55 protein-coding genes and 3 pseudogenes (2 of these 58 running past the window's edge) are annotated in these 54,988 nt (G+C 63.7%); 25 read left to right on the top strand and 33 right to left on the bottom strand.

Annotation, left to right across the window (positions count from 1 at the left end; all coding sequences use genetic code 11):
* The 3 genes from BM374_RS02190 to BM374_RS02180 form a co-directional block, all read left to right on the top strand.
* Window positions 1–2,732 carry the 3' portion of an ATP-binding protein gene (locus BM374_RS02190; protein WP_092290143.1) on the top strand. Its footprint begins 322 nt before the window's first position, so only the last 2,732 of its 3,054 coding nucleotides appear in the window; the start codon falls outside the window, past its left edge; it ends in the stop codon at window positions 2,730–2,732.
* A gap of 269 nt (window positions 2,733–3,001) precedes the next feature.
* On the top strand, window positions 3,002–4,219 hold the full coding sequence (locus tag BM374_RS02185; RefSeq protein WP_092288929.1) for an OpgC domain-containing protein: 1,218 nt from the start codon (window positions 3,002–3,004) through the stop codon (window positions 4,217–4,219).
* A 12-nt stretch (window positions 4,220–4,231) separates the two neighbouring features.
* On the top strand, window positions 4,232–4,720 hold the full coding sequence (locus BM374_RS02180) for a DUF2059 domain-containing protein (protein ID WP_092288928.1): 489 nt from the start codon (window positions 4,232–4,234) through the stop codon (window positions 4,718–4,720).
* A gap of 10 nt (window positions 4,721–4,730) precedes the next feature.
* Here the strand turns inward: BM374_RS02180 and BM374_RS02175 are convergent.
* The 7 genes and pseudogenes from BM374_RS02175 to BM374_RS02145 all read right to left on the bottom strand — a co-directional run.
* Window positions 4,731–5,029, bottom strand: a pseudogene (locus tag BM374_RS02175) (ABC transporter permease); the annotation flags it as partial.
* A pseudogene (locus BM374_RS40245) lies at window positions 5,029–5,199 on the bottom strand (glycoside hydrolase family 43); the annotation flags it as partial. The pseudogenes BM374_RS40245 and BM374_RS02175, both read right to left, overlap by 1 nt.
* Window positions 5,200–5,399: 200 nt before the next feature.
* Window positions 5,400–6,896 (bottom strand): sugar ABC transporter ATP-binding protein, encoded by a 1,497-nt coding sequence (locus tag BM374_RS02165; RefSeq protein ID WP_092288927.1) that lies wholly within the window; start codon window positions 6,894–6,896, stop codon window positions 5,400–5,402.
* Window positions 6,893–7,990 (bottom strand): hypothetical protein, encoded by a 1,098-nt coding sequence (locus tag BM374_RS02160; protein WP_177248046.1) that lies wholly within the window; start codon window positions 7,988–7,990, stop codon window positions 6,893–6,895. Before BM374_RS02160 ends, BM374_RS02165 begins: the two co-directional genes overlap by 4 nt.
* Window positions 7,987–10,110, bottom strand: coding sequence for an ABC transporter permease (locus BM374_RS02155; RefSeq protein ID WP_092288925.1), 2,124 nt, complete (start codon window positions 10,108–10,110; stop codon window positions 7,987–7,989). The genes BM374_RS02160 and BM374_RS02155 overlap by 4 nt, the downstream gene beginning before the upstream one ends.
* Before the next feature lie 75 nt (window positions 10,111–10,185).
* Complete coding sequence (locus BM374_RS02150; protein ID WP_092290142.1) at window positions 10,186–11,202, bottom strand: sugar ABC transporter substrate-binding protein; 1,017 nt, start codon at window positions 11,200–11,202, stop codon at window positions 10,186–10,188.
* 40 nt (window positions 11,203–11,242) lie between these two features.
* The gene (locus tag BM374_RS02145) at window positions 11,243–12,214 is read right to left on the bottom strand and encodes an ABC transporter permease (protein ID WP_092290141.1); all 972 of its coding nucleotides are present in this window, start codon (window positions 12,212–12,214) and stop codon (window positions 11,243–11,245) included.
* 701 nt (window positions 12,215–12,915) lie between these two features.
* Here BM374_RS02145 and BM374_RS02140 point away from each other — a divergent pair.
* Complete coding sequence (locus tag BM374_RS02140) at window positions 12,916–14,529, top strand: acyl-CoA synthetase (RefSeq protein ID WP_092290140.1); 1,614 nt, start codon at window positions 12,916–12,918, stop codon at window positions 14,527–14,529.
* Between the two features lie 16 nt (window positions 14,530–14,545).
* Here BM374_RS02140 and BM374_RS02135 read toward each other — a convergent pair whose 3' ends face one another.
* Window positions 14,546–15,781 carry an MFS transporter gene (locus BM374_RS02135; protein WP_244552514.1) on the bottom strand — a complete coding sequence of 412 codons (1,236 nt, stop codon included), beginning with the start codon at window positions 15,779–15,781 and terminating at the stop codon, window positions 14,546–14,548.
* A 143-nt stretch (window positions 15,782–15,924) separates the two neighbouring features.
* On the opposite strand from BM374_RS02135, the gene BM374_RS02130 reads away from it, so the two are divergent.
* The 3 genes from BM374_RS02130 (at window position 15,925) to BM374_RS02120 (ending at window position 18,862) form a co-directional block, all read left to right on the top strand.
* The gene (locus BM374_RS02130) at window positions 15,925–16,728 is read left to right on the top strand and encodes an MBL fold metallo-hydrolase (protein WP_092290139.1); all 804 of its coding nucleotides are present in this window, start codon (window positions 15,925–15,927) and stop codon (window positions 16,726–16,728) included.
* 152 nt (window positions 16,729–16,880) lie between these two features.
* The gene (locus BM374_RS02125; RefSeq protein ID WP_092290138.1) at window positions 16,881–17,900 is read left to right on the top strand and encodes an alpha/beta fold hydrolase; all 1,020 of its coding nucleotides are present in this window, start codon (window positions 16,881–16,883) and stop codon (window positions 17,898–17,900) included.
* A 14-nt stretch (window positions 17,901–17,914) separates the two neighbouring features.
* Complete coding sequence (locus BM374_RS02120; protein ID WP_092288923.1) at window positions 17,915–18,862, top strand: fatty acid desaturase; 948 nt, start codon at window positions 17,915–17,917, stop codon at window positions 18,860–18,862.
* 71 nt (window positions 18,863–18,933) lie between these two features.
* Here BM374_RS02120 and BM374_RS02115 read toward each other — a convergent pair whose 3' ends face one another.
* Together BM374_RS02115 and BM374_RS02110 are read right to left on the bottom strand one after the other, a co-directional pair.
* Window positions 18,934–19,167, bottom strand: coding sequence for a hypothetical protein (locus tag BM374_RS02115; protein WP_092290137.1), 234 nt, complete (start codon window positions 19,165–19,167; stop codon window positions 18,934–18,936).
* 137 nt (window positions 19,168–19,304) lie between these two features.
* Complete coding sequence (locus tag BM374_RS02110) at window positions 19,305–20,285, bottom strand: helix-turn-helix transcriptional regulator (RefSeq protein ID WP_092288922.1); 981 nt, start codon at window positions 20,283–20,285, stop codon at window positions 19,305–19,307.
* A gap of 88 nt (window positions 20,286–20,373) precedes the next feature.
* On the opposite strand from BM374_RS02110, the gene BM374_RS02105 reads away from it, so the two are divergent.
* Together BM374_RS02105 and BM374_RS02100 are read left to right on the top strand one after the other, a co-directional pair.
* Complete coding sequence (locus BM374_RS02105; protein ID WP_092288921.1) at window positions 20,374–21,018, top strand: glutathione S-transferase family protein; 645 nt, start codon at window positions 20,374–20,376, stop codon at window positions 21,016–21,018.
* Between the two features lie 16 nt (window positions 21,019–21,034).
* Entirely contained in the window at window positions 21,035–21,469 is a 435-nt protein-coding gene (locus BM374_RS02100) for a DUF6157 family protein (protein WP_092290136.1), read from the top strand.
* Between the two features lie 3 nt (window positions 21,470–21,472).
* Here BM374_RS02100 and BM374_RS02095 read toward each other — a convergent pair whose 3' ends face one another.
* From BM374_RS02095 to BM374_RS02080, 5 genes and pseudogenes are all read right to left on the bottom strand, one after another.
* Entirely contained in the window at window positions 21,473–22,258 is a 786-nt protein-coding gene (locus BM374_RS02095; protein ID WP_092288920.1) for an enoyl-CoA hydratase/isomerase family protein, read from the bottom strand.
* A gap of 12 nt (window positions 22,259–22,270) precedes the next feature.
* Window positions 22,271–23,380: a cyclic nucleotide-gated ion channel gene (locus tag BM374_RS02090; protein WP_092290134.1), complete on the bottom strand. Its 1,110-nt coding sequence runs from the start codon at window positions 23,378–23,380 to the stop codon at window positions 22,271–22,273.
* A gap of 166 nt (window positions 23,381–23,546) precedes the next feature.
* Complete coding sequence (locus BM374_RS02085; protein ID WP_092288919.1) at window positions 23,547–23,765, bottom strand: hypothetical protein; 219 nt, start codon at window positions 23,763–23,765, stop codon at window positions 23,547–23,549.
* 170 nt (window positions 23,766–23,935) lie between these two features.
* Window positions 23,936–24,100, bottom strand: a pseudogene (locus tag BM374_RS39275) (TAXI family TRAP transporter solute-binding subunit); the annotation flags it as partial.
* Window positions 24,073–24,363: a hypothetical protein gene (locus BM374_RS02080; protein WP_244552512.1), complete on the bottom strand. Its 291-nt coding sequence runs from the start codon at window positions 24,361–24,363 to the stop codon at window positions 24,073–24,075. The pseudogene BM374_RS39275 and the gene BM374_RS02080, both read right to left, overlap by 28 nt.
* Before the next feature lie 389 nt (window positions 24,364–24,752).
* On the opposite strand from BM374_RS02080, the gene BM374_RS02075 reads away from it, so the two are divergent.
* Complete coding sequence (locus tag BM374_RS02075) at window positions 24,753–25,100, top strand: DUF3307 domain-containing protein (RefSeq protein ID WP_177248139.1); 348 nt, start codon at window positions 24,753–24,755, stop codon at window positions 25,098–25,100.
* A gap of 201 nt (window positions 25,101–25,301) precedes the next feature.
* Complete coding sequence (locus BM374_RS02070) at window positions 25,302–25,700, top strand: hypothetical protein (RefSeq protein ID WP_092288917.1); 399 nt, start codon at window positions 25,302–25,304, stop codon at window positions 25,698–25,700.
* Here the strand turns inward: BM374_RS02070 and BM374_RS02065 are convergent.
* Entirely contained in the window at window positions 25,697–26,020 is a 324-nt protein-coding gene (locus tag BM374_RS02065; protein ID WP_244552511.1) for a YkgJ family cysteine cluster protein, read from the bottom strand. The genes BM374_RS02070 and BM374_RS02065 overlap by 4 nt on opposite strands.
* Window positions 26,017–26,715 carry a helix-turn-helix transcriptional regulator gene (locus BM374_RS02060; protein ID WP_092288915.1) on the bottom strand — a complete coding sequence of 233 codons (699 nt, stop codon included), beginning with the start codon at window positions 26,713–26,715 and terminating at the stop codon, window positions 26,017–26,019. The genes BM374_RS02065 and BM374_RS02060 overlap by 4 nt, the downstream gene beginning before the upstream one ends.
* Window positions 26,716–26,827: 112 nt before the next feature.
* On the opposite strand from BM374_RS02060, the gene BM374_RS02055 reads away from it, so the two are divergent.
* Window positions 26,828–27,103 (top strand): hypothetical protein, encoded by a 276-nt coding sequence (locus tag BM374_RS02055; protein WP_092288914.1) that lies wholly within the window; start codon window positions 26,828–26,830, stop codon window positions 27,101–27,103.
* Window positions 27,104–27,141: 38 nt separating this feature from the next.
* Window positions 27,142–27,870 carry a glutathione S-transferase family protein gene (locus BM374_RS02050; RefSeq protein ID WP_092288913.1) on the top strand — a complete coding sequence of 243 codons (729 nt, stop codon included), beginning with the start codon at window positions 27,142–27,144 and terminating at the stop codon, window positions 27,868–27,870.
* 78 nt (window positions 27,871–27,948) lie between these two features.
* Here BM374_RS02050 and BM374_RS02045 read toward each other — a convergent pair whose 3' ends face one another.
* From BM374_RS02045 to BM374_RS02005, 9 genes are all read right to left on the bottom strand, one after another.
* Complete coding sequence (locus tag BM374_RS02045) at window positions 27,949–29,100, bottom strand: ABC transporter substrate-binding protein (RefSeq protein ID WP_092288912.1); 1,152 nt, start codon at window positions 29,098–29,100, stop codon at window positions 27,949–27,951.
* Between the two features lie 78 nt (window positions 29,101–29,178).
* Window positions 29,179–29,610: an acyl-CoA thioesterase gene (locus BM374_RS02040; protein ID WP_092288911.1), complete on the bottom strand. Its 432-nt coding sequence runs from the start codon at window positions 29,608–29,610 to the stop codon at window positions 29,179–29,181.
* A gap of 25 nt (window positions 29,611–29,635) precedes the next feature.
* Window positions 29,636–30,397: an SDR family NAD(P)-dependent oxidoreductase gene (locus BM374_RS02035; protein ID WP_092288910.1), complete on the bottom strand. Its 762-nt coding sequence runs from the start codon at window positions 30,395–30,397 to the stop codon at window positions 29,636–29,638.
* Between the two features lie 26 nt (window positions 30,398–30,423).
* Entirely contained in the window at window positions 30,424–32,307 is a 1,884-nt protein-coding gene (locus BM374_RS02030; protein WP_092288909.1) for a feruloyl-CoA synthase, read from the bottom strand.
* A complete protein-coding gene (locus BM374_RS02025; protein ID WP_092288908.1) occupies window positions 32,304–33,113 on the bottom strand; it encodes a crotonase/enoyl-CoA hydratase family protein in 810 nt (269 codons plus the stop codon). Before BM374_RS02025 ends, BM374_RS02030 begins: the two co-directional genes overlap by 4 nt.
* Window positions 33,114–33,365: 252 nt before the next feature.
* Window positions 33,366–33,827 (bottom strand): DUF3237 domain-containing protein, encoded by a 462-nt coding sequence (locus BM374_RS02020; protein WP_092288907.1) that lies wholly within the window; start codon window positions 33,825–33,827, stop codon window positions 33,366–33,368.
* A 12-nt stretch (window positions 33,828–33,839) separates the two neighbouring features.
* Entirely contained in the window at window positions 33,840–35,159 is a 1,320-nt protein-coding gene (locus BM374_RS02015) for a TRAP transporter large permease (protein WP_092288906.1), read from the bottom strand.
* Window positions 35,160–35,161: 2 nt separating this feature from the next.
* Window positions 35,162–35,671 (bottom strand): TRAP transporter small permease, encoded by a 510-nt coding sequence (locus BM374_RS02010; RefSeq protein WP_092288905.1) that lies wholly within the window; start codon window positions 35,669–35,671, stop codon window positions 35,162–35,164.
* Between the two features lie 196 nt (window positions 35,672–35,867).
* The gene (locus BM374_RS02005; RefSeq protein ID WP_092288904.1) at window positions 35,868–36,884 is read right to left on the bottom strand and encodes a TRAP transporter substrate-binding protein; all 1,017 of its coding nucleotides are present in this window, start codon (window positions 36,882–36,884) and stop codon (window positions 35,868–35,870) included.
* A gap of 487 nt (window positions 36,885–37,371) precedes the next feature.
* Between BM374_RS02005 and BM374_RS02000 the strand changes: the two genes are divergently transcribed.
* Window positions 37,372–37,791 (top strand): PaaI family thioesterase, encoded by a 420-nt coding sequence (locus BM374_RS02000; RefSeq protein ID WP_092288903.1) that lies wholly within the window; start codon window positions 37,372–37,374, stop codon window positions 37,789–37,791.
* Between the two features lie 101 nt (window positions 37,792–37,892).
* Here the strand turns inward: BM374_RS02000 and BM374_RS01995 are convergent, their stop codons facing one another.
* The gene (locus BM374_RS01995) at window positions 37,893–38,777 is read right to left on the bottom strand and encodes a LysR family transcriptional regulator (protein WP_092288902.1); all 885 of its coding nucleotides are present in this window, start codon (window positions 38,775–38,777) and stop codon (window positions 37,893–37,895) included.
* A gap of 123 nt (window positions 38,778–38,900) precedes the next feature.
* On the opposite strand from BM374_RS01995, the gene BM374_RS01990 reads away from it, so the two are divergent.
* Entirely contained in the window at window positions 38,901–39,524 is a 624-nt protein-coding gene (locus tag BM374_RS01990; RefSeq protein ID WP_092288901.1) for a pyridoxamine 5'-phosphate oxidase family protein, read from the top strand.
* Here the strand turns inward: BM374_RS01990 and BM374_RS01985 are convergent.
* Window positions 39,521–40,606, bottom strand: a complete 1,086-nt coding sequence (locus tag BM374_RS01985) for an AbrB family transcriptional regulator (RefSeq protein ID WP_092288900.1) — start codon at window positions 40,604–40,606, stop codon at window positions 39,521–39,523. The genes BM374_RS01990 and BM374_RS01985 overlap by 4 nt on opposite strands.
* 101 nt (window positions 40,607–40,707) lie before the next feature.
* Complete coding sequence (locus tag BM374_RS38395) at window positions 40,708–40,977, bottom strand: PsiF family protein (RefSeq protein WP_177248045.1); 270 nt, start codon at window positions 40,975–40,977, stop codon at window positions 40,708–40,710.
* Between the two features lie 186 nt (window positions 40,978–41,163).
* Between BM374_RS38395 and BM374_RS01975 the strand changes: the two genes are divergently transcribed.
* Window positions 41,164–41,661: a hypothetical protein gene (locus tag BM374_RS01975; protein ID WP_092288899.1), complete on the top strand. Its 498-nt coding sequence runs from the start codon at window positions 41,164–41,166 to the stop codon at window positions 41,659–41,661.
* A gap of 46 nt (window positions 41,662–41,707) precedes the next feature.
* Here BM374_RS01975 and BM374_RS01970 read toward each other — a convergent pair whose 3' ends face one another.
* Window positions 41,708–42,256 (bottom strand): TetR/AcrR family transcriptional regulator, encoded by a 549-nt coding sequence (locus BM374_RS01970; protein ID WP_092288898.1) that lies wholly within the window; start codon window positions 42,254–42,256, stop codon window positions 41,708–41,710.
* Between the two features lie 174 nt (window positions 42,257–42,430).
* Here BM374_RS01970 and BM374_RS01965 point away from each other — a divergent pair, with 174 nt between their 5' ends.
* The 4 genes from BM374_RS01965 (at window position 42,431) to BM374_RS01950 (ending at window position 44,800) form a co-directional block, all read left to right on the top strand.
* Complete coding sequence (locus BM374_RS01965; protein WP_092288897.1) at window positions 42,431–42,907, top strand: PaaI family thioesterase; 477 nt, start codon at window positions 42,431–42,433, stop codon at window positions 42,905–42,907.
* 40 nt (window positions 42,908–42,947) lie between these two features.
* Window positions 42,948–43,331, top strand: a complete 384-nt coding sequence (locus tag BM374_RS01960) for a CidA/LrgA family protein (protein WP_092288896.1) — start codon at window positions 42,948–42,950, stop codon at window positions 43,329–43,331.
* Window positions 43,328–44,050 carry an LrgB family protein gene (locus tag BM374_RS01955; RefSeq protein WP_092288895.1) on the top strand — a complete coding sequence of 241 codons (723 nt, stop codon included), beginning with the start codon at window positions 43,328–43,330 and terminating at the stop codon, window positions 44,048–44,050. Before BM374_RS01960 ends, BM374_RS01955 begins: the two co-directional genes overlap by 4 nt.
* Before the next feature lie 87 nt (window positions 44,051–44,137).
* On the top strand, window positions 44,138–44,800 hold the full coding sequence (locus BM374_RS01950) for a DsbA family protein (RefSeq protein ID WP_092288894.1): 663 nt from the start codon (window positions 44,138–44,140) through the stop codon (window positions 44,798–44,800).
* 82 nt (window positions 44,801–44,882) lie between these two features.
* Here BM374_RS01950 and BM374_RS01945 read toward each other — a convergent pair whose 3' ends face one another.
* From BM374_RS01945 to BM374_RS01935, 3 genes are all read right to left on the bottom strand, one after another.
* The gene (locus tag BM374_RS01945; RefSeq protein ID WP_092288893.1) at window positions 44,883–45,089 is read right to left on the bottom strand and encodes a hypothetical protein; all 207 of its coding nucleotides are present in this window, start codon (window positions 45,087–45,089) and stop codon (window positions 44,883–44,885) included.
* A gap of 83 nt (window positions 45,090–45,172) precedes the next feature.
* Complete coding sequence (locus BM374_RS01940) at window positions 45,173–46,243, bottom strand: carboxylesterase family protein (protein WP_092288892.1); 1,071 nt, start codon at window positions 46,241–46,243, stop codon at window positions 45,173–45,175.
* Window positions 46,244–46,271: 28 nt separating this feature from the next.
* Window positions 46,272–47,261, bottom strand: coding sequence for a S1C family serine protease (locus tag BM374_RS01935; protein WP_092290129.1), 990 nt, complete (start codon window positions 47,259–47,261; stop codon window positions 46,272–46,274).
* Between the two features lie 259 nt (window positions 47,262–47,520).
* On the opposite strand from BM374_RS01935, the gene BM374_RS01930 reads away from it, so the two are divergent.
* The 5 genes from BM374_RS01930 to BM374_RS01910 all read left to right on the top strand — a co-directional run.
* Complete coding sequence (locus BM374_RS01930; RefSeq protein ID WP_092288891.1) at window positions 47,521–49,353, top strand: ABC transporter ATP-binding protein; 1,833 nt, start codon at window positions 47,521–47,523, stop codon at window positions 49,351–49,353.
* A gap of 89 nt (window positions 49,354–49,442) precedes the next feature.
* Complete coding sequence (locus tag BM374_RS01925) at window positions 49,443–51,239, top strand: ABC transporter ATP-binding protein/permease (RefSeq protein WP_092288890.1); 1,797 nt, start codon at window positions 49,443–49,445, stop codon at window positions 51,237–51,239.
* Between the two features lie 127 nt (window positions 51,240–51,366).
* Window positions 51,367–52,785 carry a M20 family metallopeptidase gene (locus tag BM374_RS01920; protein WP_092288889.1) on the top strand — a complete coding sequence of 473 codons (1,419 nt, stop codon included), beginning with the start codon at window positions 51,367–51,369 and terminating at the stop codon, window positions 52,783–52,785.
* 261 nt (window positions 52,786–53,046) lie between these two features.
* Window positions 53,047–54,837, top strand: a complete 1,791-nt coding sequence (locus tag BM374_RS01915; RefSeq protein WP_092288888.1) for a peptide ABC transporter substrate-binding protein — start codon at window positions 53,047–53,049, stop codon at window positions 54,835–54,837.
* A 22-nt stretch (window positions 54,838–54,859) separates the two neighbouring features.
* A protein-coding gene (locus tag BM374_RS01910) for an ABC transporter permease (protein WP_092288887.1) crosses the window boundary here: on the top strand, window positions 54,860–54,988 show its beginning. 831 nt of this gene lie beyond the right edge of the window; only the first 129 of its 960 coding nucleotides appear in the window; its start codon is at window positions 54,860–54,862; the stop codon falls past the right edge of the window.

Below are 54,988 nucleotides of genomic sequence, written 5' to 3'. Positions count from 1 at the left end.
CGGCAATTGAATTGGTCCGGCGTGTTGCAGGTCTTGGCGATGCAGGGCTTCAGGTGCGAGTCGGCGTTCACTCCGGCAATGTTGTCGCATACATGGTCGCGAGCGAATTCTCCAAGGTCTACGAGATGGGGGGCCCCGCTCAGCATCTGGCGGCGCGGCTGGAGGCAGCGGCCGAGGCGAACCAGATCTACGTGTCGGAAGCCTGCCAGGCGCTCGCCGAAGGGCACGTCCGTTTCGAGTTTCTGGGGGGCAAGCTGCTGCGAGGCTTCACTCAGCCTGTGCCGGTGTATCGCATCGTGGGCGCAAGCGACCTGTCGAGCTGGCGGGTGCGACGGGCGCGCAGCGTTTCCCGGTTCGTCGATCGCACGACCGAGCGGGCACTCTTGGCGCGCGCCGCGGAGGGGACCGGGACGAGTCGGCAGACGGTTCTGCTGCTCGGCGATGCCGGAATTGGCAAATCCCGGCTGGCTCATGAATTTGCCCAGGGGCAAAAGGCAAACGGCTGGCGGTTGATCGACGCCGAATGCAGCCCAAATCTCCAGGGAGCTCCGTTCAGCACGCTCAAGCGGCTCTTGCTCGCCGCTTTGGAGGGGATCGCGCGGGACTCCGAAGGTCCGGCTGACCCCAGAGAAGATCTCTCGGAGATCCAGCAATGTGCACTCGACGCGGTGCTCGATCGGCCGATCTCCAATCCGCACTGGAGCGAACTGGAGCCTCACGCGCGGGGACGCGCGATCTCCGATGCAAGCTGTGCCATCATCGCGAGCATGGCCCATCGCCAGCGAACGTTGCTCCTGCTGGAGGATCTGCACTGGATCGACCGGGCGAGCGACGGCGTCGTGGCCACCATCGCTTCGCTTCAGGCATCAGGTCTTCTCGTTCTCCTCACCTCCCGCCCCAACGGCATGCCGGTCTGGATCACGCGCTGCCATGCCGAGATTGTCGCCATCCGGCCGCTCGACGACGAATCCGGGCTGGCCATGCTCGCCGACATGCTCGGCTCGTCCGCGGCGAATTCCGATCTGAAGACCCGGATCATTTCCCATACCGCCAATGTGCCTCTGTTCATCGAGGAGGTCTGTCGGGGACTGAAGGATAGCGGCACGCTGCGCGGCCAGTGGGGCGATCTCGCGCTCGTGCGCCCGATTGACGAGCTCGGCATTCCCAGCAGTATTCAGGGCGTGATCGCAGCGCGTCTCGATCGGGTTTCGAAGCAGGAGCGTTCCGTCCTGCAAATCGCGGCGGCACTCGGACCGCGGCTTGGCGTCGCAATGCTGCGGAAGATCGTGGAGCTACCCGAGCGGATACTGCAGGATTGTCTCGCGTCGCTCGATCGCGCCGAATTGCTGGTCAGGATCGACAGTGAGTTGGACGAGGCGCTCGAGTTTCGTCACGAAATGGTTCGTCACGTGACCTACGAATCGATGATCGAGAGGGTCCGCGACGATATCCACGCGCGCATTCTTGGGGCGCTGGAGAGCGACGAAAGCTCTGCCAATGAGCCCGATACGCTTTGCTATCACGCGGTGCGAGCCAGAAATTGGCCCAAGGCGTTCCACCACGGCAGAAACGCAGGACGCAAATGGCTCGGCCGCTCGGCTTTCGCGGACGCGGCAAATTATTTCGAGATAGCGATGAACTCCCTCGACAAGACGCCGGCGACGCCCTCGAGGGAGATCGACGCCATCGACCTGCGGATGGAGGCGCGGGCAACCTTCATTGCGTCCGGTCAGGTCGGCGAATGGTTGGACCTGGGAAAGGAGGCCGAACGGAGAGCCGACGCAATCGACGATGTCGGACGGAGGGTTGCCGCCATGACGGTAAGGGCCGGCGCGCAGAACTTCCATGGTGCCCCGGTCGAGGCGGTTGCGATCGGTGAGGAGGTCGTTGCTCTGGCGGAACGCTCGGGCAATCCCGGCTGGCGCAACCTCGCGCAATACGGTCTTGGGCAGGCCTATTTTCTGGCGGGCCGCTACCGCAATGCCAAGGAGATGCTGGCCACGGCCTGCGCCAATCTCACCGGTCCGGCAGCCAGTGCGCCGATTGGGACGACTCCGCAATCGCTGCTCGTTATCTGCTGCATGATGGGCAGCATCACCCACACCGTGATGGGCGAGTTCGACGCCGCCGAGCAGATCCAGCGACAAGCCGCTGCGATCGCGGACGAGACCGGCCGTCCTTATGACCGCGTTGCCGCGGCCTATAGCGGCGGCTGGCTGATGCTTGGCCGGGGCGATGCCGCAGCGGCCGCCGCCGTTCTCGAAGACGGCTTCGTGCTGGCGCAGAAGCACGGCATCCGCCTGTTCGTGCCGGTGCTGGCCTGCCATCTCGGCATCGCCTATCTCGAACAGGGGCAGTTCGACCGCGCTCGCCGCATGCTGACCGAGGCGCGCGAAGAGGCGCGCGCGGTCGGCTATACCTCGGCGGTGCTGCGCTCATCGATCTATCTGGCGCTGGCGAGCCACCAGCTCGGCGATGCCCAGGCGGCGCAGAACATGTTGCGCGAGGCGCGCCATACCGCGCGACAGCAGGGCTTTTCCGGCCTCGAGGCCGAGGCGCTGTTCGGAGAGGCCGTGGTGACGCCGCGATCGAGCGAGGAGAACCGCACCATCATCCTTGCCGCGCTGCGCGCCGCCATCGCGATCGCCTCCGAGAGCGGCGCCAGGCCGCTCCTGCATAAGGCTGAGGCGATGCTGAACGGCCTGCTCGCAGGCGGCGATCAGCCGGGCTGACGTCCCATCGCGTTGGCTCGCGATTTTGCTCGACGGGCGGAACAGATTCCATAAATTTTCCAAGGGTTTAGCTACTGTGCATGGGGTTGTTTTCGATTTTTGGGGTCAAGGCGGCCGCGCTGTGACGACAAGTCCCTTGCGCGGGCGGCAAGGTGGGCTACCGTCACCGTTCTAGCCGCATGAGCTAGGTGACGTTTGGACTGATCTTTTTTAGCATGTGATTGCATCGGCGCCGCGATGGCGCGACGCCCACCCGACGAGGCGGGGCCATGATCATAAAGGACCAGGCAGCACTGCTGGCGCCGGTCGAGCGCGACCTGCGGCTCGACCTTTTCCGCGGCATCGGGTTGTGGATGATCTTCCTCGACCACATCCCGCAGGACGTCGTGGCCTGGCTGACGCTGCGCAATTACGGCTTCAGCGATGCCGCCGAATTCTTCGTCTTCATCTCCGGCTATCTGGTCGGCTGGATCTACGGCCCCGTCGTCGCCGGCGGCTGGTTTCTCGCCGCGCTGAAGCGGCTGTGGCGGCGGGCGGCGGAAATGTACGTCGCCCACATCATGCTGTTCCTCTTGTTCACGGCACAGATCGCCCGCACTGCGCGCCGTTTCGACAATCCGATGTACGAGCACGAGTTCAACGTGTTCAATTTCCTGTCGCATCCGGACGAGCTGATCGGGCAGGCGATCCTGCTCAAGTACAAGCCGGTCAATCTCGACGTGCTGCCGCTCTACATCACGCTGGTGCTCGCTGCGCCCTTCATCGTCTGGTGCCTGGTGCGCCGGCCGAACCTGACGCTCGCCGCCTCCGCACTGCTCTACATGCTGTCGCGCCGGTTCGACTGGAACATCGCGTCCTATCCGCCGGGCACGACCTGGTACTTCAACCCGTTCTGCTGGCAGCTGATGTTCGTGTTCGCCGCCTGGTGCGGCGTCGGCCAGATCGACAAGATCCGCAAATGGGTGTGGTCGAGGACAACGATGACGGTGGCTGTGGCCTGGCTCGTCTTCGCGTTTGTGATCGTGATGACCTGGCACGTCCATGCGCTGGAAGCGCTGATCCCGAAATGGATGATCAAGGCGATCTACCCGATCGACAAGACCGACCTCGACATGCTGCGCTTCACGCATTTCCTGGCACTGGCGATCTGGGTGACGCATTTCGTCCCGCGCAAATGGAAGGCGCTGCACACGGTCTGGCTTCGGCCCGTCATCCTCTGCGGCCAGCATTCGCTACCGATCTTCTGCCTTGGCGTCTTCCTGTCGTTCTCCGCGCACTGGATTCTGACGCAATATACCAAGGGTGTCTGGGAGCAGCTCGCCGTCTCCTTCGCCGGCATCATCATCATGATCGGCGCCGCCTGGCTGCTCGATCGCGCCGAGCGGGTGCCGAGCTTGTTCGTCAAGGTGACGGAAGTCGAAGAGCCTGACGTCGCCATCGAGAGCGCACCGGCCCCGGCGGCTGCTCTCGCGCCTGCGAGCCGGTGAGGGGAGGGGTCCATGTCCAGACGTTTGCTAGCGATCGTCGGCGTTTTGCTCTTCCTCTCTGGCGGCGCGTCCGCTGAAATGCCGTCGCCGGAGGCGATGAACACGGCGCGCAAGCTCGTTGTCACGCTCAAGATCGCCGATCAATATCGCGCGGTGCTGCCGCAGCTCCTGCTCAAGCTGCGGCCGGTGGTGGCGCAGGACAGGCCGGAGATCGAGCGCGACTATGACATGATGACGGCGCCCGGTGCCGAGATCTACGCGCCGTTCTTCACGGCCATGGTTGAGCAGATCGCCGCCGTCTATGCCGCAAGCTTCACCCTGGACGAGCTGCGCCAGATCGAGGCGTTCTACGCCCAACCGGCCGGACAGAAGTTTCTGGCGCAGTCGGATGCGCTGGCACAGGCAAGTGCGCAAATCGGCCAGGACGTCAGCCAGAAGGCCGCCGATGAATTGAAGCGGCGCCTGATCGAGGCGTTGCGCCAGAAGGGCCACAAGCTCTGACCCGCATGGGCTAGGCGAGAAAGGCGCGGAAGCGCCGCAGCGCGATCAGGAAGAAGACGATGCCGATCAGCGTGAGCGCGAGAAGCTGCGGCCAGACCGCCTCGAGGCCGGCGCCGCGGAACAGGATGGCCTGCGCGAGCATCACGAAATGCGTGTTCGGTGCCGCCACTGGACGAACTGCGGCATGCTCTCCCGCGGCGTCATGCTGCCGGACAGGGTTTGCAACGGCAGCAGGATCATGATCAGCAGCAGCCCGAACTGCGGCATCGACCAGGCAACTGTTGCGAGAAAGATGCCCATGCTGGTGGTCGGCCTGGTGTCTTGGTGGCGATGTCGATCTCGACTGCTTCGATGCGACCGTTGCCGCGGGCGAAGCTTGGCGGGAGCGGATTGGAATCGCGATGCTGCCAGTAGAAATAGCCGCCGCCGGCGAGAACGATGGCGATCGCGGCGAGGACGCGACCCGGTGTAAAGTTCATTTGTTCATAACGCCGCGCGGCGGCGCCCACATGTTGCGATACGGCGCCTGACCGCTGAGTGTGGGGCAAGCGCCTGCGTAACATGCAGTGATTTTCGCAGCGCAACTCGATGCAGATGAGATACCGGCTATTGCCTCTGCCCAAGGCTCAGGCAATCATCGACATGGAGCGACGCTGGTAACGCCGTATGCGGTCAAGATCTAGTGAATCGCCGCGTACATGATCTTCTCCTCCGTGGCCTCCAGCGCGGAGAATTCCTCCACGACCTTGCCCTGGCGCGAGACCAGGATGCGGTCGGACAGCGCCATGATCTCGGGCAAATAGGACGAGATGACCACCACCGCCTTGCCTTCGTCGGCGAGCCGGTTGATCAACTCGTGGATCTCAACGATGGCGCCGACATCGACGCCGCGGGTCGGCTCGTCGAAGATGATCAGGTCGGGCTCCTGCACCAGTGATTTGGCGATTACCACTTTCTGCTGATTGCCACCGGAGAGCTCGACCACCTTACCGTGGTCACCGATGGCCCGCACCTTGAGCCGCTCGATCCAGGTCCTGCCGACCGCATCGGTTTCCCGCCGCGACAGCATCATGCGTCCCCCAGGAAACTTCGAGAGCAGGCCGAGATAAATGTTGCGCGCGATCGAAGCCGTCTCGAAGAAACCCTCGACCTTGCGGTCTTCAGTCACATAGGCGATGCCGGCCTTGACTGCAGGCGCCGGCACCCGGTAGCGCACCGGCTGGTCGTGCAGCAGAATCTCGCCGCCGTGGAAGAAGTCCCGCTTGAGCACCCCGGCGACGATCTTGAAGGTTTCGGTGCGCCCGGCGCCGACGAGGCCGAACACGCCGGTGATCTGGCCCGAAAACACCGATAGCGAATTGTTCTTCACCATCGGTGCCATCTTCAAGTTTTGCACGGTGAGCACCCGCGCGCCGGCCGGCCGCACGCTGCTCTTTCGCGCACCATAGAGTGTATTGGAGAGGTCGCGTCCGACCATGGCCTGCACGATCGCCGCGCGGTCGAACCTGCCGACATCGTCGGTCACGACATGTTTGCCGTCCCGCAGCACCGTGATCCGGTCGGCGAGAAGCAGAGCCTCTTCCAGGGCATGCGAGATGAAGACGATCGAGACACCGCGCTTCTTGAGGTCGCGGACCAGGTCGAAGAAGTATTTCTTCTCCTCCGGCGTGAGCGATGCGGTCGGCTCGTCGAAGATGATGACTTTGGCGCGGTGCAGAACCGCGCGCGCGATCTCGACCATCTGCTTCTTGGCTGCACCGAGTCCACTGACGGTGGCGGTCGGCGTGACGTCGAAATTGAGCGATTGCAGGAACTGCTGGGCGGCGATGTAGATGCCGCGCAGACGATTGTAGAACTTCTCCTGCCCGAGAAACAGGTTTTGCGCCACCGTCATGGTCGGCACCAGGCTATTTTCCTGGAACACCATGGCGATGCCGAGATTGCGCGCCTCGAGTGGCGTCCTCGGCGCGACCTCGGCACCGTCGACCGTCATGGTCCCCGAGGTCAGCGTCACCACGCCAGCCATCACCTTGGTGAGGGTCGACTTGCCGGCGCCGTTCTCGCCGACCAATGCATGGATCTCGCCGCGGCGCAGGTCGAAGTCGACACCGTCGATGGCAGGCACGCCGGCGTAAAGCTTTGTCGCTTTGCGCAGCGAGAGTGCGATGTCGCTCATGTCCTGATCTCCTCGGCAAGGCCGGAAAGGGGCAATCGCAGGACACGGCCCGGCCCCTTGGCGATCAGGACGAGATCGTTGCCCATCTCCATGGCGGCGACGACGCCGTGATTGATACCGTCGACCCGGCTGTGCAGCGAATAGAGCGGATAGCCGTCGGCATCGAGACGGATGACAAGGCCGTAGGAGCGCGGTGGCGCCCACGGCTTGATCACGCCCATGGTCTTGATGTGCGCGCCCTGCATCGGCTCCTTGAACGAACGCCCGGAGCGCAGACGTGGCGCGACCCAATACGCCGGATCGATCTCCGCCATCATGCGGCGCCGATAGCCCGGTTCACGCAACACGAACTCGACGAGCTGGGTCCGTGCGGTGAAGGCGGTGAGCCAGTAACCGCCGCCTGAGGCCTTCGATAGCCGCGAGGGATAGACGGGAAGATGAGCGAGCACGATCTTCGGTGACGCGCCGGCTCCGACGAGAACAAGGCGATGACGCCAGCTCTCGCTGACGAGCACAGCGTTGCCATGCGCGCAGGCTCCGAAGGCGTAGCCGAGCCCCTGGGCCATTCGTGTCACGGTCTTGGCGGCGGGATCCAGCTTGAATACGCGGCCGGTCCGATTGAGCTCCAGCAGGTCGCGCGCCCAATCGTCGACACCTGAGGTCGCCGAGCCGTCCGTCGCGATCAGCGTGTTGTCATTCGCCAGCGTCAGCGCATTGATCGCGTTGAACGCGGTGTCGGCGAAAGTCGCGCTTGGCTGGTCCGCCGAGGGGCTCGCGTAAAAACGCACCTCGCGTCCTCCGAGCGCGACGGCAAGGCCGCCGCCGGGAAGGCCACAGAGCGCCGAGATCGGCTGCTCGAAGCTGCGCAGCTCCGATGCGGTGCCGCCTGTCAGGCACATCAGCCGCCGGCCGTCGGCGATGAAGAGGCTGCTTCCATCGGCGGCGAGGTCTTCGGGAGCCTCGCATGTCAGCAAGATCTCGGCCGATTCCAGCTTCTGATTGGGCTTCAATGCACCGTCGAAGGACGGTACGGTAATGGTGGCGTCGCCGCGGCCGAGAAAGCGGTTGGCGAAGTCCCTCACGGCAGCGATCACGACTGCTTCCCCCACCTTTTGTCATACTGGACGAAGTTCGGATCGGCGTTGTCCAGCTTGTAGCGGCCGATGCGGTTGTTGAGGATACCGCCGAGGTAGAGGTACCCGCGATGCTCGCGCATCGAGGTTATCATCGGATGATTCTCGCCGTGCAGGTCCCAGAACGACTCGACAATCTTGCCCTGCTCATTGAACTTGACCACGCAGCCGGTGTTGATGTTGGGGAATAGCCATTCGTCGACCGGCACGCGCTTGGCCATGCGGCGACGGAAGCCCGGCATCTTCCAGGCGAGGTCGAGCGAGGGGCTGCGCATGCCGACCAGCGCGAGCCAGTAATTGCCGTCGGAGGCGAGGTTGATGTTGTCAGGGTAGCCCGGCAGATTGTCCATGACCACCTCGACCTGCCCCTTCTTCGGCCCCGCGAACCAATAGCGCTTGATCGAGCAGCCGAAGGTTTCGGCGAACAGGATCGACTGGCCATCACTGGCGACGCAGATCCCGTTGGGGAATTTGAGGCCGCGCAGCTCGGTGCGCGTCGTGCCGGTCTTGGTATCATAGCAGATGATGCGGCCGTTGCCGCGTGCCTCTAAGCCGTCGACCGGCCACTCGTCCATCTCGTACCGGACTGTCGCTTCCGAGAAGAAGATCAGGCCGTCATCGGTAATGTCGAGGTCGTCGGCGAGCCGCAGCCGGCTGTCGTCGTTGACCGAGCGCATGCTGCGGTTGGTCTCGTCGGTTGCCTTTTCCACCGTGCCGCCGGGCGTGATGCGATAGAGCCCCATGCCACCGATGCAGACGTAGAGATTATCCTCGCGGTCGAAGGCCATGCCGAGCGGCTGGCCGCCGATATGGGCAAACACCTCCATTTTTTGATAGTCGGGTGCCAGGAAGCGCATGATGTCGCCGTGGCGCGAGCCGGCATACAGATTGTCGTGGCGGTCGAGGATGACGTCCTCCGGTGCCTCGATACGCCCGAGGCCGATTGCTTCGACGTCGCGCAGCTTGTCGTTCTGCTCGAATGGCCCGCCCTGACCGATCTCGGTCGGTGGCGGGGGCGGCAGCTCGTGATAGGTCGGCGCGACATAGACCTTGCTGATGATGCGCGTGCGGTTCTTCTGCCAGCGGATGTCGACCATCGCGGCGACGAGCAGGATGCCGGCGAGCGCCATGCGGTTGACGCCGCCGCGGGCGTTCATCGTCGTCAGACCGTTGGTGATCAGGAGCACGATCAGCACGCCGACCGCGGATTTTGCAACCGAACCTTTGCCGCCGCCGAGCGTGATCCCGCCGAGCACGGTCGCAGTCAGCACGATCACCTCGAGACCAACGCCGATGTCGCCGCCGACCGTGCCGAGCCTGGAGGCGAAGAACAATGCGCCGATGCTGGTCAGCGCGCCGCTCGCGACGTAGCAGAGCGCGATCGTGCGGCGGACCGGAATGCCCGAATTGTAGGCCGAACGGCGCGAGCCGCCGATCGCGGTGATGTGCCAGCCCGGCCGCAGCCGCGTCATGAAGATATGGCCGAAGACGGCGATGACGATATAGGCCAGCGCCACTGTGGGAATGCCAAGGACAGAACCGGCGCCGATGAAATCCCAGGACGGGATATCGGGAAAGGCTGATGCGATCGCGTTGGAGTAGCGTTGGATCAGAAGATCGTAGGCCGAGCGGTAGATGATCAGCGTAATCAGCGTGGTGATGAAGGCGCGCAGCCGCAGATATCCCACCAGGATGCCATTGACGGCGCCGAGCAGCGCGCCGCAAAGCAGCGTGGCGAGGACGACCGCCGGGACTGACCAGCCCGCGACGTCGAGCAGATAAAGCGCGCAGAAGTCCGTCAATGCGAAGATCGATCCAACCGAGAGATCGATGCCGCCTACGATAACGACCAGAGCAAGTCCGAGCGCAATGAAGCCGATCTCTCCGGCCTGGCGCGCCGTGTCGGCGAGGCTTGCCGGCGACAGGAAGTTGTCGATGGACCGGCTGAACGCGAAGCCGACAATCAGGAGAAGGATGACCGGGATGGCTGTCTCGGTCCATCGCTTGGACAGAATTTCACCGAGGAGATGATCAGGCCAGTAGCGGTAGCGCAGGCGTGTGATGGTATCGCGCATCGGCATTCCAATAGGGCATGGAAACGACAGAGAGCGAGGTCCCCGGGCCTTGATCCCGGGGACCACGAGCGTCAGCGCGGACTATTTCTTGAGGTCGCTGAGATTCCAGCATGACGTCTGGCTATCAGCGTTCTCTTTGGTGATCGGGATCAGCGTGGTGTATTCCGAGCCCTTGATCGACCCGGGCTTGGCGCCCGACGACAGCAGCCACTTGATCGTACCGGCCATCTGGGCGGCCTGGGTCGGCACGTCGTAGCTCAGATTGAGGTCGAACGCGCCTGACTTCACCAGCTCGCAGGCGCCTTTGCGTTCACCGCCACCCGATGTGGCCAGGAACACTTTGCCGGTCAGGCCGGCTTCTTTCACCGCTGCGGCGGTGCCGATGTCCATACCGTCCCAGAAGCCGACAATGCCGCAGAGATCGGGGTTCTGCTTCAGCACGGTCTGGGTGATCGCCTTTGCCTTGGCGGCATCCCAGTCGGCGGCCTGGCTCGACACCACCTTGATCTCGGGATGCTTGGCGAGAACGTTCTCGACGCCCTTCAGCGTATAGGCGCTCGCTGCAGCCGAGAGTGCGCCTTGCACGATGGCGATCTTGTTCGACTTGCCTTCGCAGGCCTTGACCACCGCCTCGGTGTCCCGCTCGCCGATCTCGATCCAGTTGGCGCCGACGAAGGCGGAGCTCCGATAGGCCGAGCCCATGTTGATCTGGATAACGTAGATGCCTTCGTTCTCCGCGCGCTGGAGCAGCTTCGCATAGGTCTGCACGTCGGGATTATGGACCACCATGACCGCCGGTTTCTCGGAAATCAGCGAGGTGACGGCCTGGGCGCCGGCATTGGTGTTCCAGTTCGCATCGCGGATCACGAACTTGACGCCGAACGGCTCGAGCTCCTTCTTCAGCCCGGCGTACCAGCCCTCGGTAAGGTCGAAGTTCATGGCAACAGGCACATAGGCCACGGTCTTGCCGGTCAGCGCTTCCTTGAACGGCTTCTGGAACGGCTCGTCCAAGCCCTGTTGGGCCAGAGCCGGTCCGGCCAGCGCCGTGAATGCCAGTACGGCCAGAGCCGTCCTTGTCGGATTGGCGAAATTCTTCATTGCTTCCTCCTTGGTTATCATTATCGTTCTTGTCGGTCGTTCAGATGTCGCCCTGCTGTGCCGTTTCTTCGTTGCGCGGATTCAGGAAAGAGTCCGTGATAACGGCGAGCAGCAGGACCACGCCCTTGATGAGGTTTTGCCCGGCGTAGGACATGTCCATGATCGTCATGCCGTTGAGCATGGTACCGATCAGCAGGGTACCGATGATGACGTTCAGCACGCCGCCGCGGCCGCCCGACAGGCCGATGCCGCCGAGCACGACCACCAGGATCACGTCGTAGATCAGCGTCGAGTTGAAGACGCGGGTCGGCATCGAATTGACGGAAGCGGCCATCACGAGACCGGCAAAGCAGCCGATCAACGCGGCAATCACATATTGCAGCACGATGATCGGGCGGGAGGGAATGCCGGTGACGCGCGCGGCATAAGGGTTATCGCCGATCGCATAAATGTAGGCGCCCCAACGGGTCTGACGCAGCAGGATGGCGACCACGATGCAAGCGATCGCGAACATTACGATCGAAGTGGGAATGCCCAGAATGGTGCCTTGTCCTAATCGCTCGAAGCCATTCATGCCCGCGCTCCATTGCACCACGTCGAGCTGGAACAACGCGGCCTGTCCCAGCCCGGCGAGCAACAGGCCGGTTGCGAGCGTCGCAAACAGCGAGGGGACCTCGGCATAGGCGATCAGCCAGCCATTGACGAGGCCGAAGGCAATCGTGAGCAGCACGGCGGTCAGCAGTGAAAATGGCAGCGAATGGCCGTTCTGTACCATCTGAAGGACCAGCCCGGGGGGCACGGCAAGCGCTGCGATCAGCGAGATGTCGATACCGCGGCCGATCACGACGATCGCCATGGCAAGGCCAAGGATGCCGAGCACTGCCACGTTTTGAAGCAGCGTCAGCATGTTCTCTGCCGTCAGAAAACCATTCAGGAAGATTGAGAAGACGAGAAAGAGTAGCGCAAAGACGGCGAAGACGATCTCTTGCTGATTGAGCCGAAAGCGCTTCATCATCTGGTCCTTCCTGCGTTCAATGCGAGCGCCATCCGCCTGAGCCGCGAGCGAGCGACGGTCCTGCGTCTTTGGGTGCGTTGGCTGCGCGACGCCGCGCTCACGAAGTGGTCCGCACCCAAGAAGTCCCGCTGCTTGGAGAGCGTAGGGGGCGTGCCGGCAACAGGTTGGAGAGCTGCGACCGCGGCTCGCGGCTTCTGCACGCAGAAGGAGTCGTGATGACGCTCCAGAATGCGCTTGCGCGGCGCTTCTGTCGACAACGCGTTCGTCCAAGGTCGTCGGCGCGCGAAACTCACGCTGCCTCCCCGATCTCTTCCAGGACCTTGTGCCGTTGTTGTTGGTCCAGGCGTGGGCTTTACACCCTTGTCGCCATTCCTAGCGCAGAGAGTGGCCGTCCGCAAAGAGAACGAAGCAGAATTTTCCGAAAGAGCCCGCGCGCGTTTTCCCGTGCCGCGCAATGTCGTGGGCTAACGTGCCTCGAATGCGGACAGGTCTATGATGAGTGCAAAGCGCCTCCTCACCAATACAGCCGCCATCATCCGTCACCCGAGACCTCGTCGGCCGGTGGTGCGCCGGGCCCGAATGTGCCTTGCCGAACCGACAATTCTTGCGTCATGGCGTCGCCGTGGCTGCAATTTGACGGGGCTGGCAGCGCCGACTACGGTTCGCGCAAACGTGAAAAGCACGCAGGGGAAAGGAAAATGTCGAGCGATATCACAGCGACCATCGCAAAAGCGCGCGAGCATTCGATCGGCGATCTCTTGCGCCGCTCCGCGGGCCGCGAGCCCGACAAGCCCGCGGTGAGCTGCGGCAGCGTGAGCTGGACCTTCGCCGAGATGGACGCGATCTGCAACCGGCTCGGCCGCGGCCTGCTCGGGCTCGGTATCAAGAAGGGCGACCGCCTCGCTGTGCTTTCGCGCAATTCGCATGCCTTTGCGGCGCTGCGTTTCGCGCTGGCGCGGATCGGCGCGGTGCTGGTCCCGATCAACTTCATGCTCAATCCCGACGAGATAAATTTCATTCTGAAAAGCTCTGGCGCGAAGTTGCTCGCGACCGGTCCTGATTTCGTCGAACCGGCGCGTGCCGCAAGCGCCAAGGATTGCGCGGTCGAAAAGATGATCTGGCTGCCGGGCGAGGATCTCGCCACGGTGCCAGCCGGTCTCACCACTTTCGACGATCTGCTTCATTTTGACGGCTCGGACCTGGAGACGTCGGTTGACAGCCGTGATCTTGCGCAGATCGTCTACACGAGCGGAACCGAATCCCTGCCCAAAGGTGCGATGCTGACCCATGAAGCTGTGATGTGGCAGTATGTCAGCTGCATCATCGACGGCGGCATGAGCGCGGACGACAGATTCCTGCACGCGCTGCCGCTCTACCATTGCGCCCAGCTCGACGTCTTCCTGGGGCCGCAGATCTATCTCGGCGCCTCCGGCGTCATCACGGGCAAGCCGACCGCCGACAACATCCTCGCACTGATCCAACAGCACAAGATCACCTCCTTCTTCGCGCCGCCGACGATCTGGATTGCGATGCTGCGTTCGCCCGACTTCGACAAGACCGATCTCTCGAGCCTGCAGAAGGGCTATTACGGCGCCTCGATCATGCCGGTGGAAGTCTTGCTTGAGTTGCAGCGCCGTCTGCCCGCCGTGAAATTCTGGAATTTCTACGGCCAGACCGAGATCGCTCCGCTCGCGACCGTGCTGCGCCCCGAAGACCAGCTGCGCAAGGCCGGCTCGGCCGGCAAGCCCGTGCTCAACGTCGAGACGCGGGTGGTCAACGCGTCGATGGAAGATGTGAAGGCCGGTGAGGTCGGCGAGATCGTGCACCGCTCGCCGCATCTGCTGTCGGGCTATTACAACGATCCCGTCAAGACCGCGGCAGCGTTCTCCGGTGGCTGGTTTCATTCCGGCGATCTCGCCACCGTCGATGAAGAGGGCCACATTACTGTGGTCGATCGCGTCAAGGACATGATCAAGACCGGCGGCGAAAATGTTGCCAGCCGCGAGGTCGAGGAGATGGTCTACCGCATCCCCGCGGTTTCGGAGGTCGCCGTCGTCGGCCTGCCCGATCCGCGCTGGATCGAGGCGGTCACCGCGATCGTCGTGGTCAAGGCCGGTGAGAAGCTCGACGAAGAGGCAGTCATCAAGCATTGCGCCGGCCGGATGGCGCACTTCAAGGTGCCGAAGCGCGTGATCTTCGTCGACGCCTTGCCGAAGAACCCGAGCGGCAAGCTGCTCAAGCGCGAGCTCCGCCAGCGCTTCGTCGGTGGCGAGACGCTTGACAAGGCGATCCGGAAGAATCTCGGGACGTGAGGGGTTTCTCCTCGACTCAATATTTCTTCACGTGGGCGCCAAACATCAGCCACAGCGCCATCGACGCGAGGCCAAAGCCGCCGAGCAGTAAAAAAGTTGGCCCGTAGCCGATCCATTGCGCGATCCAGCCTCCGAGTGCTGGGCTGAGGCTCGCGCCGACGCCCTGAACCGTGATCACCGCGCCCTGGCCGAGATTGATGCGGCCGGTGCCGTCGAGCGAGCGCGCGACCATGCCGGGGACGGCGACCGTCTGCAGTCCGGTGCCGATGCCGTCGAGCACCTGCATCGGCACGACGCCCCACCATCCCGTGACGAAAAACGCCAGCACGCCTCGGATCGGCAGAAACATGAAGGACACCAGGATCACCGGCCAGTAATTGCGCTTGCTTGCGGCCTTCATCGCGATCAGCGAGGTCGCGACCATGACGCCTTGCGCAATGACGACGGTGGTTGCAACGAAGCTCGGGCCGTTCGCCTGTTGCTGCGCGACCGCCGCAAGGCCATAAAGCGGGACGATCGCTGCGTTGCCGAGATGGAAAAGGGCGAGCGCAAGCGCCAGCACCAGGAGAGGTTTGTGCTTGAGGAGGACGGACATGGCATCCGGCGGGTTCTTGCTCTCATCCTCCTTGCTGCCGCGAGCCTGGCGATCGTCAATGGCTTTGGCTGATATCATCAGTACGCAAGCGATCGCGATGGCGCCGAACACGGCCGCCAGAACGAACACGGCGACATAGCCGAATTTGTAGCCGAGATAGCCCGACAGCGCCGCGCCGACCATGTTGCCGGCGTGGTTGAAGGCCTGGTTGCGCCCGTTCAGCGCGTTGAAGCCCTTTTGTTTGGCGATACCCAGCGTGATGCCGGTGACCGCCGGCACGATCGCCGCGCTCGCCAGCGACTGCGCGATCTGGGAGACCGTCACCGCCCAGAAATTCTGCGAGATCAGGATGATCGCAGACGCCAACACCACGCAGACGCCGGGGATGACGACCCACAGGCGCTTGTTGCGGCTGGAATCGATCAACCCTCCGATCGGCGTCGTGACCAGCATGCCCGCGACATTGCCGATCGTCAGCGCCGTACCGATCAAGCCCGTCGCCCATCCGCGCTCCTGGAGGAACACGCCGACGAACGGCCCGATGCCGGACTGCATGTCCGCCATGAAGAAGTTGACGGCGAACAGAGGCCAGATGCGGAAGGGGCGCGATGTCATCGATACGCTGAACGTGATGCTGCAGTTCGCATGTGGTCTCATGCGAACTGCCTGACAGGACCGGCGGTTTGCGCCGGGGTGGACCCGAAAGTAACCTGCGGTGTTCGCGATGGTTCCTCGGCCCTTGCGGTTCGGGGCTTGCGATCTCACTTCAGACCATCTGCTTTTCGCTTTGGATGACAACCATGCCTCTCTGGACCTGCGAAACCTGCGGCGCCCAATTCCCGGACAGCGGAAAGGTGCCCGCATCCTGTCCGATCTGCGAAGACGAGCGGCAATACGTGAATTGGCAAGGGCAGACCTTCCTGGCTCGCGAGACGCTCGCCGATCGTCACCGCCTCGTCTGGCGCGACGATCTTGGTCTCACCGGCATGGCGCTCGAGCCGAGCTTTGCCATCGGTCAGCGCGCGCTGCTGGTCGGCGATGGCGGGGGATGCGTGATGTGGGACTGCATTCCGCTGGCGACCTCGGAAGCGGTCGCGCATGTCAAATCGCTTGGTGGGCTGAGGGCGATCGCAATCTCGCATCCGCACTACTATGGCGCGCTCGCCGATTGGAGTGAGGCCTTTGGCGGCGTGCCGGTCTATCTTCATGCCGACGACCGCCGATGGGTGACGCGTCCACATCCCTCGATCGTGCACTGGAGCGGCGATCAGCGTCGCATCTCCGACGACGTCCTGCTGCTGCGGACCGGCGGCCATTTCGCGGGCGGGACCATGCTGCATTATGCGCGCGGCGCGCACGGCAAGGGTGCGTTGCTCACCGGTGATATCGCGCAGGTCACGATGGACCGTCGCTTCGTCAGTTTCATGTACTCCTATCCGAATTACATGCCGCTCAATGCAGCAGCGGTGCGGCGCATCGCTGCGGCCGTTGAGCCGCTCGCCTTCGACAGCATCTATGGCGCCTGGTGGGGGCGCAACATCGCCTCAGGCGCCAAGGCGGCCTTTGCAGCGTCAGTGGAGCGATACATCGCGGCCATCGCTTAAAGCGGGCGGCAGGCGGAATCGCACTTGCCTCCATCGAATAAATGGACTATTAGTACAGTTATTGAGCGCGACACCATGTTTGCTGGCCCGGCATAATCGATGCATCGTTGTTGCGGCGGGCGCGTTCTGCGGCCGCGGGCAGGAGTTGGATGATGACCGCGCAGCGCGACTACGAGATTTTCGAGGCCGGCGATGTCTCGCTTCAATCCGGCGCTGTCTTCCCGGCGATGAAGCTGGCCTACAAGACGTACGGCTCGCTGAATGCGGCCAAGGACAACGTCATCCTCTATCCCACCTCGTTCAGCGCGCAGCACTTCGACACCGAGTGGCTGATCGGGCCCGATGGCGTGCTCGATCCCCTCAGCTATTTCATCATCATCCCGAACCTGTTCGGCAACGGCCTGTCGTCATCGCCGTCCAACTTTGGCGGCGCGCCATTCCCGGAGCTTACCTATCACGACGCGATTGCGGTCCAGCATCGGCTGCTGACCGAACGCTTCGGCATCACTGAGCTCGCGCTGGTCTATGGCTGGTCGATGGGCGGCATGCAGGCCTATCACTGGGCCGCGCTGCATCCCGAGATGGTCGCGCGTGCGGCGGTCGTCTGCGGCAGCGCGCGCTGTGCGCCCTACAATCATGTCTTTCTGGAAGGTGTGAAGGCGGCGCTGACTGGCGATCCCGCCTTCCGCGACGGCCGCTTCGTCGAGAAGCCTGTCGCGGGTTATCGCGCCATGGGTCGCGTCTATGCCGGCTGGGCGATGTCTCACGGCTTCTATCGGGACGAGCTCTGGCGCGAGACGGGTTTCACCTCTCTGGAGGACTATCTCGTCCGCAACTGGGACACGACCTTTGCCCGGCGCGACGCCAACGATCTGCTGGCGCAGGCCGGCATCTGGCAGCGCGGCGACATCAGCCGCTGCGCGGCCTTCGGCGGCGATCTCGACCGGGCGCTGGGAGCGATCAAGGCCCACATGCTGCTGATGCCAGGCGCAACCGATCGCTATTTCGACGCCCGCGACAATGAGGATGAACTCGCAAGGCTCGTCAACGCGAAATCGGCCGTGCTCCATCCAATCCCGTCGCCGCACGGCCATCGCGCCGGTAACCCCATCAACAATCCGCGTGACAAGGCCTTCCTCAAGGCAGAGGTCGCAGCGCTTCTCGACAAGTAGGACAGGTCCCGACCATGACTGATGCGACCGTTTCAGAGCCCGGCCATCGCCTGAAGCCGCTGAGCCCGGCCATGCTGCGCGAGCTCTCGGTGCGCTCCAATCTCAGGGGCGCGGCGCAGAGCCTTGCTCACTACGGAATGATCGTGCTGGTCGGCGCGTCGATCTGGATGGTGTCTTCCCGTTATGGAATCATCTGGGCGCTACCGCTGGTGGCGGTGCAGGGTTATCTCGTCGCCTTCCTGTTCATGGCGGTGCATGAGACCGCGCACAAGACCGCCTTCAGGAGCCGCGGCCTCAACCTCGCGGTCGGCTATCTCTCGGCCTTCATCATTGGATTGCCGTACGAGTATTACTGCCTGTTTCATTGGGACCATCACCGTTACACCCAGGACCCCGAGAAGGATCCTGAACTGATCGTCGGCGTGAAGCCTGCGTCCGATACGCAGCTCGCGCTCGCCTACAGCGGACTGCTCCAGGTTGCCGGCCGCCTGTGGCTGATGCTCGGCCATGCCGTCACCGGCACGGTCGTCGTGCCCTGGATTCCCGAGAGCAAGCGCGCCACCATCATCGCTGAGGCGCGTGCCTACGTCGCGCTTTATACGCTGGTGCTCGTGCTGTCGCTGTGGTTTTCCTCGGCGCTGCTGCTCTGGGTCTGGATCGTGCCGCTGATAACAGGGCAATTGTTCCTGCGACCCTATCTCTACGCCGAGCACACCGGCTGCGAGCGCACCCGCAGCGCCTTCCAGAACACCCGCACCACCTATACCGGCGCGCTCGTCAGATGGATTGCGTGGAACATGCCATACCACGTCGAGCACCACGCCTATCCTTCGATCCCGTTTCACGCATTGCCGAAACTGAACCAGATCGTCGACGGCGAGATCGTCTATCGCGGCCGCGGCTATCTCAGAACCACGCGCGAGACCTTGGCCTGGTTTCGCCGGCATTGGCAAATCAGCTAGCTCGCACGCGACCTGCTCAACACAAAACTCCGGCCGCAGCGCGACCGGAGCTTTGTCGTGAAGGCGTGATATCAGTAGACGGTGTACCCGCAGACATTCACGATGCGCACGCGCAGCCCGTGGCGGGTCTGGACGACGCGCTCCTGGTAGCAATTGTTGATGCCGGTGTTGACGTACACACCGCCAAAGCCCCAGCCGGGACCCCAATAGTGGTGGAAGCCGTGAGCCGAAGCGGCGGTGGGCGCGAGAGCAGCGGCGCCGAGCGAACCGGCGGCGATCAGACCAAGAGCAAGCTTTCGAAACATCTTCATTCTCCAGTGTGGCGCGTGGCCGTTGTTGTGTCCCTGCTTCTCGGTCGAGGCGACGCGCGAATGCGTTCATGCGCCTAAGCGAGAATCGTGTTTCAGGATTGTTTCGTGGGTGAGGGCGAAATGCGCCGCCGTCAGGCTTTTCGCGCCGCGCGATAGCGCATGGCCATCGCCTGCGTCATCTCGGCCATTTTCTCGCGGAGGTCTGCGGGCTCGAGCACTTCGGCTTCGGCTCCGAGCCGTAGCAACTCGGCGGCGGCGTGCCATGAGGTCTTGCCTGTCGGCACTCTGGCGATGCGCCAGCCGTCTGCGTCAGTGGCCTCTTCTATCTGGGTGCGCGTTTTGACATAAGGCTGACTCAGCGCGTCGAGCAGCTTCACGCCGAGCAACGATAACCGCACGACCGCGACATTCGGATGCATCTCGGCCTCCAACCGCAACGTCGCATCCTGCCAATAGGCGGCGAGATCGAAACCGGCGGGGCGATCGAAGCGCTCGTCGAGTGCCGTGCAGTCGAGCACGCGCGCGACGCGATAGGTGCGCACGCTTCCGTCGACTTGCCCGGCGAGATACCAGCCGCCGCCCTTCAGCACGAGGCCCAGCGGGGCCACACGGCGCCCCTTCTCGGCCCGCCAGCTCTGGTAGCGGATCTTGATGAACGTCTCGCGCAGAGCCGCGGCGGCAATCGTGCGCAGATGTTTTGGTTGCTCCGCCTCGCCGAACCAGCCCGGCGCATCCAGATGGAAGCGCTCCTGCATGCGCCCTGCGTCTTCGCGCAGATTCGCAGGTAGCGCCGCCATCAGCTTGTTCTGGGCGGCGATCATCGCCGCATCCAGTCCCAGCGCCGCCGCGGGGCCCGGGAGCCCTGCGAGGAAAAGCGCGCCCGCCTCACTCGGAGACAGCCCGTTCAAGCGCACGCGATAGCCATCGAGCAGGCGATAGCCACCCTCCGCACCGCGGTCGGCATAAACGGGAACGCCTGAGGCCGCGAGTGCGTCGATGTCGCGATAGATCGTGCGCACCGAGACCTCGCACGCCTCTGCAAGCTCGGGCGCAGTGACCTGCCCCCTGGCCTGGAGGGTGGTGAGGATCGACAGCATCCGGCTCGCGCGCATGATCCCTTAAAGCATACATGACACAGGATGTCAGGTATGATCGGTTACAAGATGCCTCAATCGCCGGCCGGCTAAATGGAGACCAACGATGGCTGATCCGAACCGCATCACCCTGTATTATTCGCCGCAGAGCCGGGCCACAGGCACGCGGGTGCTGCTCGAGGAACTGGGCGCGCCCTATGATCTCCACGTCCTCAACATGAAGGCCGGCGAGCAGCGGCAACCGGCCTATCTCTCCGTCAATCCGCTCGGCAAGGTGCCGGCTGTCAGGCACGGCGAGGCGCTCGTGACCGAGCAGGTCGCGATCTTCATTTATCTCGCCGACCTTTTTCCGCAGGCCGGCCTTACGCCCGCACTGCATGACCCGCTGCGGGGTCCTTACCTGCGCTGGATCGCCTATTATGGCTCTTCCTTTGAGCCGGCCCTGATCGACAAGTTCATGCAGCGCGAGCCCGCGCCGATCACGCAGTCGCCCTATGCGGATTACGACACCATGCTGGCCGCGCTCGAGGCGCAGCTGTCGAAGGGTCCGTATCTGCTCGGCGAGCGTATGACCGCGGCTGACATCCTGTGGGGCGTCGCGTTCAGCTGGACCATGATGTTCGGCATTGTGCCTAGAAGGGACGTGTTCGTCCGCTATGCCGAGCGTATTACCTCACGGCCGGCGTTCCAGCGTATCAGTGCAGCCGATGGTGAAATGGCGGCGCAGCATGCCGCGGCCGCGGGAGGATGAAGGGGGCGAACCTCACATGGTCAAGCCGATCCATACGACCAATTGCTTCGATACGTTCATCCGGGTTGCCGAGGACTGTCCAGCGCGCTCCGGCGAGGAGCCGCCGGCGCGGGCGGGGCGCCCGACGGTGGCCGCATTGCAATACGCGATGATCGCGGGTGCACCTTATCGGTACACGTCCGACGACGTCATCTTCGCGACCTCAGCGCAAGGGCGCGAACTTGGAGCCAAGGCGACCAAGTCGGAAAAGAACGCCGCACGCGCTGCGTTCTTCTCGCGCGGACAGGCCTGCATGCGTGCATCGGGCCTCGGCAAGCGCTATGGCTGGGGGGTGCACGCCGACAGGGAAGGACGCATTGCCATCTACGCTGTCGACAGCGATCGCTACCAAGTCCTGTCGCGCGATTCAAGGCTCACACAAACGCGGGCGATGCGGTCGAAGCGGAAGTGATCTTCAAAACCGCGGTGCCCGCTTTTCCGCAAAAGCCCTGATGCCTTCCTTGATCTCGTCGCCGCGCATGCTGTCGCGGTGGCGTTGGTCGGCAGCTCGTTCATCCAGCTCGCCGCGGGCGAATTCGTTGATCGCACGTTTCATGCCGCGCATCGCGATCGGCGCATTGCCAGCGAGGATGTTGGCGAGCTTGTCGACCTCCTCATCGAGTGTCTCCTCCGGCACCATGTCGGTCAGATAGCCGATCCGCAGCATCTCCGGGGCGCTGATCTTCTGCGCAGTGAGAAACAGCCTTTTTGCATTGTCGACGCCGAGCCGCGTCACGTAGCGTTGGATGCCGTTCCTGTAATAATGCAGCCCGAGCCGCGCCGCCGGCATGAACATCTCGGCGGTGTCGACGCCGATACGGAAATCGCAAGCGAGCGCGAGATCGGTCGAGCCGCCATAGACGCCGCCATTGAGCCGGCAGATTGTCGGCACCCCGAGATCCTCCAGGCGGTTGACGACGATCTCGAAGGCAGAGCCGGCGCTTTGCTGCTCGCTCACGCTTACGGCCCGCTCGGCGACTGAGTTGAGGTCGTAGCCTGCCGAGAATGCGCGCCCCGTTCCGGTCAGCACCAGCACGCGGATATCGGAAGCAGTCTCCACCCGATCGAACAGGTTCAACAGTTCGCCGAGATCCTCCGCCTGGAGCCGGTTGAGATGCTTCGGCCGATTCAGGCGGATGGTGGCGCGGGCGCCTTTGATTTCCAGTACGGGCGGGCTTGCCGCGTCGGCTGTGTCCGACATTCTTGTCTCCACTTACTTGTTCTCGAGCGCGCGACGTTTCGCCTCGGCGTCGATGGTCTCGGCCAAATCAGGGTGCCGCGCCATCAACACGCGGAAATCGACGAGGTCGAGCACCAGCAGCCGCGACACTTTCGTGGTCGAAACATCGGCCCCGCGCATATTGTTGCCGAGCAGCGCCATTTCGCCGAAGAAGGCGCCTTCGCCGAGCTGGACCTTCTTACCGGGCAGGTCGACCTCGACCGCGCCGGCGGCGATGAAATACATGCAGTCGCCCTGTGTACCCTTGCGGATGATCGTGGTGCGCGCCGGCAGGTCCATGGTGCGCAGCATATGGGTCACGTCGGCGATGGCCGCCGGTCCCAGCGCCGCGAAGAAGGGCACCTTGCTGACGGACTCCCAGGTCTTGAGGAAATTGTCGCGCCGCGTTTCCGCTGCGAACCCGGTCGCGAGAATACCGGTCCAGAGACCAAACACGCCGAGGCCGGAGATCATCACCAGTGCCGCGACCATGCGGCCGAGTGGTGTGACCGGCACGACGTCGCCATAGCCTGTTGTGGTCAGTGTGACGACTGCCCACCACAGCGCCGCCGGGACGCTGCCGAACGTCTGCGGCTGCACGTCCCGCTCCAGGAAATACTCGGCGACGGAGGCGAGGAAGACCACCATCAAGAAGATCACGAGCACGCTGACCAGCGGCCCTGATTCCAATACGAGCACGCGGCGGAGTTGGCGCAGGCCGGGAATGCCCGGTACCACCTTCAAGACCCAGAGCACGCTCAGCAGCCAGGCCGTTTTGGGCTCGGCGCCGAGGACCAGCGCGATCGGCACGGCCAGTGCCCCCAATGCGTCGACCAGCCCGGCCGAGGAGGACATATACAGCGCCAGCCGCCCCTGCCGCGCCATGTGGCGCAACCGGACCAGCCATTCGAATACGAAATAGACCAGGCAGACCCAAAGCAGGACATCGACCCAGCGGTGCGCCGTCTCGTAGGCCTGACCGACCGTCAGCAGCACCATGCCGAGCACACCAACAGCCACGGCCACATAGGCCGCCTTGGTCATGTTGCGGCCAGCGGTCGCGGCCACGAACTGGGCCAGAGCGGGGAACATCGGCTTGGACATGCGGGACGGCGGCTCGGTCATGATGCTTGCTGTCCCGGGCTGGGACCTCGGCGCCAAAGTGCCCGCCCGCACCGGGGCCGTCAACGACGGGGCCGGTAGCCGCACCATTCGTCCCAGGGACAGGGCGCAACTGGCTGGTACGGGCAGGCTGGTGCCGGCCTAGCCGCTATTTGAAATGTGGAGGCTCGTCATAGCCTCGGCGGCTGCTGAGGAACAGCAGCAGCATCAGACCGACGCCGACGACCACGGAGAACCCTGCCCCGAGCGCCAGGGCCACATAACCTTCTGTCGGGATCGGATCGCCTCCGACCGTCATGGCCGAATAGGCGAAATAGCCGACCGCAACCAGCATTCCCAGTAAGATGATGAGAAGGAGCATACGCATGCTGCGTTCTCCGGTTGTGCCGCTAACCAACGGTTGCGCAGCCTGAACTGTTCCAAGAGGGGGAAGCGGCGATTCGCCAGCAAAGGGGAGCCTGCGGCGACCGGGCCCTCGATAGGTCAGGCACTCTGAGCCGTCTTCACCACCACGACATTGCTGTCGCCCTGCGGGTGAATCTTGGCGTAGATCGCAGCGAAGATCGAACCGATGACGCTGAGCGCCGCGGCGCCCAGATGCACCAAGTCGGTGTACTTATCCATGAACGATTTGGTGCCGTCGTTGATGTAGTGGGCCGCGCCCTGATGCGCCATCACGCAGGCGTCCTTCTCGACGAAGGCCGCGACGTGAGTCGCAAAACCAGCGCACCTGATGTCAGGGTCTCGTCGGATACGCCGGGGAATATGCGCGTCAGCGCCTTGGCTTCGTCGATCGCATTCATCTCCGAATTTTGCAGCCAAGTGCGGCCGGCCCAGACGGTCGCCGGCGACAGCAGCTGGGTCAGCACGACATAGAGCAGGACCTGCTGCTGGTTGGTCTTGATCACCTTGGGACGCGGCGGCGGCGGGAGCTCGGTCGACGAGGTTGGGCCTTCAGAACGCATGGCAGCACTCCGGCCTTAGTCCCGGCGTTGCGGGCGGTCACGGCCATCGCCGGCGGCAAATTCGTAAACGCCTGAAAAAGGAATGATATCCTCTACCTGAGGGTGATAGCTCTCCGGCTAGAGAAGGCAAATTCGGCGCGAAGTAACTTACTCAGATCCGTTGCGTTCGGTGGTGCTATCACCGTTTAGCCACACTTGGCGTTTTTCCAGTTCCCCCGGCTGCATTCCGGCGTCGGAAATGTCATAAATTAGCGGTCTCGATGATCCGTCGGGTCCAAGAAGAAGCTGCGCTGAACGCTCCATTTTTTCTTTTCGATTCAACGAGGGCGTCGGCTTTGTCGTTTCCACCCATGTCATCGGCGGTGCCGGTCGAAGCGCTTATTGGCTGGATGTTGCTGCTCACCTTCAAGCACATCATCGCCGATTTCGTGCTGCAGACCGCCTGGATGGCGCATGGCAAGGATCAAAAGCATGGCTGGGCCCTCCCGCTTCTGGTGCATTGCCTGATTCACCTTGCGGTTGCGTTGCCGCTGATCCTGATCGTTGCGCCGAAATTCTGGTTCGTGGCCCTGATCGATTTCGTCATCCACATCACGATCGATCGCGCCAAGGGATTGGTCTCGGCGAACTTCGGCGTCAACCAGGAGCACCCCTGGTTCTGGACCCTGATCGGCGTCGACCAGGCGCTGCATCACCTGACAGGCTTCGGCCTTTCCATCTTCATGGCGGCGAACTGAGACCCTGAACGTCGGCCCGAGGAGCGCGCAAGGCGGATGTCTCGGGGCGTAAGGCGGCCACTGCCGCCCCGTATTCAGCCCGGCTAGGGGGCCGCGGTGATTCGCGGCATAAGGCAAGGACACCGGGTGACTACCGCCCAGGGTGGTTAACCTTTCATTAGAGAATTACGCGGCATCTTCCCGAGACGAGGGAGAACTGCAATGTTTTCAAGCCGCGACGCTTATGAAAGCGATTTCTGCCCGGTTCGCGACGAGCTCCTTGGCGAGATGTACCGCGCCAGCGAGAGTGGCCTGCCGAGGCTGGTTGAGAGTGTTTCCCCTGACGCGCGCGCCAGGCTGGCGCTGTTCTGCTATCGCCGTAGCCACCTTCATTCGCTGGCGGTCGCGGTCGCGGGCAGCTGCAGCGAGCGCGATCTGATCGAGAATGGCGGTCGTGTAGGCTCGACGCTCTATGCGCTCTCGCGCGAGCGCTCAGCCAAATCGTCCCCGTCTCTGTCGGGTGGCCGCAAGCCGATCACGCTGTCGACCAAGCCGCTCTCGGTGCTCGCACCGCTCGACGACGAAATCGACGACGAGATCGGCGAAGCCGTCCTCGCTTAAGCGGTTTCTATCATCGGCAGTCCAAACTTCCGCCGCGCCATCGCGCATTCGGCGTCGCCGGGCATGCAGGTGCGGCACACCTCCGGCCGCACCGCATAGACGCCACACGCCGTTGCCTTGCCGATGTCTCCCTGCAGCGCCGAACAGCGATCACCCTCGCAGCGCATGCCGGATTGGCGCGCGTTGACGAGACCCGAAGGGATCAACGCGAGCTCCTCGTCGCTCTCGACCGAGAAGCGGGGCCAGTTTTGCGAATAGCCGCAGCAGGCGCCGCAGCTCTGGCAAAGGCTCGAGAGATCGATTTCTTGCATTGCCGTCATGTATCTTTCGGTGGGCCCCAGACCAGGCTTTGCCGCCATTTCGCGCGCAGCACGTCGCGCCTTTCAGGATATCGTTCGTCGAGATAGGTCGCATCCACGACGCGATCGGTGCGGAAGCTGCGAAAGTCGCTGCGGAGTTCGCACCAGGCCGCGAGCAGGCGCACTGCTTCGAGATAGCCGACCGAGATCGGCCAGATCATGCGCTCGCTGGGGCGGCCCTGCTCGTCGCGATAGCGCAACTTGATCTTCTTGCCTTCATGGATCTGGGTGCGCGTGCGCGCCATGTCGAGGCGGTCCGGCTCCCGGTTCCAGCTCGGCCGCGCGCGGCTCGCCGGCTCCAGGACGAACGGGCGCAGCCGCTCAGGCACGGTGTCGGCGATCTTGGCCATCAAATCTTCCGCAGCGCGTGCCAGCGTCGAATCGGCGTGGCCGGCGACCCATTGTGCGCCCAGCACCGCCGCCTCGATCTCGTCGGGTGTCAGCATCAAGGGCGGCAGGTCGAAACCTTTCTCCAAGATGTACCCCATGCCGGCTTCGCCGCGGATCGGGACGCGCTGGCCGATCAACGTCGCGATGTCGCGATAGATCGTTCGCTTCGAGGTCTCGAGCTCAGCCGCGATCGCATCCGCCGTCAGCGGCTTACGGGTGCGCCTCAGCACCTGGATGATCTGAAACAGCCGGTCGGCGCGTCTCATGACAATTCTCTCATCGTGCGCAGATCAGAAAACGGCGCGTGGCTGCTGACAGGATGTTGGCAGCAGGGGAGTTCTATACCGGGACAACACATCGACTGAAGAGGATTTGTCCATGATCATTCCAACCCATTTCGGTCCGGCGGGTCCGTTGTGGCGCAGCCAGGCCCCGTTGCATGTCTCGCTGTATGCCTGGGCCTTCAGCCGCCTCGCATTTTTCGATCTCACGATCGTCGACCTCCGCGTTGCACTTGCGAGCATGCTGACGCGCTCGCTGATCCAGGCTGCGGACGCACTGGCCCGCCATGTCATGGGCCGCGCCTTTCGGGGGGCCCGTCTCGCAGAAGATATCACGGCTGCTGCCACCATGGTGGCAGCAGCCCGGCGCTAGGTTCCGTCAACTTTTTTGGTAGGTCCAGGAGGGCTCTCATGATCACGCTTTACGGCTTTGGCACCGGCTTCGGCCTGCCGGAAATCAGCCCGTTCGTCACCAAGACCGAGGTGCAGCTCAAGATGGCGGGACTGCCCTACAGGAAGGAGCGCGCGATGCCGCCGGCTTCGCCGAAGGGGCAATTGCCGTTCATCGACGATGGCGGCGAGGCAGTGGCCGATTCCACCTTCATCCGCGCCCATATCGAGCGCCGCTATGGCTTTGACTTCGACGCCGGTCTCTCGTTGCAGGAGCGCGCGCAAGCCTGGGCGTTCGAACGCATGATCGAGCACCATGTCTACTGGGCGCTGGTTGGTGCGCGCTGGGTCGATGCCGCCAATTTCGCCAAGGGACCTGCGCATTTCTTCGACGGCGCGCCCGAGCACAGCCGCGAGAAGCTGCGTGAGGATGCGCAGTTCCGCGTCGCCGAGAACTATCTGCTCTCCGGCCTCGGTCGCCACGCCCCCGATGACGATGTCGATCTCGCGGTTCGCTCGCTGTTTGCCCTTTCGGTGCAGCTCGGCGATAAATCCTATCTGATGGGCAATAAACCCAGCGGGGTCGATGCGACCGCGTTCGGCGCGCTTGCGGGCATCTTGACGCCGTTCTTCGATTCCAGCCTGCGCGAGCGCGCGGAAGGATTCCCGAACCTCACCGCCTATGTCGACCGGATGATGGACATCTACTATCCGGAGTTCGCCTGGACGCCGCTGCGGCAGGCGGCCTGACACAAACGGGACGGGACACGTGAAAGAAAAGAGCCGGCCCAATGGGCCGGCTCTCGTCGTTTCGGAGACTGTCGCTGCTTACTTCGCGAGCGTGTACTTGCCGTCCTTGACCGTGAGCAGGATGCGCGAGCGGTCGTCGAGGCCGTAGCGATCCTTTTCCGTGAAGTTGTAGACGCCCTGGCTTGCCGCGATATCCCGTTCGCTTAGCCAGGCTTGGCGGATGGCTTCGCGGAATTCCGGCGTGCCGGGCTTGGCCGTCTTCAGGGCGGTCGGAATGATGCGCTTCAGCACCTCGAAGGCGTCGTAGGAATGGCCGGCAAACTGGCTGCGGCTGTTCGGACCGTATTTGGCTTCATAGGCGGCGTTGAGCGCCAGGCCCGGCTTCTTGGTGAGTGCGCTGTCGGGCTGGTCTTCCGGATCCATCACCGGGCCGGACGCCATCAGCACGCCTTCGGCGGCTTTGCCGGCGATGCGGATGAAGTCCATGCTGGCGGCACCGTGGGTCTGGTAGATCAGGCCCTGATAGCCGCGTTCGCGCAGTTCGGTCTGCGGCAATGCGGCCGCCGTCCCGGAGGCGCCGACCAGAATCGCGTCGGGATTGGCCGCAACGAGCTTCAACACTTGTCCGGTGACGGACGTATCGGGCCGCGCGAAGCGTTCCTCGTCGACCATGGTCATGCCCATCGGCACGGCCTGGGCCTTGAAGTCGTTGAACCAGAGGTCGCCGTAGGAGTCGGAATAGCCGATATAGCCGACCGTCTTCACGCTGTGAGCCTTCATGTGCTGATAGAGCACCTTGCCCATGATCGGAATCGGCTGCGGCATCGACACCGACCACTTGGCCCGCTCGGGCGTGATCGGGAACGGCGCGAGGCCGAAATGCGGAATGCCGGCTTCGTTGGCGACGTTGGAGATCGCGATCGACGGCGGCGTCGTCGACGAGCCCATGATGATGTCGGCTTTGGATTCGGTGACGAAGCGGCGCGCGTTGGTGGTCGCGGTGGTCGGATCGCCGCCATCGTCCAGCACGATGACCTTCAGCGGCACGCCGCCGATTTCCTTCGGCACGAATTCCAGTGCATTGCGCTCGGGGATGCCGAGTGCAGCGGCGGGACCCGTGGTGGTCACGCTGATGCCGATAGTGATGTCGGCGGTCTGGGCCAGCGCGGGCAGCGCCGGCAGCGTCAGCGTCGCCGCCGCGATTGCGACGGTCAGGTAAAAGCGTTTCATCTATTCCTCCCTTGACGTTATTCTTTGAAAGCAGAAATCGGGGACGAATTCAGCCCCGTCTTTTGGTGATGTGGCGATTTAGCTCCGGACCTGGCTCCCTGTGAATTTGGCTACCATTTCCGGAGGGAATGGTGCCGATTTCAACTTGTCGGGGTTAACGGGGTCGCGGCCTACCAGGACGCGGGTCTCAAAACCCTCGATGGCAAGCGCCTCACCCTTGTAGACGTTGTGCTTCACCTCGAAGCTCGAGCGCTTGATGCTCTCGATCTTCGTCTCGATGGTGATCCAGTCGCCATAGGTCGAGGGGATGTAGAACTTGGACCGCGTGTCGACCATGGGGATGCCCACCAGGCCGTATTTACGGACCAGGTCCTGCTTGGAGAATCCGGCGACCTCGAACAGGGCCGAGGTCGAATCGTCGAACATCGCGAAATAACGCGGGTAGTAGACGATGTTGGCGGGGTCGCAGTCGCCCCACTGGATCTGGACCTCGCGCCGGTTCACGAACATGCGTTGCGCGTCCTGCTCTACGAAGTCACTTCGGCGCCATGCGCAGCGAGCCGTCGAGGCGCACCACTTCGCCGTTCAGGTAGGAGTTCTCGACCATATGCAGCGCGAGCGCGGCGAATTCGTCGGCGTTGCCGAGCCGGCGCGGGAAGGGGATCGCGGCGGCGAGCGAATCCTGGGCTTCCTGAGGCAGATTGGCGAGCAGCGGCGTCAGGAACAGGCCGGGCGCGATGGTCAGCACGCGGATGCCGAATTGCGCGAGCTCGCGCGCGATCGGCAAGGTCATGCCGACGATGCCACCCTTCGAGGCCGAGTAGGCGGATTGGCCGATCTGGCCGTCATAGGCCGCGACGGAGGCGGTGTTGATGATGACGCCACGCTCGCCGCTCGCCTGCGGCTCGAGCTTGGACATCTCGGTTGCGGCAAGACGCAGCATGTTGAAGGTGCCGATCAGATTGACCTTGATCACCTTGTCGAAATCGGCGAGCGCCATCGGACCGTCGCGGCCGACCACGCGCTTGGCAACGCCGATGCCGGCGCAGTTGACCAGCACGCGCGCCGGCCCATGGGCCTTGGTTGCCTGCGCGATCGCAGCCTCAGCGGAAGCTGCGTCGGAGACGTCGCAGGTCACGGCAACGCCCTTGATTTCCGCGGCAACGGTCTCGGCGAGCTTGGCATTGAGATCGCAAACCGCGACCTTGGCGCCCTGCGCTGCCAGCTTTCGCGCGGTCGCCGCGCCCAGTCCCGATGCGCCGCCGGTGACGATGGCTGCCTGATCTTTCAACAACATGGCGTTCTCCTATGGCGATGATTTCTTTAGCCGACCGATATCACACGGCTCGATGGATTGGCAGCGTAGAGCTCGTCGATCAATGCGGCGCGATGATCCAACACCGCGCGCTGGTTGATCGAGCCCTTATCGGTGACCTCGCCCTTGTCGATCGAGAGCGGTTCATCCAGAAGGATCGCGCGCGTGATCCGTGTCGAGGAGCCGGTGGCCGAAGCAAGGAAGCGGGTCAGGCGCTCGCGGAAGGCTTCGCGCACCAGCCGATCGCGCGCGGTGACGGTGAGATTGTCGGCCGGCAAGGTCGGATTGATCAGCCGGCAGCCGTCGAGATCGAGCAGCACGAGGGCGGAGACCTCGTCGCGGTTGATGCCGGCGATGACGACGTCGCGCACCAGCGGCGCGCAGGCCGCCGTCAGGCGCGCGCGCAGCGGGCCGACGCTGACCCAGGTGCCGCTCGCGAGCTTGAAATCCTCGCTGACGCGGCCGTCGAAATCGAAGCCGGCGTTGAGATCGTCGGGATCGGCCGGCTTGAGCGCATCGCCGAGCTTGTAGAAGCCTTCCTCGTCGAACGATTTTGCGGTGATGTCGGGCTGGCGCCAGTAGCCGGGCATCACGTTCGGGCCCTTGCAGCGCACTTCCAGCTTGCCGTTGTTCGGCACCAGCTTGGCGTCATTGCCTGACACGGGAAGGCCCACATGGCCGGAGCGGCTGGTGCGCGGATTGACCGACATGAAGAACGGCGCGGTCTCGGTGGCGCCAAGGCCGGTCAGCATCGGCACGCGATAGCCCTTCTCCTTCACCGCGAGCTCATCGAGGCTGTTCCAGACGAAGGGCGACAGCGCGGCGCCCGAGAAGAACATCGCATGCAGGCGATCAAAGAATTTTGCACGAAGGCCCTGGTCATCGCGCAAATACGGCAGCAGCGATTCATAACCCTTGGGCACATTGAAATAGACCGTCGGCGAAATCTCCTGGAGATTGCGCACGGTCTCCTCGATGCCGCCGGGCACCGGCTTCCCCGCATCGAGATACATCGAGCCGCCATTGTAGAGCGTCAGCCCGATATTGTGGTTGCCGCCAAAGGTATGATTCCATGGCAGCCAGTCGATGATCACAGGCGGCTCGTCCTTGAGGAAGGCGAGCGTCTCGCGCAGCATCACCTGGTTGGAGCAGATCATGCGCTGAGTGTTGATGACGGCCTTGGGATTGCCCGTCGAGCCTGAGGTCAGCAGGAATTTTGCAATCGTGTCAGGGCCGATCTTGCCATGCATCGCGTCGAGGTCGCTGCGAAGAGGCGTTGCCATGAGGTCGGCGAGCAGGGTGACGTCGCGGCCCGGCACGCTGCCATAGGAGGCGGAGATCTCCGTGCCCAGCGAGACATTGGCGGCGAGCGCTTCGGCGAACTTGTCGGCATCTTCGGCGAAAACGAGGCCCGGCGTCAGCAGCTTCATCAGATAGGATAGCTTGCCGTAATCTTTCGAGACCAGCGAATAGGCCGGCGACACCGGGCAAAACGGAACGCCGGCATAGAACGCGCCGAACGCGAGCAATGCGTGGTCGATCGAATTGCCGGAGAGGATGATGACCGGCCGCTCCGCCGACAGGCCGCGCTGGATCAGGCCCGAGGCGATATGACGGCTCGCCGTGAGCAGCTCGGCATAGGTGATCTTGCGCCAGCCGCGACCCCCTTCGCGCTCCGCCATGAAGATGCGGTCAGGTGTCGTCGCCGCCCAGTGATGCAGGCGGTCGGTGATGCGGGCGGGATAGTCGCCGAGCGGCTGCTTCGGCCGCAGATAGATCGTGCCATCGGCGCGGCGCTCGATGTCGACGACGGGATCGCTGAAGGAGATCGGTCGCAGCGGAGAATTGCTCACGCCGCGCTCTGTGCTGGAAGAGGACGGCTGCGCGCTCATGACTTCGGCTTTACCTTTGCGGTCTTGTGTTCGAGGAATTCGCGAATCCTGCGCTTGGCCTCCTTGTCGCTCTGCGCGACCGTCGCCATCAGCGATTCCATCAACAGGCCGGCCTGCGGATTGGCTTCCGCGATCATCGGCAGGGCCTGGAGCACCGCGAAATTCGTCAGCGGCGCGTTGGACGCGATCTTGGTCGCAAGCTCCAGCGCCTTGGGCAAGCCGTTGCCGGCCTCCGTGACGTATTGTGCAAAGCCGTAGGACGCGCCTTCGGTCGCGCTATAGACGCGGCCCGTCAGCATCATGTCCATCATCCGCGCGACGCCGATCAGCCGCGGCAGCCGCACCGAGCCGCCGCCACCGACGAAGATGCCGCGCTGTCCTTCCGGCAGCGCGAAATAGGTCGAGGGTTCGGCGACGCGGATGTGCGCCGCGCAGGCAAGCTCCAGCCCGCCGCCGATCACGGCGCCCTTCAGGGCGGCGATGACCGGGACGCGGCTGTACTGGATGCGGTCGAACACCCGGTGCCACATCTGCGAATGCAGGAGGCCGCCGGTGGCGTCGTGGTCCTGGAGTTCGGACAGGTCGAGGCCGCTGGAAAAATGGTCGCCAATGCCGTGAATGACCACCGCGCCGATATCCTCGGGCAGGGACGTAAAACATTCGCCGATTTCGAGAATGATGCCGTCATTGAGCGCATTGCGCTTGGCCGGCCGGTTCAGACCGACGGTCAGAACCCGATCCACCCTCTCGATCTGAAGCAGCCCGGAGGCGCCCACCCCAGCGGTCTCGGCGTTTCCCTGTGTCATTTGCGTCCTTATCAGAATAGTTATGTTGTATAACGAATTTTGGAGGAGTCAAGATGGCAGCCCTTGATGTGGCGCGGTGGGCCTGAATCTGCCAGGCGTTGGGTCCGGAGGTTTGAGGGCCGGGCCGTGCTGTGATCCGCAGCCCTCGCCAAATTCTCCGTCATTGCGAGCGCAGCGAAGCAATCCAGAATCTTGCCAGGGAGGGACTCTGGTTGCTTCGCTGCGTTCGCAATGACGCGGCGGCAGCCGCCTTCACGCGACCTGATGCACGTCGATCACCACCCGGTCCGCATGCCGCGCCGCCGAGCCGATAAAGATGTGCTCCATCAGCCAGCGATACTTTTCATGCCCAGTTTCGAAGCGCGGCACGGTGCGGAAATAGATCAAGTTCGGATCGACCGGTTCGCCGCGCTTGAGCCTTTGCAATAGCTCGACCGGACCGAAGCGCATGCCCTTGTTCTCGACATAGACGACGGCGCCGTCGTCGGTTTCGAAGGCGTATTTGGCCTCGAGGTCGATCAGCTCGTTGGGCCGGATGGTCTGGAAGTCGGCGCCGAAGGGGAGCACCTTGCCCGATACCGCGCCCTTCACCCCACCACCGATGATCGGGATGATGCGGCGCACGCCGATGCCGGTCTCGCCGGCGGTGACGACGTCGCCGATCCTGGCGGTAATGGTGAAGACGTATTTGGTTTCGAGCGTCGGCGTTGACATCACTTCACCTCTCTAGTGCGCCATCATCCGCGTCGGCAGCCATGTCGCAAGCAGAGGAAAGGCGATCAGGATCACCAGCCGCACGAGATCCGTCGCCACGAACGGGATCACCCCCTTGAAGATGGTGGAGAACGAAACATCCTTCACCACGCTTTTGATGACGAAGACGTTCATGCCGACAGGCGGATGGATCAGGCCGAGTTCGACGGTCATCACGATGATGACGCCGAACCAGATCGGGTCAAAACCCAGATGCGTGATCACGGGGAAGATGATCGGCACGGTCAGGATGATCATCGCCATGGCGTCCATCAGGCAGCCGAGCACGAGATACATCACCATGATCAGCGCCAGCACGCCGTAGGGGCCGAGGCCGAGGCCGGTGAGGAATTCGGTCACCTTCTGCGGCGTCTGCGTCACCGTCAGGAAATAGCCGAAGATCAGCGCGCCGATCAGCACGGTGAACACGGCCGCCGCCGTGCGCGTTGCCTGGAGCAGGGATGCCAATACCTTCTCGCGGTCGAGCCGTCCGGTGACCATGCCGATGATGAAGGCGCCGGTGGCACCGACGCCGCCGGCTTCCGTCGGCGTGAATCGCGGCAGGAACGGCAGGCCGTAGAGGCCGCCGATGACGAACACGAACAGCAGCACCGGCGCCCAGATATCTTTCAATCCGGCAAAGCGCTCACGCCAGGGCAGCACCTTGCCTTTGGGCAGGAAGTCGGGGCGGACATAGCCGATCAGGAAGATCGTGATCATGTACATCGTCATTGCCAGGAGGCCCGGGATGATGCCGGCGATGAAGAGTTTTCCGATGTCCTGTTCGGTGATGATGCCGTAGACCGCGAGCACGGTAGAAGGCGGCAGCATCGCGCCGAGCGTGCCGCCGGCGGCGATCACGCCTGTCGCAAACGACTGCGGATAGCCGAAGCGGCGCATCTCGGGATAGGCGACGGCGGAGAACGTCGCGGCGGTTGCGACCGATGAGCCGCAGATCGCGGCAAAGCCGCCGCAGGCGCCGACGGTGGCGATGCCGAGTCCGCCGCGCAAATGTCCGACGAAGCCGTTGGCGGCGCGGAACAGCTCGCGGCTCATGCCGGAATTGCTGACGAAGGAGCCCATCAGCAGGAACATCGGAATCACGCCAAACGTATAGTCGGTGACCGTGCGCATCGAGGTCTGGCCGACCAGCTTCAAGGCCGGCGTCGCGCCGACCAGATAGGAGAAGCCGGAAACGCCGACCAGGCCCATGGCCATGCCGACGGGCACGCGCAGCAGCATCAACGCAAACAGGGAAACGAAGCCGATAACGGCGACGGCATCGGTGCTCATGATTACTCCGTCGCCTTCAGCTTGGGGTCGTGCATGTCTTCGGGATGGAAGATCAATCGGTAGGTGCGGATCGCGATCAGCAGCACGGCCGAGACGTCGCCGATCCACGCGATCGCGAAGAACGGCCAGGTCGGCATGTGCATGTCGAAGGTCTGAACGTTGTCGTTGTAGGTGCCGCGCACCTTGTCGAACAGCGTCCAGGTCTGCACAGAGACGACGAACAGCAGCACGAGGGTGGCGAACACGTCGATCCAGCGCTGGTAGCGCGGCCCGACATTGCCCCAGACCAGATCGACCGTGATGTGGGTGCCGCGATACGAGGTCGCCGCGATCCCCCAGAAAATGAGGATGCCGAGCAGCATGCGGCCGATGTCGAAACTGTCGGGAATCGAATAGTTCAGCGTGTTGCGCAGCAGCACCGACAGGAAGATGTCGAGGGCGACGATGCCGACGAACGCAGCTGCGATCCATTCGATGGTGTCGATGATGCGGTCCATCCAGGCGCGCTTCATTGGGGAAAGAATCCTTCCGGCGAGTTCAAGATGTGTCCGCGCTCGAGCTGCGCTCCCTCCCCCCCGCTTGCGGAGAGGGTGTCTCCAGAAGGGGACAATCCCCTAGAGGAGAGAACCCTCACCCGGCGCGAAGCGCCGACCTCTCCCGCAAGCGGGAGAGGTGCAGTGAGCGCGCGGCTGGGGCGGCATCGGGGCCTTACTCCGCCAGCGCGTTGTACTTCTTCAGCGACGCCTTGAGCTCCGCGAGCGCAGCGTCGGGATCGGCGCCGGCCTTCTTCGCGCCGTCAGCCCAGGTCTTGACGAGCGGCTCGGCAGCCTTCTTCCATGCGGCAGTCTGGTCCGGCGTCAGCTTGTAGACCTCGTGGCTTCCTTCCGCCTTCACCTTGTCGATTCCGGCGTCCTCGAACTTGCCCCAGTGTTCGCCGACCAGGCCGGCCATCTCGGTCGAACAGTTCTTGTCGATCGCGGCCTTCTGCTTGTCGGACATCGCATTGTATTTGTCCTTGTTCATCACGAACACGAACGTCGTGGTGTAGAGCGGGGCGTCCATGTCGTACTTGGTCACCTTGTCGATGCCGAACAGCACCAGCGAGCCCCAGGGGAAGGTCACCGCGTCGGCGACGCCGCGTTCGATGATATCGCGCACTTCGGGCGCGGAGGACTGCACATTGGTGCCGCCAAGCGAGGTGACGAAATTCGCCATGGTGGCGTGCGCCGGACGAATCTTCATGCCCTTCACGTCCTCCGGCATCACGATTTTCTTGGTGCGGGAATGGAACGAGGAGGGCGAGTGGACGAAGGCGAGGCAGTATTTGACGTCCTTCATCTCCTTCTCGGCATATTTGCGGTACCAGGCGTCCAGACCTTCAGAGCCGCCCTTGGCGTCCGAGATCAGGAACGGCAATTCACCGGCGCCGATGATCGGGAAGCGGCCGGGCTGGTAGCCGGGATTGACATAGGTGACATCGGCGATGCCATCGCGCGCCATGTCGTAATGATCGAAGGCCTTGCCGAGCTGCTGGGCCGGGAAGACCTTGCCCGTGATGGTGCCGCCGGAATCCTTGTTCACCGCGGCCACCCAGTCCTCCAAAGACTTTTGCAACGGGTGCGAGGCCGGCACCCAGTGCGAGACCTTCAGGTCGAAGGTCTTGTCCTGTGCGAACGCAGGCGTCACGCTTACAGCAAGCAGCAAAGCCAGACAGGCTTTTCTCATCACGCGTCTCTCCCTCTTTTTGACGGCGGGCTTCGATGGCCCGGTCTCGTTAATTAACATGTTATCTAACTGGCTGGCGTCTTCAAGCCGGAACTGTCGCGGCGTGCCGCCGCGTCATCTACGTCAGCTATGTTGCATGGATTTGTCGCTGCCAGCGGCGACGAGGCCTCCTTTTGCCCAACAGTTATATGGTATAATTATCCCGCGTAGACGACCACGACAAGTAAGCCGCGCCGAAAGCCTACAGGATCGGAAGGAGCAAGTATTGCTGACAAAGGTCGCAATTCCCGGGCCCGGCCGGCCGGATTGTGCTCACACCGGGCAGTTCGAGCTGTGGTCGACAGTCGCTTGTCACCCCAGGGCCCTTTGATTGCGCCCATCCGTTTCAAACGCCCGCGCAAAAACCCGTTTAAAACTTTGTAATTGATGCGTCCGTCAGCTCGATCGCGTTCAATGGCAACGATCATTGCACGGGCACGAGACACGCATGACGAACACCAATATCCCCGACGGCTTCGAGCCGCTCTCCCGCAAGAGCCCGCTCACCGAACCCTGGGAGCCGCTCTACGCGAAGAAGACCGAAAGGGCCGTCATCATCGGCCTGCGGCTGGCAAGGCCGCATACCAATGGCCGCGGTCTGATCCATGGCGGCTTGATTGCCGCGCTCGCCGACAACGCCATGGGCTATAGCTGCGCGCAAGCGACGAACTGGAGCGTCTCGTTCGTGACGGTCTCGCTCTCGATCGATTTCGTCGGCTCCGCCGAGATCGGCCAATGGTGCTCGATCGAGAGCGACGTGATCAAGACCGGCAAGACGATCTGCTTCGCGCAGAGCCTGATCAAGGCCGACGGGGTCGTGACCGCGCGGGCCAGTGGCACCTTCCGCGTGGTGCCGAAGAAGGGATGATGCTCTCTCGTGTCCCGGGCGCGCTGCAGCGAGCAACGCTGCTGCGCAGAGCCGGGACCCATGTCATCACTATGTGCTGCGATGCGTCCGGGGCACGAGACCTACCCAAACTTCCAGTCCGCCGTTTCGACGACGAGGTCGATGAACGCGCGCACCTTGGCCGAGAGCAAACGCGAGGTCGGATAGACGATGTGGATCGGCAGTGCGGGCTGCTCGTACTTCGCCAGCAGGATTTTCAGCCGTCCGCGCTTCAGGCCTTCGGCGGCCTGGTAGGCCAGCACGCGCGTGATGCCGCCGCCGGCCTCGGCATATTGCAGGGCGGCGTCGGCGCTGTTGCTGGTGAAGCGCGGCGACGGGGTGACCTCGATGTCGCGGCCCTCCTGCACGAAGCGCCAGCTCGTAGACGGACCAAACTGGATCGTGTGGTGCTCGTGCAGTGCCCCGGGGGTCTTCGGCTCGCCATGGCGCCTGAGATAGCGGGGCGCAGCCACCGTGATCCGTCGCATCTCGCCGACATGGCGTGCAACGAGCGAGGAATCGGCGAGATGGCCGATGCGGACGGCGGCATCGACTGCGTCTTCCACCAGGTTGACGAGATGGTCCGACAGCCTCAGTTCGCAGGCGACCTCGGGATAGCGCTTGAGATAATCGGTCATGACCGGGCCGACATGCAGCCGGCCGAAGCCGACGGGGGCCGATAGCACGAGACGTCCGCTCGGCCGGTTGCGCTCCTCCCGCGCCGATCCGTCGGCCTCCTCGACGTCGGCGAGGATCCGCCGGGCGCGCTCCAGATAGCGCGCGCCGACGTCAGTCAGTCTCACCTGCCGGGTGGTCCGTTGCAGCAGCCGCGCGCCGAGATGCTCCTCCAGGGCCGCGATCAGCCGGGTCACACCCGACGGCGACAGCCGCAGTTTTCGCGCCGCCGGCGCAAAGCCGCGCAGGTCGGCGACGGTGACGAAGACGTGCATGGCTTCCAGGCGGTCCATAGCCATTATTGCATATATCGCAAAGATGAAGTGTCAAGGCGTCCGATTGTTTTGATCGACGGAAGGTCCATCTTGATCGCCGAAAGAGGCAGAGATGCACCGGAATTTTCAGGAGATGTTCCGATGACCGCAGTTCATACCTATGCCAGCGACGTTGCCTTCACCCCTGCAGTGAAGGCCATCCAGGCGCGCAAGGGTTCACGCGAAGCCTATGCCCGCGCCGAGCAACGCGGCTGGCGCACCGAGGTCGACGAGAACCTCGAAGCCTTCCTCACTGAAGCCAACAGCTTCTATTTCGCCACAGCTTCCGCTGATGGCCAGCCTTACATCCAGCATCGCGGCGGCCCGAAGGGGTTTCTGAAGGTGCTGGACAAGCAGACACTGGCCTTCGCCGACTATGCCGGCAACCGGCAATACCTGACCCAGGGCAACCTCTCCGAGAACCCCAAGGCCTACATCTTCGCGATGGACTACGCCCATCGCCGCCGGGTGAAGATCTGGGGCGAGGCGCGCGTGGTGGAGGACGACGATGCACTGACGGAGGCGCTGATGCCGAAAGGCTATCGCGCCCGCCCCGAGCAGGTGATCTTGTTCAAGATCGCTGCCTGGGACACCAACTGCCCGCAGCACATCCCGCAGAAGTTCGACGCGGCGGATGTTGCGGCGGCGTTGGCGGCAAGAGATCAACGGATAGCGGAGCTGGAGGCGGAGGTGGCGGCGCTGAAGGGGCAAACGACTCCAGGCTAATCGTCCACGTCGTCCTGCGTACGGCCGAACAGGTGCACGATGCCCGGCGTCGCGATCGTCACGAACACGAAGCGTGAGAGGTGATGGGCGCCGACGAAGATCGGGTCGATGTGAAGCGTGAGCGCCAGCGCCAGCATCGCATCCATCGCGCCGGGCGCGAACGCAACGACCACGTCGGAGAATTTTACCTGCGTCGTGAGTGCGGCGATGCCGACGAAGATCGCGGAGATCGCGATGGCGACGGCAAACGATCCCAGCGCGGCGTTGATATGGCCGGTCAGCGTCTTGATTCGCATCCGGGCAAAGCGGCTGCCGATCAGCGCGCCGATGCCGACCAGCGACACGCCGCGTACCCAGTTCGGCAGGCCGCCCTCGACCCAGCCCGCGCCGTGCAGCACGCTGGAGGCGATCATCGCGCCGAACATCCAGCTCGCCGGAAACCTGATCAGTCGCAGCACGAGCGATGCCGCCAGGGAAGCTGCGACCAGCTCAAGAAGATCGAGCGGTGAGGCAATCGTCGTCGTCAGCGACGGCGCGACGGAGGGCGCGACGCCCGCGATCGCCAGCACCATCGGCAGCGCCGCGGTCAGGATGATCACGCGCATGGTCTGCACCACTGCGATTCCCGGCAGGTCGGCGCCACGCTCGACGGCCAGAATCGTGATCTGTGACAGCGCGCCGGGGCTGCCGGCGAGGAAGGCGGAAGTGCGGTCCCAGCCGTGGATGCGCTGCAGGTAATAGCTCGAGCCGAAGGTCGAGCAGAAAGTGGCGAGCGCCAACAGGCCAATGGTCAATGGATAGGCGCTGACCTGCTGGATCAGGTGACGCGAAACGACGGAGCCCAGCGAAATCCCAAGCAGCACCAGCACGGTCTGGGTCAGGAGGGGCGGGATGGCAAGCTGGCGTCCGGCAATCGCCGCGATGCCGACCGCGATCATCGATCCCGAGATCAACCCGCCCGGCAGGCCCGCGACAAGGAAGAAGAGGCCGCCCGCCGCACCGATGACAAGCGTTTCCGCGGTGCTCAAAACCTTGGCACGGCTCGGCCATTCGAACGGCAGGGAGGCGGTGATTTGCTTCACGCCGCCTTATCGCAAATCGGCGAGAGGTGCACAATTGCGGCCTCGTCATGCCGCAATGCGTGCGCCTCTCGCCAAAAAGCTTGAGCAGGATTGTGACGGATTTACTTCTTGTCGGCGGCGGGGGCAGTGCCAGCCTTGGCGCTCTTGACGCACTCGGAGCGGAATTTCTTGCGCTCTTTGCCGTGCAGGCCCTTGGCGTCGGCCTGCTTGGAGCATTCGAGCGATTCGGCCGAACGCTCCTTGGGTGCCTTCTTGTCGGTGGTCGTGCTGGCGTCGGTCTTGGCCGCCGGTGCCGCGGTCTGTGCGAAGGCGGAGCCGGTGGCGAACAGGGAGGCAATGGCGACGACGGCGAGGCGGGAGGCGAGGGTCATGATGTTGCACTCTTCTTGCGAGAACTGCGAAGGAGGCGACCGTCGGCCCGTATTGCTGAACGCGACATGAATAATTGGAAACAAGGCATGACTATATTTTGGCGTCGATCGCCATCGCTTCCTTGTCGGACGTCCGGGACACGCTAGGATAGTAATCTCGTTTTGCCTGCCTGAGGGAGACCAAGGATGACCATTCAAGCCAAATTGTTGTGTGCGATTACGGTGTCGGGCATTGCCGCCATGATGACGAGTGCACCGGCGCAGGCGCTGACCTCGCAGGAGTGCAGCGCGAAATACCAAGCCGCCAAGAAGGACGGCTCGCTCGGCACCATGAAGTGGAACGACTTCCGCAAGGCCCAGTGCGGCGCCGACGCGACGCCCGCAGCTGCGCCGACCGCAGCAGCGCCGGCTGCGCCACCGCCAGCTGCCGAGCCGAAGCAGGCCAAGAAGGAGGCGGCCCCCGCTGCTGCTCCGGCGCCGACCCTGCCGGCCGGACCCGCGATCTTCCCCAACGCAGTCGATCCGAAATATGCCAAGGAGACCGCCGGCAAGGCTCGTCTCCATACCTGCGTCGATCAATACAACGCCAACAAGGCCACCAACGGCAATGGCGGCATGAAGTGGATCCAGAAGGGCGGCGGCTATTACAGCGAATGCAACAAGAAGCTGAAGGGCGCCGCCTGAACTTCAAACTGATGCGATGGCCGGAGCCAAGCTCCGGCCATTTTGCTTAGTCCAACAATTTCTCGGCCGATTTCGCCACGAGTTGCGATCGCTTGCGCGGGCCTCGCTCGATGAACAAGAGGCTCTGGCCGAAGATGAAGCAATAGAACAGGAACGCCTGCGCCTCGGCTTCCTCGGGTTCCAGGCCCGTCGCGCGATAGAGCTCGGCCACGTGCTTGAGCCGCGCCGCATCCACGCTGGCCACCGCCGCCGCCGCACTCTCGTCAAAACGCGCCCACTGCCGGATCGCGAGCTCGATCGCCATGCCTTCCGGATTGAGCCGCTCGGAATAGAGCTGGATCACCGCTCGCAACCGCTCGCGGGGGTCTTGCCCGTCGAGGCTGGTCTGCTGCGCGATCGATGCCGCGCGCCCCTCGCGCCAGTGCACGAGCATGGCCTCGAGCAGCGCGGCGCGGTCAGCGAAGCGCCGGTAGAAGCCGCCCTTGGTGACGCCGAGATTCTTGGCGAGCACCTCGACCCGGACGCCCTCGACGCCTGCGCGGGCGAGCTCGTTAAACCCGGCCTCGACCCAGACGTCGCCCTTGCCGTCGTTCATGAAGAAAGGCCCACCCATTCTTGATACGCTGCCGTATTGCTAACGCGCCTGCGGCCTGATACGCTACCGTATCGAGATCAAGAACACGCAGGGCAGGACATGACGATGGAGCACGAGGCGACATATCGCGAGGCTCGGCAGCGTTATCCTGTCGAACCGGCCGAGGCTTGAGCCATGGTTGCGTTCGAGCCGAAAAACCCGGGTTATCGTGCGGCGGCCGTCGCCATGTTCGAGCGCCAGCCGGCGATGCGTACGCTCAGGATCGTGATCGTCCGCCTCGCGCCGGGCGAGGTCGAGATGGCCATGCTGCATTCGGCAGACTTCACGCAGCAAAACGGCTTTGTCCACGCCGGCATCATCACGACGGGGCTCGACAACGCCTGTGGAGTCGCCGCCTTCACGCTGATGCCGTCCGAGGCCGACATCCTCACCGTCGAGTTCAAGACCACGCTGCTCGCCCCCGCCCGCGGCGAGCGCTTCGTCTTCAAGGCCGAGGTGATCAAGCCCGGCCGTACGCTCACCTTCTGCGAAGCCAGGGCCTTTGCCGAGCACGCGGGCAAGACCACGCTGATCGCCACCATGACCGGAACGCTGATGGCGATGCTGCCGCGCGTTGGGGCTTCGCACGAACCGCGCAGCCTTCCCGCGTAGCGCCGATTGACAAGCCCGGCGGGGCATCTCTTGATGTGTCATGCTTGCGAGTCTCAGCCTTATCCTGCTTTGCCAATTGATCGGCGAGGCCGTGGTCCGCGGTCTCGGCCTGCCACTGCCAGGACCCGTGCTTGGCCTGCTGCTGCTTCTGATCCTGCTGCTCGCGCGCGATCGCTTTGCGTTGCTCGCGAGCGGACCACTGGGCAATGACGGCGTGGAGTCCGCAAGCAAGGGCCTGCTGGCTCATCTTTCGCTGCTGTTCGTGCCGGCCGGCGTCGGCGTGGTACAAAAACTCGATCTGCTCGCCTCTCACGGTATCGCCATCGTGCTGGTGCTGGCACTCTCCGTGGTCCTCACCCTGCTTGCCACGGTCCTGACCTTCCGCCTGGTCAGCCGCCTGTTGAAGCAGCGGGACGCGCAATGAAGGACTATCCGTTCTCGCTCTGGGTTTATCTGTCGCAATCACCGCTGCTCTGGCTGACAGTGACGCTGCTCGTCTATGCGACCACGGACGCAGTGTCGCTGGCGACGCGGCGGCATCCACTCGCCAATCCCGTGCTGCATGCGATGTGGATCATCGGGGCGTTCCTGCTCGTGACGGGCACGTCCTACACCACCTATTTTGCCGGCGCGCAGTTCGTGCATTTCCTGCTCGGGCCGGCCACCGTCGCGCTCGCCGTTCCGCTCTATGAGAACCGCAAGCGCGTGGTCTCCTCCATCGTGCCGATGCTGGTGGCGCTGGTCGTGGGCTCGGTGACAGCGGTGGTGTCGGTCGTCCTACTGGCCCAGTTCGCTGGGCTCCCGCGTGACGTGGTGCTCTCGCTGGCGCCGAAATCGGTGACGGCCGGCGTGGCCATGGGCATCGCCGAATCGCTGCACGCAGATCCTTCGCTGACAGCGGTCGCGGTCATCCTCACCGGTATCATGGGGGCAATTATCGTCACGCCGCTGATGAATCGCACCGGCGTGAGCGATTTCCGCGCTCGCGGCTTTGCTGCCGGTCTTGCCGCGCATGGTATCGGCACGGCCCGCGCATTCCAGGTCGACGAGATCGCCGGCGTCTTCTCCGGCATCGCCATGAGCCTGAACGCTTTGGTGACCTCGTTCCTGGTCCCCTTGGTGGTGACCCTTCTGGTGCGATGACATCGCCTCAGCGACTCCTTATATGGAGCGTAACAATTGCTGGCTCCCAGGCGTACTTGCGGAGATGGGACCGAAACGGGACGAGATATGGCTGGATTCAGGAATAAGGGCCTTCGGCCGACGCGCCGCGCTGCGCTGACATTGATCGGGGCAGGCGCCTTCGCGGCCGGCGGAATGACCCTGGCGCGGGCGGCAGCTACCGGTGATGACGAGGTGCTGACCGAAGCCAAGGTGCTGCGCGACCCTGATGTTCCCGTCGCCGGCAATCCCGAGGGCAACATCAGCATCATCGAATGGTCCGACTACAATTGCCCCTATTGCCGCAAGCTCGAGCCGGAGCTGCGCCAGGTCGTCCAGGACGACGGTAAGGTCAGGCTGGTCCTGAAGGACTGGCCGATCCTCGGGCCCCTCTCGGTGACGGCTGCCCGGATCGCGCTCGCCGCGAAATTCCAGAACAAGTACCACCAGGCTCACGACGCCATGATGGGCGTCAGCTCGCGCCTGACCGAGTCGCGCATCAACGAGCTGCTTGCATCCGTCGGCGTCGACATGGACCGCCTCAATAGCGACCTCGCCGCGCACGGCAAGGACATCGACGCGATCCTCAAGCGCAACAACGATCAGGCCGAAGCCTTCGGCTTCCGTGGCACGCCGTCCTTCATCGTCGGCAAGTATCGGGTGCCGGGCGTACTCAGCATGAACGAATTCGAGCAGGTCATTGCCGACGCCCGCAAGGCCAAGATGAACTGAAGCATCGCTGCGCTGATCGCAGCCAAGACAAAGGCGCCGCCGCGATTGCGACGGCGCCTTGTTCATGTCTGGTCGAACGATGTTATTTCGACGAGATCCGGACCCAGTCCTTGTGTGCGCGGTCGCGCAACGCGTCCCAATCGGCCTTTGCGACATCCCAGTTCACGATGGTGCGATTGGTGATCGCGACTTCACCATTCGCCACTGACGACGTCTGCATGGAGTCATAGATGTAGACGCCGCAAGCGAGCAGCAGCGCGCCCAGGATCATTCCGAAAAAAGTCTGCATGGCGAACCTCCGGTGACGAACCGATAACGTCGGTCCCGGAGTGATGGTTCCGCGGGAGTGTGGCGCGGTTGAGGGCGCCTCGTTCACGTCCCATTCAGCCACGCCAGCAGCTCCGCGTTGATCTCGCGCGGATAAGTGTGGCTGAGGTCGTCGATCTCGCGGTAGGTGACGTCAGCGCCGGCGGCTGCGAGCGCTCCCTGCGTTTGCCGCGCGGTCTGCACCGGAAACATCCAGTCGAGCTTGCCGTGCGCGATGAAGACAGGCAGCCCTTGCAGCCGCGCGGCATCGGCCATCTCCGCCATCAGCGGATGGAAGGTTGCCGACACCGGTGCGAGATGCGTGAAGGGCGAGGCGCCATCGAGTCCGCTGACATAGCAGAAGGTGCCGCCGTCACTCATGCCTGTTAGCAGCAGGCGCGAAGCATCGATCGCCCAGCGGCCGCGCACGGCTTCCAGGATTCGCATCAGGTTGGGCGTGTCGGTGTCGTCGCCCATCAGCGCCCAGGTCCGCCCGGTCGCGGTCGGCGCCACCAGGATTGCACCGAGGCTGCGCGCATCGCGCAGCCAGCTCCACAGGAAGCCGCGGCCATTGCCGCTGCCGCCATGCAGCGCCATCACCAGCGGCCAGGTGCGGTCGGCCGTATAGTATTCGGGCACATAGACCGAGAAGCCACCGCGGCTGCCGGGCTCGTTGTGATCGTGGAAGATGCCGGTGTGCTCGCTTGCGCCGGCCTCCAGCCTCGCCAGCAACTCCTCGTTATCGCGATTGGCGGCATTGAGAAAGAAGTTGCTCACCGGCGGAAACTGCACCGATAACGGATAAAGCGCCTCCTGTGCGCGCGGCAGATGGCGCAGTGCGCGGAACACCGCAACGAGATCTCCGTTGCCGCGCTCGACGTCGCGGATGCCGGCAAAGGCGGCGAGCGTCTCGTTGCAGGCGCGATCCAGTCGCTCCCGCAAGCCGGCGAACTGCTCCGGCCATGCGCCGATTGCTGCATGTGCCGACCGGAGCGCATCATCCGGCGCGCCGATTGCGTTCATCACCGAGCCGAAGGCCGGCGGATGCAGATGCCGGGCGAAGTAGCCGAGCGCTTCCAGCGCGTTGAGCAGCGGCGGCAGCACGGCCACGATGTCGTCAATGACGGCCTCCGTCATCGCCGCTTCCTCTGCCTGGAGTCGGTTGTCAGTGCAGCTTCGGCGCCTTCAGAAGCTTGAAGCGGTCGGTCGACGTCACCGTGACGTCGAAGGTGACGCCCTCATGATGCGCGCTGCCTTGATGATGCACGGTGAGAGGCACATCGACTCCGGCGGCGCCGAGCGCCCACATCTTCTTGTAGAACGCCGTCTGGCTCGTGACCTTCTCGCCGTCGACCGCGAGGATGATGTCGCCGGTCTTGAGCTCGGCGCGGGCGGCCGGGCCGTTGGCGGAGATCCCGATCACCACCACGCGATGGTCGATCTCGGTGGAATAGAGCCCGAGCCACGGCCGCGCCGGCTTGTTGACGCGGCCGAATTTGCGCAGATCGTCGAGGATCGGCTTCAGCAGGTCGATCGGCACGACCATGTTGACATGCTCGGCCTTGCCGTCGCGTTCGCGCTCGAGCTGGAGCGAGCCGATGCCGATCAATTCGCCGCGCTCGTTGATCAGTCCCGTGCCGCCCCAGTTCGGATGGGCGGGATAGGTGAACAATGCCTCGTCGAGCAGATACTCCCAGTAACCTGCGAATTCCTGCTTGGCGACGATCTGGCTCGCGACCGATCGTGTCCGTCCCCCGGCGCCGCCGACCACGACATGGTCGCCAAGCTCGGCACCTGCCGACGAACCGAGCGGCAAGGGCTCGATGTCGAGCTGGCCGAGCGCCTGCACGAGGCCGAAGCCGGTGACCGCGTCGAACCCAAGCACATGTCCCTGCACGACGCGTCCGTCGCCGAGGTGAAGCCAGACCGATTCCGCTTCGGTGATGAGATAGCCGATGGTGAGCACCAGCCCGTCGTCGATCACGACGCCGTTGCCGGCTCGCTCGGTGCCGAGCGTTTCGGCGCTGAAAGCGTCCGACGGGATGATGGCATGCAGGCCGACGATGGAGGCGAGCGCCCGGTCGAGGTCGAAGCCGTAATCGCTCGCCCGCGGCTGGTGCGCCGGCGGCACTCTCCATTCGGTCAAAACGGCCATGGAGTTCTCCTGGTCAGTCATTTAGCCCGCGCGTGCGAAGCAGCCACAATCTATGCCCCACGGACCAATCTTGAAAGACTTGATCGCAGCTATTCACGCGCCGCCACCGTCCGTTCAGGAACCTATGTAGGCGAAGTCGGCTCGCATTGCCGCAGTGTCGGCTGCCTCTCCAAGTCAGTCGGGACGAGAGTGCCGGCTGGTCGTTGATAGCTGCAAGTTCCGTCTTTCCTTGCCTGAAAAATAATCATAGGTGCGGTGCATGCCGTTCGCGAGCATGACCAGGTCCGATCCGAAGTTGAATGCGCCGGGCACGCTCGGTCAGCTCCGGCGCCTTCATGCAGCCGTGCGATTTGCGCTGCCGCAGCGGCATGCAGTCACGGCGATCATGCTGCTGGTGCTCGCGGTTGCCGGCATCAATGCCTTCGAGCCGCTGGTGCTCAAATGGGTGTTCGACCAGCTCACCGATCTGCAGCAAGCCGGCGCGATCCTCACCGGGATCCTGCTGCTGCTTGCCTTCGCGGTTTGCCGGGAAGCAATGGATGGCTTTGCCAATTGGCTGACATGGCGGACCCGGATCGGTCTGCAATATGCGCTGTTGGAGGCAACCATAGGCAAGCTGCACCGCATGCCGCTGCGCATCCAGCGCAGCGAGGGCATTGGCGCAATCATGACGCGGCTCGACCGCAGCATTCAGGGATTCACCTCGGCCGTCGCGCTGATCCTGTTCAGCATCTTGCCTTCGCTCATCTTCCTCGTGCTCGCGATCGCGATCATGTTGCGGCTGGAATGGCGGCTCGCCCTGCTTGTTCTCGCCTTCGCCCCGCTGCCCGCCGCCATTGCGGCTTTTGCCGGACCCGAGCAGATGCACCGCGAGCGCACGCTGCTCGACCGCTGGGCGAAGATCTATTCACGCTTCAACGAGGTGCTGTCGGGAATCGTCATCGTGCGCAGCTTCGCCATGGAGGACGTGGAGAAGTCGCGCTTTCTCGGCGACGTAGCCGCCGCCAACCAGGTGGTGATCAAAGGCGTCGCGGTCGACGCCGGTTATGCCTCGGCCAGCAATCTCGCCGTCGCGCTGGCGCGGCTCGGCGGGCTGGCGCTGGGGGCTTATTTCGTCGTGCAGGGCGAGATCACGGTCGGCACCGTGGTCGCGTTCCTCGGCTATATCGGCGGCCTGTTCGGTCCGGTGCAGGGGCTGAGCGGGGTCTATTCCAGCTTGCGCAAGGCCTCCGTCTCGCTCGACGAGATCTTCGGCATCCTGAACGTCCAGGAACATCTCGGCGATTCCGCCGGCGCCATCGATCTGCCCGACGTCAAGGGCGAGGTCAGCTTCGAGAACGTGCATTTCCGTTACGAGCAGCCGCAGCGTCCACTGCTGGATGGCCTGACGCTGCATGCCGCGCCCGGCGAGACAGTGGCCATCGTCGGGCCGAGCGGCTCCGGCAAGACCACGCTGATGGCGCTGTTGATGCGCTTCTATGATCCGCTGGAAGGCCGCATCACCATCGATGGCCTCGATCTGCGCGGAATCAAGCAGAGCTCGCTGCGCCGGCACATCGGCGTCGTGCTGCAGGATCCGCTGCTGTTCAACGACAGCATCAAGGCGAACATCGCTTACGGCCGGCCCGACGCGACCGATGCCGAGATCGAGTCTGCCGCGAGGGCTGCACATGCGCACGACTTCATCATGCGCCTGCCGGATGGTTACGAGACACGCGTCGGCGAGCGCGGCGGTCTGCTGTCCGTCGGCGAACGCCAGCGCATCACCATTGCGCGGGCGCTTCTGAAGAATCCGCCGATCCTGGTCCTGGACGAAGCAACCTCCGCACTCGATGCGGAATCGGAGGAAGCGGTTCAGACCGCAATCGAGCAATTGGTCGCTGCACGCACCACTTTCGTGATCGCGCATCGGCTGTCGACGGTGGTCAATGCCGATCGCATCATTGTGCTGAAGGAGGGCCGCATCGTCGAATCCGGCCGTCATGGCGAATTGATGCGGCAGAGCGGCTACTACGCCTCCCTGGTCCGCCGCCAGCACCGCGGGTTGATCGACAACGATATCGATCCCTCGGCCATTCCTCCGGCGGGATAAGCGAGCGAAGCTTCCTCTTTCCTTCAGGAACTTACCGGCATAGCCTGCGTTCCCGAGAGCTTGCGGTCCAATCCAGGCAAGGGGGATCCATGATCAGGCTCGGTGTGATGCGGGGCGCGCTGCCCGTGACGGAGGCACCGTCGCGGCTGCGGCGGTTTTGTCGAAGCGCTGGAGGCTATTGGCGCGGCAGGAGCTCCGGCCTTGCCTGGCTGGTCACCATCAGCATGATTGCGGTCGTGCTTGCGAGCCTCGGCATTACCTACGGTCTCAACATCTGGAATCGCCATTTCTACGACGCACTCGGCGCCAAGGATGCCGCCACCGCGCTGCATCAGGCCGTGTTGTTTCCACTTCTGGTCGGCCTCTATTTAGCCCTCTGCGTGTTCGCGATGTGGGCGCGCATGACCATGCAGCGCACCTGGCGCGCATGGCTGAACGCGCATCTCCTTGGCCGTTGGCTCGCGCACAGCCGCTTCTACAAACTCGAGCTGATCGGGGGAGACCACAAGAACCCCGAACATCGTATCAACGATGACCTGCGCATCGCCACCGAGATGCCGGTGGATTTCGTGTCAGGGCTTGTCACCGCGCTGCTGTCGGCGGCGACTTTCATCGTCGTGCTCTGGAATGTCGGCGGTGCGCTCAGGCTCGAGGCCGGCGGCCATGTACTCGACGTTCCCGGCTTCCTTGTGGTCGCGGCCGTGCTTTACGCCCTGATCGTCAATGGGTCGATGCTGGGGGTGGCGTTCCGCTTCATTCCGCTGACCGAGCAGAAGAACCAGGCTGAGGCCGAATACCGCTACGCCCTGACCCGCGTGCGCGAGAATGCGGAGAGCATCGCCTTGCTCGGCGGCGCCGGCGCCGAAGGCGAGCGGCTCGACCGGGGGTTCGGCACGGTGATCGCGCGCTGGCGCGATCTCATGGGCCAGCACATGCGCGCCGTGATCGTGCAGCAAGGCAGCGCGCAGCTTTGCGGCGTCGTCCCGATCCTGTTGTGCCTGCCGCGCTATTTCGACGGCAGCATGTCGCTCGGCACCATCATGCAAGTGGCCTCGGCTTTCACCATCGTCCAGCACGCGCTGAGCTGGTTCATGGAGAACTACACCAGGCTTGCCGACTGGACGGCATCAGCCCGGCGCGTCGGCGCCTTGATGCTTGCGATCGACGAGCTCGAAGCGGCCGAATCCGGGCGGGCCGCATGCATCGCGCATCGCGAGGACGGGCAGGCGGCGCTGCAGCTCAGGGATGTCCTCGTGGCGCTCGATAACGGCACGCCGATCGTGCGCGGCGCAAATGTGAGCGTCAGGGCCGGCGAGCATGTGCTGATCGCAGGAGACTCCGGCTGCGGCAAGAGTTCGCTGGTTCGCGCAATTGCGGGCTGCTGGCCCTGGGGCGGGGGCAGCATTACCCGGGCCTCCGGTCAGCGCGTGCAGGTCGTGCCGCAGCGTCCTTATGTTCCGTTCGGTACGTTGCGCGATGCCATCACGTATCCGAGGCCGGCTACCGAGATTGCGGGCGAGGAGCTGTCCCGGGTGCTCGTCCTGGCCGGCCTCGGGCAGTTCGCGGGCCGGCTCGATCACGTTGCGGCCTGGGACCGCACCTTGTCGGAAGGCGAGAAGCAGCGGCTGTCGATCGCGCGGCTGCTGCTGCATCGCCCGGATGTCATCGCGCTGGACGAGGCGACGTCGGCGCTGCACGTCCAGGGGCAGGCCGAGTTGATGGCGGTAATCGCGGGCGAGCTGCCGCAGGCGACGATCATCAGCATCGGGCACCGCCCCGAACTCGAGGCCTATCATGACCGCAAGCTCACGATTCTGCGGCGGCCGGAGGGCGCAGTGATCGCGGCCGATCAGCCGATCCGCCGCGGCCTGGAGGCGGCCGAGTAGACAGGTGCTGCATCGTTTCCTGCAGATGGCGATTGCATGGCTGATCTCCTGCCCGGCGCTGGCCGCGTTGGCTCCGAGCTGCTAACCATTGCCGCTTCGTTTGACCAAGGGATCACGGACCGAAGCAATGGACAATCGCAGCGACATCTGGCGTGGCATCGACACGATCAAGGGGCGTTTCATCGACCTCAGCGACAAGGTCTGGGGCATGCCCGAAGTCTGCTACACCGAGGCGCGCTCCGCCGCCGAGCATCTCGCCGAATTGCGCCACCAGGGTTTCCGCATCACCGAGAAAGTGGCGGGCATTCCGACCGCGGTGATGGGCGAATGGGGCGAGGGTGGTCCGGTCATCGCGTTCATGGGCGAGTATGATGCGCTGCCGGGCCTCAGCCAGGAGGCCGGTATTGCCGAGCACCGCCCGGTCGAGACCGGCGGCCACGGCCATGGCTGCGGTCACAATCTGCTCGGTTCCGCGGCGCTGCTCGCGGCGACCGCGGTGAAGGACTGGCTCGCCGAGCACAAGGTGCCCGGTCGCGTGCGCTATTACGGCTGTCCGGCGGAAGAGGGCGGCGCGGCCAAGGCCTTCATGGTGCGCTCCGGCGCGTTCGCGGACGCCGATATCGCCATCACCTGGCATCCGCACAGCTTCTGGGAAGTCGCCGTGACACCGTCGCTCGCCAACACCCGCGCGGACTTCATCTTCACCGGCCGCACCTCGCATGCGGCGGCTTCGCCCCATCTCGGCCGCTCCGCGCTCGACGCCGTCGAACTGATGAATGTCGGCGTGAATTACATGCGCGAGCACATGCCGAGCGATGCGCGCGTGCATTACGCGCTGCTCGACACCGGCGGCATCGCGCCCAACGTGGTGCAGGCCCATGCCCGCGTGCGCTACTCCATTCGCGCCCGCGACCTGCCCGGCATGAACGAGCTGGTCGGGCGCGTCAGCAAGATCGCAGAAGGCGCGGCCTTGATGACCGAGACCAAGGTCGAGATGAAGATCATCTCCGCGGTCTCCAACATCCTGCCCAACACGCCGCTGGAGCAGGCACTGCATCGGGTCATGGAAGAGCTCGGTCCGCCGCATTTCGACGACGCCGACAAGGGCTTCGCCAGCCAGATCCGCGCGACGTTGACCGACAAGGACATCGCGTCGGTCTACTATGCGATCGGCATGGAGCCGACCGATCGGCCGCTGGCCGACTTCCTGGTGCCACTGGACGCCAAGCGCAACCCGCTGGTCGGCTCGACCGATGTTGGCGATGTGAGCTGGGTGGTGCCGACCGTGCAGGTTCACGCACCAACGGTTGCAATCGGCACGCCTTTCCACACGTGGCAGGTGGTGGCGCAGGGCAAGAGCCCGCATGCCCACAAGGCGATGGTGCAGGCAGCCAAGGCCATGGCCGGCCTCGGCATCAAGGCGCTGACCGACCCGGACCTGATCAAGGCTGCAAAGGCCGATCTGACGAAGCGGACCGCCAAGACACCTTATGTCTGCCCGCTGCCGGACCACGTCGCACCGCCGCTCACTATGTCCGTGGCGTAGAATTCCATCTCGATACTTCGTCTGATCTGAAGAACAAATTTTCCGCAGTGCAACTTGCATTCCGGCGGATTTTGCCGCCGGAATGCCGAAGTGTTGGGCTGCGGAACGAAGTTTTGCTCAACAGAAAGCCAGAAGACCGTTTGCATACACACGGTCGCAGTTGACGTGCGGCCTATTCAGTGTGCCATCTACGGCCAGTCAAAACCCGGCGGCCGTCCCGCGGCCGCCCGCATCCATACGGGAACCAGACGGGGGACAACCATGCTGGACAAAGAACTGCGTTCGATGATCGGTGACGTGAAGGACGGGCGGATGGATCGCCGTGCCTTCATCCAGCGTATGGCGGCGGTCGGCCTCACCGCGCCGCTGGCCAACCAGCTTCTCTCGATCGGCGGCGTCGCCATGGCCCAGAGCCCGTCGCCCTATCCGCCGACCAAGCGTGGTGGCGGCGGTCCGCTCAAGCTGTTGTGGTGGCAGGGACCGACCCTGCTCAATCCGCATTTCGCCACCGGCACCAAGGATCAGGACGGGTCGCGTCTCTTCTATGAGCCGCTCGCGAGCTGGGACATCGACGGCAATCTCAATCCGATCCTCGCCGCCGAAATTCCGTCCACCGCGAATGGCGGCCTCGCCGCCGATGCCAAGTCGGTGACCTGGAAGATCAAGCCTGGCGTCAAATGGCATGACGGCAAGCCGCTGACGGCCGACGATTTCGTATTCACCTTTGAATACGCCAGCGATCCCGCCACAGCCGCCGTCTCCATCAGCACCTATGCCGACATGACGGTCGAAAAGGTGGATGACCTGACCATCCGTATCCTGTTCAAGAATCCGACGCCGTTCTGGGCCAATGCCTTCGTCGGCGCTTACGGCTGCGTCATCCCGAAGCATCTGTTTGCGGAGTACAAGGGATCCAAATCGCGCGAAGCGCCGACCAACCTGGCCCCTGTGGGCACAGGTCCCTACACATTCGTCGAGTTCAAGCCGGGCGATCTGGTCCGCGGCAAGCTCAATCCCGACTATCACATGCCCAACAGGCCGTATTTCGACACCATCGACATGAAGGGCGGCGGCGATGCCGTCTCCGCCGCACGGGCCGTGATCCAGACCGGAGAGTTCGATTTCGCCTGGAACATGCAGGTCGAGGACGAGGTGCTGCTGCGCCTGGAGAAAGGCGGTAAGGGCAAGACGATCTATGCCACCGGTGGTGACATCGAGTTCATCGCGATCAACTTCACCGACCCCAACACCGAGGTCGACGGGGAGCGGTCGTCGATGAAGACCAAGCACCCGATCCTGTCGGATCCGAAGGTGCGTAAGGCATTGGCGCTGCTCGTCGACCGCGAGTCGGTCAAGAAGGCGATCTACGGTCGCGCCGGACGCACCACGGCGAACTATCTCAACGGTCCCGAGAAGTTCGTCTCCAAGAACACCTCTTGGGAATTCAGCATCGAGAAGGCGTCGAAGATGCTCGACGAGGCCGGCTGGAAGGTCGGTGCGGACGGCATTCGAGAGAAGGACGGAAAGAAGCTGAAGCTCCTCTATCAGACCTCGACCAACGGTCCGCGGCAGAAGACCCAGGCCATCGTCAAGCAGGCCTGCCAAAAGGCCGGGATCGACGTCGAACTGAAATCCGTCGTCGCCTCGGTGTTCTTCTCGTCCGACGTCGCCAACCCCGACACCTACTCGAAGTTCTATTCCGACATCGAGGAATTCCAGATTCCGATGACCCAACCGGATCCGGCCCTGCACATGAGGCGCTATATCTCCGCCAATGTCGCGACCAAGGAGAACAAGTGGCAGGGTCCGAATTTCCCGCGTTATGTCAACAAGGAGTACGACGACGCGATTACGGCGGCCGAAACCGAAACCGACCTGGTCAAGCGCGCGGCGCTCTACATCAAGTGCAACGACTTGCTGTGGCAGGATACGGTGTTCATCCCGGTGATGCACCGTCTTGTGGTGGATGCCTGCGCCACCTCGCTGAAGCCGGTGGTCTCGGGCTGGGCCAACAGGACCGACAACATCCAGGACTGGTACCGGGAGGCGTGATCGTAGGCCGGGATTCTCCGCGATGAGCCAGTATGTCCTGCGCCGCCTTCTGATTGCCGTTCCGAGCCTGCTGGCGATTTCGCTTGTCCTGTTCGTCGTCCTGGCGCTTGCGCCAGGCGACCCCTTCTCTGAACTCGCGACCAATCCGAAC

The organism is Bradyrhizobium sp. Ghvi, assembly GCF_900115265.1.
In the GTDB taxonomy this organism is placed as follows: domain Bacteria; phylum Pseudomonadota; class Alphaproteobacteria; order Rhizobiales; family Xanthobacteraceae; genus Bradyrhizobium.
Note: the sequence above shows the minus strand (reverse complement) of the source record. Positions and strands in the feature narration are given on the sequence as shown.

What these genes read in the sequence shown, in the direction of transcription:
- BM374_RS01935 (WP_092290129.1), bottom strand. Translation starts at nt 47,261, where the DNA reads ATGGCCGTTTTGACCGAATGGAGAGTGCCGCCGGCGCACCAGCCGCGG.
- BM374_RS01955 (WP_092288895.1), top strand. Translation starts at nt 43,328, where the DNA reads ATGAAGGACTATCCGTTCTCGCTCTGGGTTTATCTGTCGCAATCACCG.
- BM374_RS01970 (WP_092288898.1), bottom strand. Translation starts at nt 42,256, where the DNA reads ATGAACGACGGCAAGGGCGACGTCTGGGTCGAGGCCGGGTTTAACGAG.
- BM374_RS38395 (WP_177248045.1), bottom strand. Translation starts at nt 40,977, where the DNA reads ATGACCCTCGCCTCCCGCCTCGCCGTCGTCGCCATTGCCTCCCTGTTC.
- BM374_RS02020 (WP_092288907.1), bottom strand. Translation starts at nt 33,827, where the DNA reads ATGTCAACGCCGACGCTCGAAACCAAATACGTCTTCACCATTACCGCC.
- BM374_RS02045 (WP_092288912.1), bottom strand. Translation starts at nt 29,100, where the DNA reads ATGAAACGCTTTTACCTGACCGTCGCAATCGCGGCGGCGACGCTGACG.
- BM374_RS02145 (WP_092290141.1), bottom strand. Translation starts at nt 12,214, where the DNA reads ATGAAGCGCTTTCGGCTCAATCAGCAAGAGATCGTCTTCGCCGTCTTT.
- BM374_RS02180 (WP_092288928.1), top strand. Translation starts at nt 4,232, where the DNA reads ATGTCCAGACGTTTGCTAGCGATCGTCGGCGTTTTGCTCTTCCTCTCT.
- BM374_RS01950 (WP_092288894.1), top strand. Translation starts at nt 44,138, where the DNA reads ATGGCTGGATTCAGGAATAAGGGCCTTCGGCCGACGCGCCGCGCTGCG.
- BM374_RS02015 (WP_092288906.1), bottom strand. Translation starts at nt 35,159, where the DNA reads ATGAGCACCGATGCCGTCGCCGTTATCGGCTTCGTTTCCCTGTTTGCG.
- BM374_RS02135 (WP_244552514.1), bottom strand. Translation starts at nt 15,781, where the DNA reads ATGAGACCACATGCGAACTGCAGCATCACGTTCAGCGTATCGATGACA.
- BM374_RS01930 (WP_092288891.1), top strand. Translation starts at nt 47,521, where the DNA reads ATGCCGTTCGCGAGCATGACCAGGTCCGATCCGAAGTTGAATGCGCCG.
- BM374_RS02150 (WP_092290142.1), bottom strand. Translation starts at nt 11,202, where the DNA reads ATGAAGAATTTCGCCAATCCGACAAGGACGGCTCTGGCCGTACTGGCA.
- BM374_RS01925 (WP_092288890.1), top strand. Translation starts at nt 49,443, where the DNA reads ATGATCAGGCTCGGTGTGATGCGGGGCGCGCTGCCCGTGACGGAGGCA.
- BM374_RS02035 (WP_092288910.1), bottom strand. Translation starts at nt 30,397, where the DNA reads ATGTTGTTGAAAGATCAGGCAGCCATCGTCACCGGCGGCGCATCGGGA.
- BM374_RS02010 (WP_092288905.1), bottom strand. Translation starts at nt 35,671, where the DNA reads ATGAAGCGCGCCTGGATGGACCGCATCATCGACACCATCGAATGGATC.
- BM374_RS02070 (WP_092288917.1), top strand. Translation starts at nt 25,302, where the DNA reads ATGTTTTCAAGCCGCGACGCTTATGAAAGCGATTTCTGCCCGGTTCGC.
- BM374_RS01915 (WP_092288888.1), top strand. Translation starts at nt 53,047, where the DNA reads ATGCTGGACAAAGAACTGCGTTCGATGATCGGTGACGTGAAGGACGGG.
- BM374_RS02090 (WP_092290134.1), bottom strand. Translation starts at nt 23,380, where the DNA reads ATGTCCAAGCCGATGTTCCCCGCTCTGGCCCAGTTCGTGGCCGCGACC.
- BM374_RS02165 (WP_092288927.1), bottom strand. Translation starts at nt 6,896, where the DNA reads ATGAGCGACATCGCACTCTCGCTGCGCAAAGCGACAAAGCTTTACGCC.
- BM374_RS01920 (WP_092288889.1), top strand. Translation starts at nt 51,367, where the DNA reads ATGGACAATCGCAGCGACATCTGGCGTGGCATCGACACGATCAAGGGG.
- BM374_RS02085 (WP_092288919.1), bottom strand. Translation starts at nt 23,765, where the DNA reads ATGCGTATGCTCCTTCTCATCATCTTACTGGGAATGCTGGTTGCGGTC.
- BM374_RS02050 (WP_092288913.1), top strand. Translation starts at nt 27,142, where the DNA reads ATGATCACGCTTTACGGCTTTGGCACCGGCTTCGGCCTGCCGGAAATC.
- BM374_RS02005 (WP_092288904.1), bottom strand. Translation starts at nt 36,884, where the DNA reads ATGAGAAAAGCCTGTCTGGCTTTGCTGCTTGCTGTAAGCGTGACGCCT.
- BM374_RS01990 (WP_092288901.1), top strand. Translation starts at nt 38,901, where the DNA reads ATGACCGCAGTTCATACCTATGCCAGCGACGTTGCCTTCACCCCTGCA.
- BM374_RS01995 (WP_092288902.1), bottom strand. Translation starts at nt 38,777, where the DNA reads ATGGACCGCCTGGAAGCCATGCACGTCTTCGTCACCGTCGCCGACCTG.
- BM374_RS02120 (WP_092288923.1), top strand. Translation starts at nt 17,915, where the DNA reads ATGACTGATGCGACCGTTTCAGAGCCCGGCCATCGCCTGAAGCCGCTG.
- BM374_RS02040 (WP_092288911.1), bottom strand. Translation starts at nt 29,610, where the DNA reads ATGTTCGTGAACCGGCGCGAGGTCCAGATCCAGTGGGGCGACTGCGAC.
- BM374_RS01945 (WP_092288893.1), bottom strand. Translation starts at nt 45,089, where the DNA reads ATGCAGACTTTTTTCGGAATGATCCTGGGCGCGCTGCTGCTCGCTTGC.
- BM374_RS02095 (WP_092288920.1), bottom strand. Translation starts at nt 22,258, where the DNA reads ATGTCGGACACAGCCGACGCGGCAAGCCCGCCCGTACTGGAAATCAAA.
- BM374_RS02075 (WP_177248139.1), top strand. Translation starts at nt 24,753, where the DNA reads ATGTTGCTGCTCACCTTCAAGCACATCATCGCCGATTTCGTGCTGCAG.
- BM374_RS02110 (WP_092288922.1), bottom strand. Translation starts at nt 20,285, where the DNA reads ATGCGCGCGAGCCGGATGCTGTCGATCCTCACCACCCTCCAGGCCAGG.
- BM374_RS02130 (WP_092290139.1), top strand. Translation starts at nt 15,925, where the DNA reads ATGCCTCTCTGGACCTGCGAAACCTGCGGCGCCCAATTCCCGGACAGC.
- BM374_RS02030 (WP_092288909.1), bottom strand. Translation starts at nt 32,307, where the DNA reads ATGAGCGCGCAGCCGTCCTCTTCCAGCACAGAGCGCGGCGTGAGCAAT.
- BM374_RS01965 (WP_092288897.1), top strand. Translation starts at nt 42,431, where the DNA reads ATGGTTGCGTTCGAGCCGAAAAACCCGGGTTATCGTGCGGCGGCCGTC.
- BM374_RS02055 (WP_092288914.1), top strand. Translation starts at nt 26,828, where the DNA reads ATGATCATTCCAACCCATTTCGGTCCGGCGGGTCCGTTGTGGCGCAGC.
- BM374_RS02140 (WP_092290140.1), top strand. Translation starts at nt 12,916, where the DNA reads ATGTCGAGCGATATCACAGCGACCATCGCAAAAGCGCGCGAGCATTCG.
- BM374_RS02105 (WP_092288921.1), top strand. Translation starts at nt 20,374, where the DNA reads ATGGCTGATCCGAACCGCATCACCCTGTATTATTCGCCGCAGAGCCGG.
- BM374_RS02060 (WP_092288915.1), bottom strand. Translation starts at nt 26,715, where the DNA reads ATGAGACGCGCCGACCGGCTGTTTCAGATCATCCAGGTGCTGAGGCGC.
- BM374_RS02000 (WP_092288903.1), top strand. Translation starts at nt 37,372, where the DNA reads ATGACGAACACCAATATCCCCGACGGCTTCGAGCCGCTCTCCCGCAAG.
- BM374_RS02065 (WP_244552511.1), bottom strand. Translation starts at nt 26,020, where the DNA reads ATGACGGCAATGCAAGAAATCGATCTCTCGAGCCTTTGCCAGAGCTGC.
- BM374_RS02100 (WP_092290136.1), top strand. Translation starts at nt 21,035, where the DNA reads ATGGTCAAGCCGATCCATACGACCAATTGCTTCGATACGTTCATCCGG.
- BM374_RS02115 (WP_092290137.1), bottom strand. Translation starts at nt 19,167, where the DNA reads ATGTTTCGAAAGCTTGCTCTTGGTCTGATCGCCGCCGGTTCGCTCGGC.
- BM374_RS01940 (WP_092288892.1), bottom strand. Translation starts at nt 46,243, where the DNA reads ATGACGGAGGCCGTCATTGACGACATCGTGGCCGTGCTGCCGCCGCTG.
- BM374_RS01960 (WP_092288896.1), top strand. Translation starts at nt 42,948, where the DNA reads ATGCTTGCGAGTCTCAGCCTTATCCTGCTTTGCCAATTGATCGGCGAG.
- BM374_RS01975 (WP_092288899.1), top strand. Translation starts at nt 41,164, where the DNA reads ATGACCATTCAAGCCAAATTGTTGTGTGCGATTACGGTGTCGGGCATT.
- BM374_RS02155 (WP_092288925.1), bottom strand. Translation starts at nt 10,110, where the DNA reads ATGCCGATGCGCGATACCATCACACGCCTGCGCTACCGCTACTGGCCT.
- BM374_RS02080 (WP_244552512.1), bottom strand. Translation starts at nt 24,363, where the DNA reads ATGCGTTCTGAAGGCCCAACCTCGTCGACCGAGCTCCCGCCGCCGCCG.
- BM374_RS02125 (WP_092290138.1), top strand. Translation starts at nt 16,881, where the DNA reads ATGACCGCGCAGCGCGACTACGAGATTTTCGAGGCCGGCGATGTCTCG.
- BM374_RS02185 (WP_092288929.1), top strand. Translation starts at nt 3,002, where the DNA reads ATGATCATAAAGGACCAGGCAGCACTGCTGGCGCCGGTCGAGCGCGAC.
- BM374_RS02025 (WP_092288908.1), bottom strand. Translation starts at nt 33,113, where the DNA reads ATGACACAGGGAAACGCCGAGACCGCTGGGGTGGGCGCCTCCGGGCTG.